We start from the raw sequence: 54,952 nt of genomic DNA, 5'->3' as shown, positions 1-54,952 counted from the left end.
GCCGGTCACCACCGTGGTGATGCCCTGCGACACCTTGGGCAGCATGTCGGGGTGCGCCAGCAGGTAGCCGTCATCGTGGGTGTGGGAATCGATGAAGCCGGGCGCCAGCACCTGGCCCCGGCCATCGATGACCGGCACCCCCGCAGGGTGGGCAAAACTGCCCACGGCCACGATGCGTTTGCCCAGCACGGCCACGTCGCCCTGGCGGGCGGGCGCGCCCGAACCGTCGATAAGCGTGGCGCCGGCCACGATGAAGTCTGCCTGCAAGGTGTGCTGCGTCATGAAGGCTTAGTCCAGTTTCTCGATGCCGGCAGTGTCGATGATCTTCTGCCACTTGGCGGTTTCACGGTCGATCAACTGCTTGAACTCTTCCGGCGAGCCCGTGGCCGGTTCGGCGCCCAGCGTGGCCAGGCCGGTGCGAACGTCGGGTGCGGCCAGGGCTTTCTGGATGGCGGCGTTCAGCTTGGTAACGACGTCGGCCGGCGTACCCTTGGGCGCGACCACGCCGCCCCAGGCCACCGTTTCATAGCCCTTCAGGCCGGATTCGTCCAGCGTGGGCACATCAGGCATCAGCGCCAGGCGCTTCAGGCTGCTGACGCCGATGGCTCGCACCTTGCCGCTCTTGACCAGCGGTGCGGCTTCGGACGTGTTGACGAACAGGTAGTCCAGGCGACCGCCCAGCAAGTCCTGAATGGCGGCGGGGCCGCCGTTGTAGGGGATGAACATGACGTCCAGCTTGGCCATGCTCTTGAACAGTTCGCCGCCCATGTGGCCGGTGGTGCCCACGCCCGACGCGCCATACGACAAGCGGCCCGGTTCCTTGCGGGCGCGGTCGATCAGGTCTTGCACGCTTTTGACGGGCGATTCGGCCGGCACGATCAGCGCGTTGTACAGGTCGAACATATGCGCGACCGGCGTCAGGTCCTGGTCGACGTCGTAGGGCAGGCGCTTGAACAGCGAGCGGTTAACCGCCAGCGTGTTGATGTTGCCGTAGCCCACCGTGTAGCCGTCCGGGGCGGCGCGCTTGACCAGCGCAATGCCGATGTTGCCGGCCGCGCCGGGACGGTTTTCGATCACCATCGTGGCGCCGGTGTCCTTGGCGATCTGGGTGGTGATCAGGCGCGACAGCACATCGGGCGAACCGCCGGCGGCGGACGGCACGACGAATGTGATGGGCTTGTCGGGATAGCCGTTGGCGGCCGATGCGGTGGCCACCAGTGTGGCGCTGACGGCCAGCGCGGACAGGCTGCGGATAAATTGACGATGCATGGTGGTATTCCCCTTGTTTTGTTGTGGTGACGGGCGCAGATTACACCCGCGTTGCGGCGCTGCATCATCGAAAAATGTGGCAATCCTATAATCCGCCGTTATCGATAAGGGGAAGAAAAAATGGATGCGGACGGCTATGCGGACGAGGTCGGACCCAGCGCGGGACGGCCGTTGAACCTGCGTCAGATCGAGGTCTTCCGGGCGATCATGATGGCCGGCTCGATCAGCGGCGCGGGCCGCATGCTGCATGTGTCGCAGCCGGCCGTCAGCCGGGTGCTGGCGCTGACGGAAAGCCGGCTGGGCTATCGCTTGTTTGAACGCGTCAAAAGCCGCCTGTCGCCCACGGCTGAAGCGCGCCGGCTGTATGCGGAAGTAGAGCAGGTGTATGGCGGCATCCAGCGCGTGAACGACCTTGCCGCCAGCCTGGGCCAATCCGGCGCGGGCATGTTGAAGATCGTGGCCAGCGCCAGCTTTGGGCAGCGGCTGATTCCGATGGCGCTGGAGCGCTTTCGCGGCCGGAATGCGGACGCCCGGGTGGACTACCGCAGCGTGACGTTCGACGAACTGGCGGCGTACTTTTTATCGGGCCAGGCGGACATCGGCATTTCCATGCAGCCGCCCGATCATCCCAATTTGACGTCGGTCCGGCTGGCGCGTGTTCCCGTGGTGTGCGTGATGCCCGCTGCGCATCCGCTGGCCAGCCACAAGGTGGTGCATCCCGAGGATTTTTCATCCGCCGCGTGGATCGGCTATCCGCGCGACACGCCGCTGGGCCGAGCGCTGGTCACTTTTTTTGGCGCAGGGCCACGCCATGCCGCCGCCATAGAAGTGCATTCGCCGGTGACGGCGTGTTCGTTCGTACAGCAGGGGTTGGGGCCGGCGCTGGTGGACGCGTGGTGCGTATCGCCGGAGCAGTCCGCGCACATGGTGCTGCGGCCGATCGCACCCGAGGCCAGCGTTGAAATCTGGGCCACGCATTCGAACCTGAGCGCGCCGCCGCTGCTGGCGCGCAGGTTTTTGGCGGCGGTGAAAAAGACGCTGGAGCTGGAAGGCGCCGCCGACACGGCGTGACTGCGTCCGTTGTCGGCGGGTTCAGAGCAAGCGCGGAGTGTTTCCGGCGCGGTGCGGGGCTCGCAGGGCGCGGTACGCAGGACGCCGGACGCAGGACGCAGGACGCAGGACCGCGGACTTGGGATTACGCCAGCCCTTCGGCCTTCAATGCGGCCTGGACGCCCTTGTCGGCTTCCATGCGCTTTTCGAACGCCGCCAGATTGTCCTGGCCGGCCAGGTCGATTTCCTTGGCGCGCGCCCAGCGCAGCACCACGTACAGATAGGCATCGGCGATGGAAGGCGCGTCGCCCGCCAGATACGGCTTGCCGGCCAATTGTGCATCCAGCTGCGCGAACAGCTTGGTCAGCAGCTTGGACGCCGAACCCGCCAGCTCTTTCTGCGCGGCTTCATCGCCCAGGAACCGAGACGCGCCAAAGATCATCGAGAAGGTCTTGTGGATGTCGGAATTGATGAAGCCCAGCCAACGGCGGACATCGGCGCGCGAGCGCGCGCTGCCGTCGCCCAGCAACTTGGCCTGCGGGGCCTGCTCGGCGATGTATTCCAGGATGGCTACGTTCTGCGTAAGGGTCCAGTCACCGTCGCTCAATGCGGGCACGGCGCCCAGCGGATTCACCTTCAGAAAGTCGGGCCCCTTGAGCGCTTCGCGGCTCAATTGATGCGTTTCATAGGGCTTGCCCACCCACTCCAGAACAATATGGGAAGCGAGCGAACACGCGCCGGGCATGTAGTAAAGTTTCATGTGATCGGGTCTCCTGAACGAAAGAACGGGCGGGCCCCCGTCCTTGGGCGCTATGGTACGCCACCCCCGGCGCGCTTGGCGCCAACTTGTCATGCCACCCGCGCCCGCATTCCCACTCGTTGCCGCCGGAGATGTCCATGCAGTCACGCACCGCCGCAAGCTCGCGCGCGATTCCCTATTTTGCTTTCTCCACGTTGATACTGGCCGGCGCCATCTGGGCCGCAACGCCCGCTCGCGCCGCGCAGGAGCCCGCGTCGGTGCCGGCGAACGTGACGGCGGTTGTCGGGGGGCTGGATCATCCTTGGGCATTGGCTTTCCTGCCCGATGGCGGCGGTGTGCTGATCACCGAACGACCCGGCAATCTGCGTCTGTTGCGCACGTCGGGCGGGTTGTCCAAGCCGCTGGCGGGCGTGCCCAACGTGGCGGCGCGCGGGCAGGGTGGTTTGCTGGACGTGGCGCTGTCGCCCGACTTCGCTAAGGATCGCTACGTGTACTTGTCGTATGCCGAGTCCGACGGTGATAAAAGCGGCACCGCCGTCGGCCGTGGCCGGCTATCCGACGATGCGACCGCGCTGGAAGACTTCAAAGTGCTGTTCCGGCAGGCGCCCAAGCTATCCTCGGGTCTGCATTTTGGGTCGCGCCTGGTGTTTGACGGCAAAGGCCACCTGTTCATCTCGCTGGGCGAGAACAACCAGCGCCCCACGGCGCAGGACCTGGACAAGCTGCAAGGCAAGATCGTGCGCCTGAAGCTGGATGGTTCGGTGCCCGACGACAACCCCTTCGTGGGCAAGACCGGTGCGCGGCCGGAAATCTGGTCGTATGGGCATCGCAACCCGCAGGGCATGGCGATAAACCCCTGGACCGGCGAGCTTTGGGAAAACGAACACGGCCCGCGCGGCGGCGATGAAATCAATGTGGTGCAGCCGGGCAAGAACTATGGCTGGCCGCTGGCGACTTACGGCATCAACTATTCGGGCCAGCCCATCCCCGAGGCCAAGGGCGAGACCGCGCCGGGCACCGAGCCGCCGCTGTTCTGGTGGGCCAAGTCACCCGCTATCAGCGGCATGGCGTTCTACAACGCCGACCGCTTTCCGGCCTGGAAGCATTCCGTCTTTATCGGCGCGCTGGGCAATCAGAATTTGATCCGCCTGACGCTGGACGGCAAGCGCGTCGTGGGCCAGGAATGGCTGCTGGTGGATCGCAAGAGCCGCATACGTGACGTGCGGCAAGGGCCGGACGGTTATGTGTATGTGTTGACGGACGCATCGCCGGGGCAACTGCTGCGGGTAGCGCCAGCGCAATCAGGAGGGTAAGCGATGAAGACGTACGAATTGATCGGGTCAGCCGGCTGCGGGTCGGCCATTGTGGAAATGGCGCTGGTGCTGGCCAATGTGCCGCACAGGCTGACGGACGTGCCGTACCTGAAGCCCGGCCCCGAGCGCGACCGCTTGCTTGCCCTGAACCCGCTGGGACAGGTGCCTACGCTGATCACGCCCGAAGGCGAGGTCATGACGGAAAGCGCCGCGATGATCCTGCATCTGCACGATGTGGCGCCGCAAGCGGGCCTGGTGCCGGCCGCCGACAAGCCCGAGCGAGCGCATTTCCTGAATTTGCTGTTGCGGCTGGTCGCGGCGGTATACCCGACGTTCACCTATGGCGACATTCCCGCGCAATGGGCGGGCGAAGGCGCCGGGGCGGATCTGCTGCGGGAACGCATCCATACGCGGCGCGCCGAGTTGTGGAAAGAGCTGGAGCAGCAGGCCGGTGCGCCGCATATGCTGGGGCGGCGCTTCTCGGCGCTGGACCTGTATGTGACGGTCATGACGCACTGGCGGCCGGGGCAGGCATGGTTCCAGGCCGAATGCCCGGCGTTGACGTCCGTGGCGCGACAGGCCGCGCAGGAACCCAATGTGGCGCGGGTGCTGCGGCGGCATTTCCCGGCGCCGACCGAATAGCGCGTCGCACCGCTGGGTTGATGGCCGGGTGGCGGGGCCGCCGAATCTTGAAGAAACGCGCGGCGCCGGGCCTATCAGGCCTTGCCGCGCCGCCGGCCCTTGGCGCGGGCTTCGCGCACGGCGATGTACACGCCGCTGCCGGCGATGATCAGCGCGCCCAGATAAGCGTAGGCGTCGGGGGCTTCGCGCCAGAAGATCCACCCCAGGATCGTGGCCCAGATCAGACCGGTGTAGTCGAACGGCGCAACGACCGATGCCGGCCCGATCCGGAAACCCTGCGTGATCAATGCCAGCCCCAATGTGCTGAAAAGCGCGATGCCGCCGAAGTAGGGCAGGTGTTCGGCGGCCGGCGTCTGCCACACCCACGGCAAGCCCACCGCGCTACAGATCAATTGCCCAAGCACGATATAGAACGTGGTTGTCAACATGCCTTCGGCGCGGCTGATGCCGCGCGCGGTAATCATCATGACGGCGTATAGCAAGGCCGTGGTCAGCGGATAAAGCGTGGCCGCCTGAAAGGCATCCGAGCCCGGGCGAACCACGATCAGCACGCCCACGAAGCCGGCCAGCACCGCCAGCCAGCGCTTGCCGTCGACGCGCTCTTTCAGGATCAGCACGGACAGCGCCGTCACGAACAAGGGTGCGGCAAATGCGATGGCGGTGGCTTCGGCCAGGGGCAGTGCGCGCAAGCCCAGATAGAAGCAACAGGCCGACACGACGTTGATTGCGCCGCGCAGCAGATGCAAGCCGGGATGCGCGGTGCGCATGACGCGGCGCCCACCCAGCCACAAAGCCAGCGCGGTGACGAAGGGCAGCGCGATCAGGGCGCGCAGGAACAGGATCTGAAGCGGGTTGTAGTGGGCGCCCAGCCATTTGGCGTTGGCGTCGCTGAGGGTAAGAAAGAAGATGCCGCCCACCACGCAGGCGATGCCTGCAAAGGCGGAGTGTTCCCGGGCGGCGGGCAATACAGTCGAGGAAGACATCGGAAACCTGCAAAGGCGGCGCTTCCTGCCGCCGTTAGAGAAAAACGGGTAAAAACCGGGGGTAGAAAACCGCGCCGCTTAAAAACGCGATAAACCCGGGCGCGCAGCGAAATGGCTTGGCGTGTTCAGCCCTGGGCGCGATAGGCGGCCAGGGCCACCATGGCCCATGCGGCCAGGAACGCGGTGCCGCCCAGCGGCGTGACGGCCCCCAGCCAATGGATGCCCGTCAGCGACAGCGTGTAGAGGCTGCCCGAAAACAGCACGATGCCCACGAACATCACCAGCCCCGCAGCGGACAGCAGCGGCGACCCAAAGCGTGCGCCCAGCAGCGCGATAACGAACAAGCCCAGCGCATGCACCAGGTGATACAGCACACCGGTCTGCCAGACGGACAGCAGCTCGGGCGTCAGCATCCGCTTCAGACCATGCGCGCCAAACGCGCCCGCGCCCACCGCCACCATGAGATTAAGCGCCGCAAGTATCGTCAGCTGCCGGTCCGTCATTGCCAATCCTTATCGTTGTTCGTGTGTAACGCCGCCTATGATATGCCCAAATACGGTGCATGCCCGGCAGAACAGCGGCGCATTTGGCCCTTGCGACACGAATTCCAAATGAGATATTATAAATTCTGTTTGGAACATCTTTGTTTGAGTTTGAGCGGCGCCCGCTGTCCGCCCAGCCGCCAACCGGAGCGCAATATGACCCTGTCCATTACCGGAAAATCCGCCGAAAAGCGTGACGCCTCGTCGGCCCGGCCGCCGCGCCGCGCCGTGCCGCGCGCCAAGCAGTTGTTCCAGGAATTGGTGGATAGCCCGCTAAGCGATATGGCGCGCGATGTGCGGCGCGGCCTGCCTGCGCAGATGGTGGACGACGCGGCCGATTTCCTTCAGGTGCCCAAGTCCGAAATCATGGCCATTACCGAAGTCAAAGCGGCCTCGCTGTCGCGTTGGACCCGCGAAGGGCAGATGCTGCCGTTGGGGGAATCCGACCGCCTGGCGCGCGTGGCCCGGGTGGCGCGTGTGGCGCGCCAGGTGCTGGGCAGCGATGAAGAAGCGGTGCAATGGCTGAACACGCCGGTGCCCGCGCTGGGCAACGTCAAGCCCTTGTCGCTGCTGACGTCCGACGCCAGCAGCCGGATCGTGGAGGACACCCTGGCCCGGGCAGCGGCGGGCGTGTACGCATGAGCGACTTCATTTCGCTGTGGCGCATTGGCACCACGGCGGGAAAATACCGCGCTGACGACCTGAGCGGCGCGGGGGCGGCAGCGGTGGGCGGGCGCTACAACAGCCCCGGCACGGCGGTGGTGTACACGTCGGCCAGCGTGGCGCTGGCGGTGCTGGAAACCGTGGTGCATTTTGCCGCGCGCGCATCCGAGCAGGCCAATCGTTACCTGATTGAAGTGGCGGTGCCACGCGCCGTGCATGATGCGCGCCAGGTGCTCACGGTGGACCAGTTGCAGCGCAACTATCCGTTCTGGGAAGCGGTGCCGTTTGCCGAGGCCTCGCAGACGGTGGGCGACAACTGGGTCGCGTCCGGCGTGTCCGCAGTGCTGGAGCTGCCCAGCGCGATCGTGCCGTATCGCGGGGTGCCCGACTGCAATCTGCTGATCAACCCGGCGCACCCGGACGCCGAGAACATCGTAGTGGTGCGTCGCGAACGTTTCGTTTATGACCCGCGCTTGAAAGCGGCGTGAACGGTGCCTAGCCGCAAAAAAATGGGAGCCCCGGGGCTCCCTTTTTCATGGCGCGGCCAGCCCGTCAATCGTTGGTCAACACCGCGCGGCCGACCACCTTGCCGGCCCGCAGCGCGGCCAGCACGCTGTCGGCCTCGGCCAAGGCGTGGCGGTGCACCGGCATCGGCGGCACCTTGCCCGCGCGCACCAGTTCCATCAGCTCTTGCAATTCGGCCAGGTTGCCGACGTAGCTGCCGATGATGGACATCGCCTTCATCGGGATCAGCGCGATGGGCCACGACGATGCGCCGCCGAACAGGCCCACGATGATCAGCTTGCCGCCCTTGGTCAGGAAGTCGAACGCCAGCGACGTCGTGGCGGGCGCGCCAACCAAATCGATAGCGGCCTGCACCGGCTTGCCCCCGGCGGCCTTGATGATTTGCAGCGCGGCGTCGGGCGCGGCGCCATCAATGGCGGCCAGCGCGCCGGCGTCCAGGGCTGCCTGGCGCTTGGCCGGGTCGATATCGACCACGATGGCGCCGGCGCCGCCCAGGGCCTTGATCAGTGTCAGGCTCATCAAGCCCAGGCCGCCCGCGCCGAAGATCACCACGGGATGCTCGCGGTATACGTCCGCGCCGATCTTCTTCAGCGCGGAATAAGTGGTCAGGCCCGAGCAGGCATAGGGGGCGATCTGTGCCGGTTCCAGGTCGCCGATGTCGATCAGGTATTTAGGGTGCGGCACCAGGATGTGGTCGGCGTAGCCGCCGGCGCGATGCACGCCCAGGCAGGCCGGCGCGCTGCAATGGTTTTCCATGCCCGCCTGGCACGGTGCGCATTTTCCGCAGCCGATCCACGGGTACACCAGGTAATTCTTGTCGCTGGACAGGCCCTGCGCGTCGGGTCCGGCGGCCGCCACGCTACCCACGGTTTCATGGCCCATGGTCAGCGGCAGCGACACGCCGCGATCTTTCAGCGCCAGGGTGCGCCCCTGGCCCAGGTCGTAGCCGCCTTCCCACAAGTGGATATCGCTGTGGCACACCCCCGCGGCGCGAACCTTCAACAGCACCTGCGTGCCTTGCGGGGTCGGCGTGGGTGCGTCCATTTCCTGCAAGGGTTGGCGAAAGTTCACAACGCAATAGCACTTCATGGAAAGGTCTCCTTCGTGGTTTTTTATAGCCAGCAGACTACACCCGGGCGCGGGGGAACGATATTCACTTTTTTACCAGGGGGCATTCGCTGTCGGCCAGGGATACGAATACCTTGTCGCCCGGCACGGTGGACAGGATGCGGTAGAAGTCGCCGGGGTACTTGGATTCGGCGGGCTTTTTCACTTCGACCAGATACAGGTCCATGATGACGCGCCCGTCTTCGGGGCGGATGCGGGCGTTCTTGATGAGCTTGGTGGTGATGGGCAATTCGCGCATCTTCTTGTTGACCGCGGCGCCTTCAAAGGTGCCCGCCGCCTGGGCGGCCTGCAAATAGTGGGTGGTGGCCACGTAGCTCAGCGCCTGCACGATGGAAGGCGGGCGCGTCACGCCCATCTTTTTCTGCCAGCGCTGCGTCCAGGCGCGGGTGTCGTCGTCGGCGTCCCAATAAAAGCCGGTGGGAAAGGTCAGCCCTTGCGCTACCGGCAAGCCCATGGCTTGCACGTCGTTGATGAAGGTCAGGAACGTCAGCAGGCGCTGCTTGCCGCCTGTGAGCCCAAATTCCTGCGCCTGCTTGATCAGGTTGACCAGGTCGCCGCCCGCGCTGGCCAGCCCCACGACGTCCGCCTTTGATGCCTGCGCCTGCACCAGGAACGATGCAAAATCCATGGCGCCCAGCGGGTGGCGCGTACTGCCGATCACCTTGCCGCCCGCGTCCTGCACGAAGCGGCTGGCGTTGCTTTCCAGGGACTTGCCGAATACGTAGTCAGTGGTGATGAAGTACCAGGACTTGCCTCCGCCCTCGACTACGCTTTTGACCACGGCGTTGGCAAGCGCGTAGGTGTCCGGCGCCCACTGCGTGCTGAGGTTGCTGCATTGCTTGCCGCTGAAGTCTCCGGCAAACCCGCCGCTGATCAACGCCGTGCCGCCTTTTTCGCGAGCCACGCCCTGGGCCGCCAAGCCGGCCGAGCTGGCGCCGCCGTCCACCACGGCAACCAGGCCCTGCGTGTCAAACCATCGCCGCACCAGTGCCGAGGCCACATCGGCCTTGTTCTGATTGTCCGCACCCACGACTTCGACGGTCTTGCCGGCGACCTTGCCGTTGAAATCCTCGACCGCCATTCGCACGGCCATTTCGGAACCCAGCCCGCCCAGGTCCGAGTAAATGCCCGAACGGTCATTGGACACGCCAAGGCGCACGACATCCGACTGGGCGTGGGCCGCGCACGCGGCCATCGTGGCGGCCAGGGCCGCCAACAGGGGTTTGATACGCATCTGTCTGTCTCCCCGACCCTTTGCCGGGCCGTATGGTTTGAATTTTTGGCGTTGACGCGGTACCGCTGACGGGCAGCCGGACCTCTGGCCTGCTGAAAAGGAATTCCTATTGGTGAAAGATAATTCCTGTGCAAGAATTTAGGTTCGCCCATATGAAAAGTCAACATAGTGGAATACCTAGCAGATTTGCACTTTTTGCGACGGTAAATCCGCACAGGGGTTGCCACCATGGAAGTGAAACTTGTAGCCCGCACGCTGGACTTGATCGAGCTTTTTGCGCAGGCGCGCCGGCCCATGCCGCTAACCGAATTGGCACAAGGGCTGGGCGCGCCCATGTCCAGTTGCCTGGCGCTTGTGCGCACGTTGGCGGCGCGCGGCTATCTGTACGAAGTGCGGCGGCGCGGCGGCTATTACCCCACGGCGCGGCTGCAAGCGATGAGCGCGCTGATACAGGTGGGTGACCCCTGGCTGGAACAGGTCCGGCCGCATCTGCTGGCATTGCGCGACGCGGCCAATGAGACGGTCATGCTGGGCAAGATCCAGGATGGCGCCGTGGTGTTCCTGGACGTGGTGGAATCCACGCAACCGGTGCATTACGCCGCGCGCCCCGGCGAGCGCCGGCCGCTGCACACCAGCGCGGTGGCCAAGGCGGTGCTGGCGCGCCTGCCGCCCGCCGAGCGCGACAGCGTCTTGGCCAGCGTCAGCTACGCCACCCACACGGAACGCACCTTGACCACGCGCGACGCCTTGCTGGCAGACATTCTGCAAGTGCAGACGCGCGGTTGGGCGGCCAACGTGGGTGAAAGCGTGGCTGACCTGACGGGCCTTGCCGTGGCGCTGGATCTGGGCGGGGAATGGTACGCGCTGTGCATGGCCGGCCCGACCCCGCGCGTGTGGGAACGGCGGGATCAGAACCTGGCCTATCTGACGGACGCGGCCGACGCCATCAGGCGGGCGCGCGCGGGGTAGGGGGTGTTAGCAGCGGGGGGTGTACATCCGCGCTGTCGGCAGCGGGCGCACCAGCATCGGCGCAGCAGCATCGGGGCAGCAGCAGCGGCGCACCAACAGGGATGCGCCAGGCGGCGGGCCTCAGCTGCCCCGGCGCATCAACGTCGATTTGCCGAACAGGCTTTCGATCAAGTCCACCGCGACTTCGGCCGTCTTGTTGCGCACGTCCAGCGCGGGGTTCAGCTCCACCACGTCCAGCGAGCGCATCAGGCCGGTGTCGGCAATCATTTCCATGCACAGCTGCGCTTCGCGGTAGGTGGGGCCGCCGGGCACCGTTGTGCCCACGCCGGGCGCGATGTCGGGGTCAAGAAAATCGACGTCAAAGCTCACGTGCAGATGGGTGTCGGCATCCAGCCCGGCCAGCGCGGTTTCCATGGTGGCGCGCATGCCCATTTCGTCCAGATAGCGCATGTCGAACACTTCCAGGCCGGCTTCGTGCACCAGGCGCTTCTCGCCCTGGTCTACGCTGCGTATGCCGATCTGGCGGACCCAGCCGGCTTCGATATCAGGGGTCTGACCGGACATGCCCGTGATCTGCGCCGGTCCGTACCCACACAGGCAGGCCACCGGCATGCCGTGGATATTGCCTGTGGGCGTGAGCGCATGTGTGTTGAAATCCGCGTGCGCATCCAGCCATAAAACGCGCAGCTTTTTGCCGGACTCGCGGCAATGGCGCGCCACGGCGCTGATGGACCCGATGCCTAAGCAGTGATCGCCGCCCAGCAGAATCGGCAGGCGGTTCAGCGTCAGTTCGGCATAGACGGCATCGTGTACCACCTGGTTCCAGGCCGCCACTTCCTCCAGATGCCGATAGCCGTTTTCCGGAGGCAGCCACGGGTTGGCCGGGCCGTAAAGGTTGCCGCGATCGATCACTTCAAAACCCTGTGCCTCGATCACGGGGCCCAGGTTGGCAACCCGCAGGGCCTCGGGGCCCATCGACGCGCCGCGTGCGCCCGCGCCGATGTCGGTAGGCGCGCCGATCAGGGTGATTTGGGTGGGCAAGCTGGCGGGGGTGTGCAAGTGGTGGACTCCGGTGGGGTTCATCATGGGCGGATAGTAACGCGCGCCTTGGCCGGCTGCTGCACAATAGCGCCTGCGCCGTCACGTCGATACCGATCACGCCGGCCGATTCTTCATGACTTCTGGATGGCTCTCATGCTTTTGCATTCCTTGCTTTCAACGTTGACGCGCGGCGCTACCGTGGCGGCTTTGTCCGTGGTGCTGTGCGCCACCGCCGCCGCCCAGGAAAAGCCCTTGCGCATTGGCGTCATTCCCAGCGTGGCCAATGAAGCCACCGAAATTGCCATCGCCCAGGCCAAGAAAGAAGGCCTGGATGTGAAGCTGGTGGAATTCAACGACTGGGTGTTGCCCAACATTGCCGTGGCCGACGGCTCGGTGGATGCAAACTTCTTTCAGCACGAGCCATTCCTGCAACTGTTCAACCAGCGCCGGGGCGCCAACCTGACGCCGATTGCCTATGGCTATTCGACCACCATCGGCCTGTTCTCGAAGAAGCTGAAAAAGGGCGACACGGTGCCCGACGGCGCCACCATTGCCGTGCCCAACGACCCCGTCAATACCGGCCGCGCCTTATTGCTGCTGGAGTCGATCGGGCTGATCCAGCTGACCCCGGGCGTGGCGCACCTGGCCACGTTGCAAGACGTGGTGGCCAACCCCAAGCGCTTGAAGTTCGTGCAGATTGAAGGCTCGCAGTCGGCCCGCACCTTTGACGACGTGACGGCCTCGGTGACGTACACCACGTTTGCCAAGCAGGCCGGGCTGAACGAAAAGGACGGGCTGGCGTTCGACAATACGGACCCGGCCAGCATCCGCCGCTACGCGATCCGCTGGGTGACCACGCCCGACAAGGCGCAGGACCCGCGCCTGTTGAAATTCATTTCGATCTACCAGAACTCGCCCGAGGTCAAAACGACCCTGAAGCGTCTTTACGGCGACCTGATCAGCTTCCCCTGGTAGGTGGGCCTGCGCGGCTGCCCGGGGGCCGCTTGTGTGGCTTGTGTGGCTTGTGTGGCTGGTGTGGCTCGTGTGGCTCGTGTGGCCCCTTGGGTCGCAGACCGCGTGGCAGCCCGTATGCCGCCTACGCCGCAGCCTCGCGCCGACCTGCGCGCCGCCCGTTCAGGCGCCAGTGCAAACCGAGCGCTGCCACGCCCACGGCGGCCGCTGCGCACAGGCCCAGTGCTTCAAAGCCCATATGCGTGTACAGCGTGCCGGCCACCGCCGTCCCCACGCTGGCGCCCAGGTAGGTGGTGCAGGTGTTCAAGCCCAGCACGGCGCCGCGCTCGTCCGGCCGGGCGCGAGACAGCAGCAACACCAGCAGGTTCAGGCTGATCTGCGACGCCGCGCCCCACAGCACGGCAAGCGCCAACACCGCCGCCAACGCGTGCGCGGCGGGCAGCAACACCAGATACACCAAGGCAATCGTGGCCAGCGCCAGCGGCAATGCGCGGCGCGGTCCCAACCTTTCGATCAGCGGCGCGCCGGCAAAACCCGCCAGCATGAAGCCCGCGCCATAGGCGAAGGCAATGAAGCCGACCTGACCGGCCGACAGCGCCAGCAAGGCCCGGACGTGGTCGGCCAGAAACGCGTACACGCCATAGAACGCGGACGAGAACGCCAGGCAGGCCAACAACAGCACCGGCACATCGCGATAGGACAGCGGCGCCAGCAGCCGCGACAAGCGTAGCGGCGCGGCGTTCTGCACGCGACGCTCGGGCAGCTTGCGCAGGCCAAGCAGCGCAATCGTGGCGCACAGCGCCAACGTGCCATAGGTGGCACGCCAGCCGACGGCATCCGAGATCAGCGCGGACAAGGGCACGCCCGCCACCAGCGACACCGACCACCCCGCGATCACGCGGCCCAAGGTGCGCGCCTCTTGGCCCGCAGGCGCCACCAGCGACGCCGACCCGTAGGCGGCGGGCAGAATCACCCCGGCGGCGGCGCCGGCCAAGGCTTGCGCGGCGGTCAGCACCAGCCAGTGCGGCGCCGTGGCGGAAAGCAGCAGGGCGGCAATCAGCACCAGCATTGCGCCCAGCAGCGAACGGCGGATGCCGATGCGGTCGATGCGACCCGCCAGGAAGAAGGCGCTGGCGGCGGTGGCTGCGCCGTAGGCCGAAATGGCGGTGCTGATGGTTAACGCCGAAGTCGAAAAGGACTGCGCCACATCGGTCAGTATCGGACTGAGCGCCAGGCCGTTAGACCCGACCACGCTGACGGCGAACATCAGTGCGGGTACGGGCGACGCCTGCTTCGAAGTTTGATTGCCAGGATTTTGCATGCGCCGAATTTTATTGGAATAAAATAAGGGTTTACGCCGATAACTCCTTATTCCATAAAAGTTCGAATGCCGTAAGGCAGAACTTGATTCCGATGCCAGACCTAGACGATCGCGACAGAAAACTATTAACGCTGCTGGCTGGCGACGCTACCCCCAGTTACGCCGAACTGGGCAAGTTATTGAACCTTTCCGCCCCGGCCGTGCATGAACGCGTCAAGCGCTTGAAGCGCGACGGGTTGATCAAAGGCATTGCGGCCCGCCTGGACGGCGCGCGTATTGGCCGACCATTGCTGGCTTTCGTGCATGTGGACACCGCCAACTGGAGCATTACGCAGCAGGTGCTGGGCCTGGCCGAACTGACCGAAGTGGAAGAGATCCACACCATCACCGGCAAGAGCGCCATGCTGTTGAAAGTGCGGGTGCGCGACACGCAGGCGCTGGAATTACTGCTGGCGCGCATCCATCAGATAGACGGCATCACCAACACCACCAGCGATATCGCGCTGACCAGCTATCTGGAACGCGGGCCGCTGCCCGACAACGCGGCGGAAGTGGCGGACTAGGAAGCACCGGGAGAGGGCGGCGTGCAGGGGGGGAGCGCGCGCGCTGGCAGAACGTGAAGGCGGGACGGGACGGCAGAACGGGACGGCGGAACGGGACGGCGGAACGTGACGGCGGAACGGAGCGGCCAAACGTGACGGGCAAACGTGACGGTCAAACGTGACTGCCGAAGCTGACGGCCGAGGCTCACTACGCCGGCCGCGCCACCCGCAGCCGTAGCCGCGTGATTTCGGACGGCGCGCCCAGCCGCTTGGGCGGGCCCCAGTATCCCGTGCCCCGGCTGGTGTACACCCACATCTTGCCCAGGCGATGCAGGCCCGCCGTGTAGGGCTGCTGAAAGCGCACGAAGAAACCCCACGGAAAGAACTGGCCGCCATGAGTGTGCCCCGACAACTGCAAGTGATAGCCCAGCGGTTGCGCGGCGGCGGCGCTGCGCGGTTGATGCGCCAACAGGATGCGGGCGCAGGCATCGGGCGGCGCGCCTGCCAGCGCGGCTTTGGGGTTGCTGCGCTGCTGCGGATCGAACGCACCGGCGCTGTAGTCCGTCACGCCCGCCACCACCACGGGCAGGCCCGAGGGGTGAATAACAGCATGCTCGTTCAACAACACCCGCAGTCCCATGCGCCGGAATTCGGCAATCCAGGCCGTGGCGCCTGAATAGTATTCATGGTTTCCGGTCACCAGGTATACGCCGTAGGGGGCGCGCAAGGTTCCAAGCGGGCTGGCCTGATCGGACAGATGCTCGACGCTGCCGTCCACCACATCGCCGGTGATGGCGACCATGTCCGGCAGCAATTCGTTGACGCCGTCCACGATGGCTTGCACATAGCGTTTCTTGATGGTGGGCCCGACGTGGACATCGCTGATCTGCACGATGGTGAACCCGTCCAGGTCTTGCGGCAGGCCGTCGATGGGGACGTCAACATCAACCACCCGCGCCCGGCTGCGCGCGTTGTAGAAGCCGACGAGCGTGCCCGCCAATGCCAGCCCGGCCACCGCCCACGCACTGTAGCGCCGCACGTCGGCCCAGGGCAGGTCGGTATTAGCCAGCCACGCCACACCCCAGGTCACCAGCAATGCCGCGTCGCGAATGACGGTCAGCACGAACAGGGACGAAAACAGCCCCATCGCCAAGAGGCCGACCCATGCAATGCGGTCGCCCCAGGGCGGGTTGATGCAAGAGCGGGCCAGCATGCCCAACGGAATCAGGATGCACGACAGCAGCAAGCCGATGATGGCGGCGGCGGCGCCGGCGGCGGACAGTTGCGCGTCGGGAATCAGGCGCGCGCCCACATAGACATGGGCCAGGGCGCCCAGGGTCAAAAAGCGCAGGAAGAACGAGGATTGGCGTAGGGACACGGCGGGCGCGGGGCGGGCAAGGGAAACGCCATTCTATGCCGGGCCGTGGGCTTAAGACGCGCCGGCAGCCGTTGCGTCGCGCCACAGCAAGCCCGCGTTCATCTCGTGCACGCTATTGATGCCCAGCATTGCCATGTTGCGGTCCACTTCGGCGCGCAAAAGATTGATGGCGTGGGCGACACCGGCCTGGCCACCCACCGCCGCCGCGTAGTTGAACGGCCTGCCCACGAACACGAACCGCGCGCCCAGCGCCAGGGCCTTGAGCACATCGCCGCCGCGCCGTACGCCGCTGTCCATCATCACGGTCATGTCACCCGCCGCGTCCACCACGCCGGGCAGCGCGCGCAGCGGCGAGATCGCGCCATCCAGTTGGCGTCCGCCATGGTTGGACACGATCACGCCGTCCACGCCATGCTGCCGGGCCAGCGCCGCATCTTGCGGATGCAGGATGCCCTTGATGATCAAGGTGCCCGGCCATTGCCGCCGGATGCGCGCCACGTGCTGCCAGCTGAGGTGATCGCGCGCGGTGAAGTCGCGCAACACCGACGCGGATACGATGGGCGCGCCGCGCGTGGCGAACGAGTTTTCAAAGTGCGGCATGCCGTGCGCCATCAGCGTGCGCAGGAACGTGCCCGCCAGCCAGCGCGGCCGGGTCAGGCCGTCCCACGCCAATCGCAAGCTGGGCTTGAGCGGCGTAGAGAAACCGGTGCGGACATTGTTTTCTCGGTTCGCGGACACCGGAATATCCACAGTCAGCACCAAGGTCTCGTAGCCGGCGCGCCGGGCGCGTTCGACCAGCGCGTCGATCTTGGCCGGATCGCCCGGCAGATAGGCCTGGAACCAGGTGCCCGGCGCTTGCTGGATGACTGCTTCCAAGGGGATCAGCGAGGTGCCGCTGAGAATGGCCGGAATGCCGGCGTCGCGCGCGGCGCGGGCCAGCACCACGTCGCCGCGATAGGCCGACAGCGCGCTGATGCCCATCGGCGCAATGCCGAAAGGCGAGTCGTAGCTGCGTCCGAACAACTCGGTGCGCTGCGTGCGCTTCGACACGTCGACCAACACACGCGGCGCAAAACCGTATTGCGCGAACGCGCGTCGGTTGTCTTGCAGGGATTGATTGTCTTCCGCCGCGCCCGCCACGTAGCCGAAGATGGGGCGGGGCAGGCGTCGGCGCGCAGCGGCTTCAAAATCGTCCAACGACAGCATTCGGGCCAGCGCGCGCGGCAGCGGCTGTGCGGCAGTCGCCGCCGATGGGGCGGGCGGAGCGGCCGAGGTCATGGCTGCGTTGCCCGCCGAGGTGTCGGCAGGAGTCGTAGTCAGCGTGGATGTCGTCATGGCAGTATGGCGTCGGAAGAAAGACTGGACCTGGGAAAGTCCGTAATCTACCGACGCAGCATGACTGCGAAAAGCGAATAAAAGGCGACGAACTTATTCGCTTTTAATGAATGACCCAGCCAGGGTCAGCGCATTCAACGATGCTTGGGCAGGGCCAGCAGTTCGCCCATGCGCACCGGGCCCAGCACCGACGGCGTGTCGGCCCACCGGATCTGGTCCGGGCCGAACAAGACGATGGCGGTGGACCCCAGCTTGAACCGGCCCATTTCCGCGCCTTTTTCCAGATGAATCGGCGCGCGCGCGGCGGCGTCATAGCGCACCGCTTTCACGCGGCGCTTGTAGGGCGTGACCAGGCCGGCCCACACGGTTTCGATCGACGCAACGATCATCGCACCCACCAGCACCAGCGCCATCGGACCATGCTCGGTATCAAAGATGCAGACCACGCGTTCGTTGCGCGCGAACAGGCGCGGCACGTTGCGCGCCGTCAGAGGGTTGACCGAGAACAAGCGGCCCGGCACATGGATCATTTCGCGCAGCGTGCCGGCCACCGGCATGTGCACGCGGTGATAGTCCTTGGGCGACAGGTAGACCGTGGCAAATTCGCCACCTTGAAACGGCGCGGCACGCTCAACGTCGCCGCCCAGCAGGTCAACCAGGCCGTAGCTGTGGCCCTTGGCCTGGAAAATGCGGCCTTGCTCGATGGCGCCCAACTGGCTGATGGCGCCGTCGGCCGGACAGAGCACGGAACCGGGTTCGTCGTCCAGCGGGCGAGCGTCGTCTTTCAGCGCGCGCGTGAAGAAGTCATTGAAGCAGTCGTAGGCCAACGGGTCTTCTTGCAGCGCTTCGCGCATGTCGACGCCATACTTGCGGACAAAGCGCGAAATCATCCAGTTCTTGACCGCGGGTTCCCGGCAGTCTGAGGCGTATCCAAAGAAGCGCGACACCAGGTGATGGGGCGCAAGATACTGGCTGGCGAGAAATAGTTGGTCTTTGATCGTCATCTACGAGCGCTGAAAAAACGCGTCCCGCGGACAGCGGGACGTGGTTGAAGGCCGCCTCGCAAACGACGCATCAAGGACGCGTGCGGGCAATTCGCGGGATTGTATCGCGATCAGGCGGCTTTGGCGGCCAGTTTGGTTTTGTAGAGCCAGTCCTTGTAGTCGTCCAGGTCGCCGTCAAACGGACGCACGGCGCCATCGGCCACGATGATGAACTCGTCGGTGGTGGCGCGCAGCAGGTGGCGGTCGTGGGATACGAGCATCAAGGTGCCTTCGAATTGCGCCAGCGCGGTAGTCAGCGCTTCACGCGTTTCCAGGTCCAGGTGGTTGGTGGGCTCGTCAAGCAGCAAGAGGTTGGGGCGCTGCCAGACGATCAGCGCCAACGCCAGGCGCGCCTTTTCACCGCCGGAGAACGGCGCGATTGAGCTGGTGGCCATGTTGCCGTTGAAGTTGAAGCTGCCCAGGAAGTTGCGCAGTTCCTGTTCGCGCACCGTGGGCGCCAGCTTCGTCATGTGCCACAGCGGCGATTCGTCGTGGCGCAGCATTTCGACCTGGTGCTGGGCAAAGTAGCCGATGGACAGGCCCTTGTTGAATTGCGTGTCGCCGGCCAACGTGGTCAGGTCGCCGGCGATGGTCTTGATGAACGTGGACTTGCCCGCGCCGTTGATGCCCAGCAAGCCGATGCGTTGCCCGGCTTGCAGCGAAAAGTTGATGCCGGACACGATGATCTTGTCGGACACGGCCTGCGTGTCTTCGCATTCCACGCGGTAGCCCGCGCTGACCTTGTCCATGGTCAGCAAGGGGTTGGGCGCGCGCAGCGGCTCGCGGAATTCGAACGAGAATTCGGCGGCGGCACGCAGGGGCGCCATCTCTTCCATGCGGGCCAGCGCCTTGATGCGGCTTTGCGCCTGGCGCGCCTTGCTGGCCTGGGCCTTGAAGCGGTCGATAAAGGATTGCAGGTGCGAGCGTTGGCGCATCTGCTTTTCCATCATGCCTTGCGCCAGTTCCAGTTGCGCGGCGCGCTGGCGTTCAAACGACGAATAGTTGCCCGAGTAGCGGCGCAGTTTGCGTTCGTCGATATGGACGATGACGTTGACCACGCCGTCCAGGAAGTCGCGATCGTGCGAGATGACGATCAGCGTGCCGGCATAGCGCTTGAGCCAGTCTTCCAGCCAGATGATGGCGTCCAGGTCCAAGTGGTTGGTGGGCTCGTCCAGTAGCAGCAGGTCGGACGGGCACATCAGCGCTTGCGCCAGGTTCAGGCGCATGCGCCAGCCGCCGGAAAAACTGGTCAGCGGCAGGTGCATCTGTTCTTGCGTGAAGCCCAGTCCGGTCAGCAGTTGTTCGGCGCGCGAGTGCACGGTGTAGGCATCGGCGTCGGCCAGCGCGGCGTAGATGTCGCCCATGCGCAGGCCGTTTTCGGCGCTTTCCGGTTCGGCTTCCAAGACGGCAAGTTCGGCTTCCAGCTTGCGCAAGGTGACGTCGCCGTCAATCGCGTATTCGATGGCGGGGCGGTCCAGCGCGGGGGTCTCCTGCGCCACGTAGGCCATGCGCCAGCTGGACGGGTAGTCCAGGTCGCCCTGGTCCGCGTGCAGCGTGCCGCGCAACAGGCCGAACAGGCTGGACTTGCCGGCGCCGTTGGCGCCGATCAGGCCGATCTTGTCGCCGGGGTTCAAGAGCAGGTCGACCTTGTCGAGCAAGGGCTTGACGCCGCGCATGAGTGAAACTTGTTGGAAGCGGATCATGAATCTTGGGGCAGGGGGGTGGCGCGGCAAGCGCGCGGCGTGGCTCCCGCCACAAGGGGCGGCGCAAAAAAGGGAACCGGGCGAGTTCGCGCGCAAATGCCTGGGTGGCCGGCGCCGCGGCCAAAGGCAGCGACAAAACATCGGCAAGACAATAACCAAACAGCGGCAGGACAGCGGGCGCGAATAGAAAAAAGACACGCCCCAGGGTAGGGGCGTCGTCCAATCGTGGGCGCTATTGTACCGGGCCGCGCGCCTTGGCGCAGCCGGCGCTGTGCCGTGAGCAGGATTCGAGGGGGATCCTGGCAGGATTCAGACGTGTTTTGCTCTGATTGTTGCGGCAAAACAGCAGCATATTGCCCGCGTGCTGGCTTTGGGTCGCCAGAAGCGGGCTATGCGCCCGCGATGGCGGCAGCCAAAGCCAAAACGCGCTCGGCCTCTTGCGCATGCAGGTTTTCAACCAGCGCCCCGTCCACCACGGCCACGCCCAAGCCTTGGGCCTGGGCGGCGCGCCACGCGTCCAGGCGCTTGCGGGCAAGCGCCACTTCATCGTCGGTCGGTGCAAACGCCGCGTTGGCGGCCGCGATCTGCTTGGGATGAATCAGCGTCTTGCCGTCGAACCCCTGGTCGCGCCCCTGGCGGCAGGTGGCGGCGTAACCGGCGTCGTCGTGTAAGTCCAGATGCACGCCGTCCAGCACCGCCAGGCCGTGGGCCCGCGCGGCCATGACGGCCATCGACCGCGCCAGCAATGTTTCTTCGCGGCCAGGGGTATGGCGCGCGTGCAGGTCCTTGACCAGGTCCGACGTGCCGACCACGATGGCGCGCAACCTGGGGTGGCCGCCCGCAATGGCGTCCAGGCGCAGAAAGCCCAGCGGCGTCTCGGCCATGGCCCACAGGGGCAGATCCGGCGGCGCGCCGGCGGCATCCAGCGCGTCGGCCAGGGCGTGCAGCTGCGCGGAGGATTGCACCTTCGGCAGCAGCACGGCGTCGGCGCCGGCCCGCGCAATGGCTGCTACATCGTCCAGCCCCCAGGGCGTGTCCAGCGCGTTGATGCGTACGATGCACTCGCGCCGGCCATAGCCGCCCGCCGTCAGCGCCGCGGCCACTTGCTCGCGCGCCTGGGCCTTGGCATCGGGCGCGACGGCGTCTTCCAGGTCAAGAATCAGCGCGTCGGCGTCCAGGCTGCGGGCCTTGTCCAGCGCACGCGCGTTGGCGCCGGGCATGTAGAGGACGGAGCGGCGGGGGCGGATGGCAGAAGTCATGAAATCGGGAAGGATCGGCTCAGGGTTTGGAATTGCCCACGACCTGCACGGGCGTGGTGCAGACATAGCCTACGCCGTACACGGTCCGGATGCCCATGTCGCCGCCCGCCAGCGCGCGCAGTTTGCGGCGCAGGCGATGCATGTGGGCGTCCAGCCTGTGGGTGTCGTAGGCGTCGACGCTGGCGCCCAGCGCTTCGACCAGCCGCCCGCGTGATAGCGGCAGCGGCGCGGCCTGGATCAGCGCGCCGATCAAGCGGCATTCGGTGTCGGTGATGTCCACGCAGACGCGCTCGGGCGAAACCAGCGTGCGGCGCGAGGGATCAAAACGCCACGCATCGGATTCGGCATCGTGCATGCCTGTCGCGGGCACCACGCGCAGCCGCCGCGACAACGACACCAGGGTGGCGCCCAGTTCGGCCAGGTTGACGGGCTTGGTCAGGTAATGGTCGGCGCCCAGGCTCAGGCCGGAAACCTTGTCTTCGCTGAGCAGGCGGCCGGTCAGCATGATGATGCCCATCGACGGATAGCAGGTCCGCAGATGCGCAATGCGGGTGAAGGCGTCGCCGTCGGGCAGCATGGCGTCCAGCACGAGGATGCCCGGCGTGACGGTCAGCAGCAGTTGGTCCAGTTCGGCCAGCGATCCCGCGGTCAGGATGGCTTTGTCCAGCCCCAGGTCCTGGATGGTCTCGACGATGGTGTCGCGCCAGTCACCGTGATCGTCGACAACGATGATGGTCACGGCGGGGTACGCGCCGGCGTACGCACGTGACGCGATCCAAGGGCAAGCACGCGGGTGGCTGCTGACATGCTGTGGCTATCTGTTTTGGGAAAAGAGTCCGCTTGCGCGGGCACGTGGCCGGCCAGATACGTTTCGTATCGTGGCGCCTGCGGAGAATATCACCAACGACGTTGCGGCGGCGCGGCAAACGTGGCGGATGCCATCCGGGCGGCGCCAAAACCGTGCCTGATCAAACTTTGCGCAGCCCGTTGCGCATCCCCCAAAAGGCCGCCCACCTTGCATCGGCGGCTGCCTTATCCACAGAAATTGTGGATAAGGCGCGACCGGCTGGCGCCATCCGATTTATGTAGGCAGGTATTCGATCGGCACGCCCGCCGGCACCTTGCGCATGCGGTCGCGCTCGATGCGCGCCGAGGCGAAACGGGTCTTGCGGGCGGCCGCATTTTGCAGCAACACCGACAACACCGATCCCTTGTCCTGGATCCATTGCGTTTTGCCGCGCAGCAATTTCATCGCGCTCTCGGCGCTGCCCAGGCGGTACGACATGGCGTTGATCTGCACCGAGGTCTTGCCGTCGAACGCCGCGGGCTCGTGTTCCGTAATGGCGGCGGCGTCCAGATTGCTGCTTTCGTGATCCACACGGTAGATGAACTTCAAGCCGCTGTGCGGGTCTTGCACCACCAGCAGTTTTTCGGAGCCGGAAATATCGGACAGCATGCCGATGACCGGGGATTCAACCAGCTGGTTGCCGCGCTGTTCTTCGGTGTAGATGAATACGCTGTGGCGCGATACGGAAAGGGCGGCGGGAATAAGGGGAGAGCTGTCCATACCTGACTTGAAAGTGGCGGCCCGGACAACGGCGTCCGGCAATCTGAAGAGGCTGGCGCGTCCGGTCAACGCGGCCATGCCGACGCGCATGATACCAATTGTTTCAGATGTTTGCCGAAGCAGCGGGAATTCGATGAGGGGAGCGACGAGCGCGATTCTACGATGCGCGTCGCTTGCCGAACATGGGGGCGCAAGCGCAGAATTCGGCGCATGAAAACAGACGTTGTGGTTCTGGGCGCTGGCATTGTCGGCGTCAGTACGGCCCTGCATCTTTTGGCGCGCGGCCGTTCGGTGGTGCTGCTGGACCGAAAGGGGCCGGGCGAAGAAACCAGCTATGGCAACGCGGGCCTGATTGAACGGGCCAGCGTGATTCCGTACGCCTTTCCCCGGGATTGGCGCAGCCTGTGGCGCTATGCCCGCAACAACACGCCCGACGTCAGCTACCACGTGCGCTTTCTGCCGCGCATTGCGCCATGGCTGCTGCGTTATTGGTGGCATTCGTCGCCAACGCGGCTGGCGCGTGCGGCCGAGGCGATGCTGCCGCTGATCGAGCGCAGCGTGGCCGAGCACGACGCGCTGAAAGACGACGCGAATCTGGCGCCGCTGTTTCGCCGCAATGGCTGGATTGACGCCGCGCGCACCGAAGCCGGCCTGGCGCAGGCAATCGCCGACGCCGAGGCACTGGCGCCGTATGCGCTGAATTACCGGGTGTTGGACCGGCAGGCCTTGACGGCGCTGGAGCCGTCCCTGTCGGAGCGGGCGGTGGGTGCCGTGCATTGGCTGGACCCCGTCAACGTGTCGGACCCCGGCGCCGTCACGCGCGGCTACGCGGCGCTGTTTCAACAACGGGGCGGGCAACTGGTACGCGGCGACGCCCGCACCCTTCAGGACTCGGGCGCCGGGCGTTGGCAGGTGCAGGCCGACGACGGCCGAATCCAGGCGCGCGATGTAGTGGTGGCGATGGGCCCGTGGTCGCTGGATATTCTGCGGCCGCTGGGCTACCGCATTCCCATGGCGGTCAAGCGCGGCTATCACCAGCACTTTGCGCTGGACGCGGGCGCGACCTTGTCGCATCCGGTGGCGGACATCGACAGCGGTTTTGTGGTGACGCCGATGACGCGGGGCGTGCGACTGACCACGGGGGCCGAGTTTGCGCATCGGGATGCGCCGCCGTCGCCCATCCAGATCCAGCGTACGCGGGCATTGGCGGGGCAATTGCTGCCCCTGGGCGCGGCGGTGGAGCAGGAACCGTGGATGGGTTGCCGGCCTTGCATGCCCGACATGAGGCCGGTGATCGGCCCCGCGCCTGGGCATAAGGGGTTGTGGATGGCCTTCGGCCACGCGCATCATGGCTTCACGTTGGGCCCGGTGACCGGTAAGCTGCTTGCCAGCCTGATCACCGGCCAGACGCCGGACATGGACCCCGCGCCTTACGCATTGCGCCGCTAAGCAAGCGGCGGCGGTGGCGCTGGGGCGGGGCGGGGCCGTCGCGTTGACGGCCGCTTGGGGGGCGCGTGTTTACGCCGTACCGGCCACTTTCAAGCGGCGCTGGCGCACCGCCTGTGCCAGCGTTTCCAGCACCGGTTCGGTCTGGCTCCAGCCCAGGCAGGCGTCGGTGATCGACACACCACGGCGCAGCGGTTGGCCGGGCTTCAGATCCTGGCGGCCTTCTTCCAGATGGCTTTCGATCATGACGCCGGTGATGCGCGCATCGCCTTGCGCCAGCTGCGCGGCGATGTCGTTGGCCACGTCGATCTGGCGCAAGTGCGACTTGTTGGAGTTGGCGTGCGAGCAGTCGATCATGACCTGTTCGCGCTGGCCGGCGGCGCGCAGGGCGGCGCAACAGGCGTCGACGCTGGCCGCGTCATAGTTGGGGCCCTGCTTGCCGCCGCGCAGAATCACATGCGTGTCCTGGTTGCCGCGCGTCTCGAAAATGGCGGCCATGCCCATCTTGGTCATGCCCATGAACGCGTGCTTGGCGCTGGCGGCAACCATGGCGTCGGCCGCGATCTGCACGCCGCCGTCGGTACCATTCTTGAACCCCAGCGGGCAGCTCAGGCCCGAGCTCAGCTGGCGGTGGCTGGGGCTTTCGGTGGTGCGCGCGCCGATGGCGCCCCAGGCGATCAGGTCAGCGATGTACTGCGGGCTGAGCAAGTCCAGGAATTCGGTGGCAATCGGCAAACCCAGGCCGCTGATGTCCAGCAACAGTTCGCGCGCGCGGCGCAGGCCTTCGTTGATGCGGAAGCTGCCATCCAGGCGCGGATCGTTGATGTAACCCTTCCAGCCCACCGTGGTGCGCGGCTTTTCAAAGTACACGCGCATGACGATCAGCAGGTCTTTCTTGTGCTGATCGACGGCGGCGCGCAGCTGGCGCGCGTAGTCCATGGCCTGGCCATGGTCGTGAATGGAGCAGGGGCCCACGACGATCAGCAGGCGGTCGTCGCGGCCGTGCAGCACGTTGGCGATCTGCGCGCGGCTTTCCTCGACCAGCGTCTGGATAGCGGTGGATACGGGCAGTTCGTCCTGCAGGAGCGCGGGCGAAATCAAGGGACGAACGGCGCTGATGCGGGTGTCGTCGGTGCGCGTGTTGTCCTGGGTCGAGTCGGCCGTGCCGACCTCGCGGTCGTGCTGGGGGTCGTCAATGCGGGTCAAGGGAAGCTCCGTGCCGTGGTTGCGCAAGCTGCGCAAGATGCGTAAAGGCGGCCATTATCGCACCCGCGCGCCCACCCCCGGGGCGGCGGGGCGGCGTCCGTCTGGACGAGCCGGTGCGTTGTGCGTGGACAACGGGACGAGGCAATTGCGGCCAGGGTGTTCTTAAACCTACGCCTATCGGCCCGGAAATTGCCTTAGCCCTTTGCCGTCGACGACAGAGCGCAAGTGAATGCCGTAGCATGGGAACCCGAACAGAACCAGCGGCCGCCTGCCAGGGCTCGACCTATAAGCTAGGACGAAAACGAATGCCAAAAACCGACGCCGGAGCCGCTCGACGAATTCTTCTCGTTGAAGATCACCCCGTTGAACGCGCTTATCTGCAGAACATGCTGCTGGCGTTGGGATATCGGCGGGTTGCCGGGTTAGGCAGCAGCACGGAAGCGGTCAGCGCGTTAAGCCGGCAGTACTACGACCTGGTCATCAGCGACATCGTGATGAGCGACGGCGACGGCACCCACATGCCCAACGAATTGCGGCGCCTGGTGGATGTGGGCCGGCTAAAAAGCATGCCTCCCATCATCTGGATCAGCAGCCTGAGCGAAGAGCTGTTGCAGTCACATGTACGGCTGGCGCTGCAAGCCGGCTGTCCGTCGGCGCAGGCGCTGTCCAAGCCGGTATCCCGCACGGCCATGCACCAGGCCATCAAGGCCGGGCTTGCCGCCGAGGACGTGACCACGCCCCAACACCCATCCATCCGCCGCGAAGTGGTCGAGGCCGAACTTGGCCGGGCCTTGATCACGGGCGTGGGCATGAGCGTGGTGTTGCAACCGCAAATGAGCTTGTCCACCGGCAAGGTGCTGGCCGCCGAAGCGCTGTCGCGTTGGGATCATCCCGAGCTGGGCGCCATATCCGCCGTGGATTTTGTGCCGGCCGCGCATCGCCTGGGCATGGATCGCATGCTGTTTCTGCGCGTGACGGATCGCGTGCTGGAGGTGCAGAAAACGCTGCACGCCGAAGGCATCGCCGTGCCCATCGCCATTAACGCATCGGCGTCCACGCTGTGTTCTCGTGATATGCCGGCCGTGCTGGAAAAGCGCGTAGCGCAGGCGGGACTGCCGGCGCGCTTGATCAAGATCGAACTGACCGAGGACGAGCCCGTCAACGATTGGCTGGCGCTGTCTTCCGCGTTGAATCTGCTGCGCGTGCGCGGCTTTGAACTGGCCATGGACGACTTCGGCGCGGGCATCGCCTCGATGAGGCTGTTTTCCGCCATGCCTTTTACAGAACTCAAGATCGACCGGGACTTTATCGTCCACATGCACCGCGAAGCCGCATCGCGCGCGGTGGTGGCCGCGGCCATCGAAATGGGCCGGGTGCTGGGCCGGCGCGTGGTCGCCGAAGGGGTCGAGCAGGAACGCGACCTGCAACTGCTGCGCGAGCTGGGTTGCGACGTGGCCCAGGGCTATGGCCTGTCCATCCCCCTGGAGCCGCAAGCGTTCATCGAATTCTGCCGCCAGCACTGAAGCGGCGGGAGGCAGGCGGGGCAATCAGATGCCGGACACGTCGATGTCGCCGGGATAGTCGATCGAGAACTTCAGAACGGTCTCGCGCGATTTGCCCGGTTCAAGGTCCCATTCCCAGACCAGCTTGCCGTCTTCTTCGCGCTTGATGTCGCGGTCGGCGGGCGAGAGCAGCTTGACGACGATTTTTTCGTTGCGCGAGACCGGCAGGCGGTCCTTGAACGACACCTGTTCCTTGGTGGCCTTGTTGTTCTTGACCGTGATCTTGTATTCGTACGTCACCCGCTTGCCGCTGCCCGAAAAACCCGTGCTTTCGGTGTAGCGGTTGACCAGCTGGCGCTTGATCGAGATGCCGTCGTCGGCGCCCATCGCCAGTTCGACCTTTTCGCCCGGCATCACCGCTTTCATGGCGCTGGACGCGACGAACGCGTCGTCCAGGAAGGTGTTGAGCGGGCCGGCCAGGAACGGAAAATCGGTGTTGTTGCTGGCCTGCGCCGTCAGGAATACCGCTTCGCGCAGCGCGGGCGTGGATTGATATTGCAGGGTGGCCGGCAGCTTGGCGGTTGCGATCGCCACGCGCTGGGTAGAGTTGTCCGAGGGCAGCGTGGCCGGGTTCTGGATCTGGAACGAGGCGCTGGTGGCCTCGTTTTGTACCTGCGCGGTGCGCACGTCGATCGGTTCCGGCATGACGTCGGCCAGTGCGCTTTCGGCATAGGCCTGGCTGGCGCCGCGCGGCGCGCGCTTCATGGCCATTTCGCTGGATACGGCAGGCGCGGGCGCGGCGATGGGGCGCGGCGGCGGAGGCGGTGGGGCGGCCACATCGATGATCCACGGTTGCAAGGTCGGCGCGCCACCGCCCAAGGCGGGCCGGGCAGTGGACAACGTCAACTTGACGTTGTTCCAGTCTTCGCCGGAATTCTGGCGAATGACGCCGAAGTAACCCAGATCCACGCTGCGGTCGGCGGGACGCAGGCGGGCGTCATAGGCAGGCGTCCAGCGCGCGCCGCCGACGGCGTACGACACTGCCAGGTCGACCTTGCCCGCGCGCGCCAGGTTGACCCGTAGCGTAACGGTCTTGGTGCGGCGGCTCATCTGGCCTTGCACCACGTTCAGCTGGTTTTGCAATGCGGCAAGCTCGCGTTCCAGCGCTTCTTTGCGCGTTGCGACCTGACGCAATCCGGCCAGTGCCTTGGCCAGGCTGTCCGCGCTAAGCGTCTGGATGGCCTTGAGTTCTTCCAAGGTCAGCCGGGCGCTGTCCTTGGAGGGTTCGGTAGCGCCGCGCTGCATCATCAAGACCAGCTCGCGCTGGTTGTCCAGCACGGCGGCCTCGTCATCCAGCTCGGCCATCTGACCTTCCAGCTTGCGCACCTGCTCTTGCAAGGCGCGAACGCGTTCGTTGGCCGTGTCGGCGTTGAAGGCGTCGCGCACCTTGACGTCCAGCAACGAGGCCTGGCCGGTGCTTTTGGCCGACACTTGCAGGGAATTCTCCTGCAATGATGCGGGTAGGTTTTCCAGGGTCAGCTCATGCTCGCCCGCCGCCAACTCGCTGGTGGCCGAGCGCGTGACGACCGCACGGTCCTGATAGACCGTCACCGCGCCGATGGCGGAGGTCAGCGCGGCGGCTGCGCCCAAGCCGGGAATCGTTGCAAGGGCCAAGGCCAAGAGAGTACGTCGCACGGGTTCACCTTTGAAAAGGTTGATATCTGAAGCTGCGTCCCGGCTCAGGGACGGATCAGCGGTAGCGCAATTTACTCTGGTGTCCAAGGCGCGGGCTTTACAGAAGATGACAAACGCGACAGGGCACTACGGCGGCTATGCGGTCGGATGCGCGCGTTCGGGATGGGCCAGTTGGCGCAGCAACGACACGGCGTTGCCTGCGGCCATGGACCGGTCATGGCGGCGGTAGGCCATGTCCAGCAAAGCGTGCGGGGCGTCGCCCTTGATGGGGCGATATTCAATGCCCTGCGCGCCCATGTGGCGCATGGCGGCGGGCACGATGGAAATGCCGACGCCGGCTGCCACCAAGCTGACGATGGACGCCATTTGCGGCGCCTCTTGAATGACGCGCGGTGCAAAGCCCGCGCGCTGGCAGGCGGACTGGATGGCGTCGTACAGGCCGGCGCCGATGGGGCGCGGGTACAGCACGAAGTCCTCATCGGCCAGCGCCGCAATCGGTACGCTGCGGCGGCGGCTTAAGGCGTGATCGGGGGGCAGGGCGACCAGCATGGGTTCGTCCAGGACGCGTTCGGATTCAAATTCCGCGTCCAGCAGGTAGGGCGGCCGTACAAAGGCGATGTCTACCTCGCCCACGCGCAGCCCGCGCAGCAGTGAAATGGTGTTGCTTTCCGTCAAGGTGATGCGCACGTCGGGATAGCGGTCGCGATAAGCGCGAATGGCGCGAGGCAGGTACGGGTGGAATACGGCCGATGCCGTAAAGCCCACGGTGATCGCGCCGCGCTCGCCTCGTCCCAGCCGCCGGGCCGTGTCTATCGCGCGGTCGGCGCTGGCAAGAATGGCGCGGGCGTCTTCCAGGAACTGGGCGCCGGCTTCGGTCATCTCGATGCCGCGGGGAAGCCGGAGAAATAGCGGTGTGCCGATTTCGCGTTCCAGCTGCTGAATCTGCTGGCTCAACGGCGGCTGGCCAATTCCCAGGCGCGCCGCTGCCCGCGTGAAATGCAATTCTTCGGCCACCGCCGTGAAATAGCGCAGATGTCGTAATTCCATCGTTTTAAAGTATGGACGGTAGGGGTTTCATATATTGGACATATCAAGGCGAAAAGTCTACTTTTGATCTGCGGGCGCGTCGCCCGCTTGTCTTTCAGAGATTTCCCATGTCTGCCCCTAGCGCCAGTTCTCCCACCCCCACGCCCGCCCCTTATCTGGCGCGCGGCACGCCAGAACTGCATCGCGCGCAATGGGCCTTGTTCGCTGCGGGCTTTTCCACGTTTTCGCTGTTGTATTGCGTGCAGCCACTGATGCCGCTGTTCACTGGCGCCTTTGGCGTGTCGCCCGCGCAAAGCAGCCTGGTCCTGTCCTTGTGCACCGGCTTGCTGGCGATCGCGATCTTCTTTGTCGGCCTGTTCTCCCAAGCATTGCCGCGCAAGCGCGTCATGGCCTGGTCGTTGCTGGCTTCCGCCGCGCTGGGCACCATCGCGGCCGTGGCGCCCGACTGGCACAGCCTGCTGGCGCTGCGCGCGCTGCAAGGCGTGGCGATGGGCGGCGTCCCCGCCGTCGCCATGGCCTACCTGGCCGAGGAAGTCGAACCGGACACGCTGGGCTTCGTGATGGGCCTGTATATCAGCGGAAGCGCGTTTGGCGGGCTGTCCGGCCGCGTCATCACCGGGCTGGTCTCGGATCACTTTGGCTGGCGCGCCGCGATGGGCACGCTGGGGGTCGTGGGCATCGTGGCCGCGGCACTGTTCATGTGGTTGCTGCCCGCCTCGTGCCGCTTCATGCCGCAACGCGGGCGTGGCTGGGCGGGTGTGCTGGGCGATGTGCGGGCCGGTGTCGGCGCGCACCTGAAGAACGGGCCCTTATGCGCGTTGTTCGCCATGGGCGGCCTGCTGATGGGCGCGTTTGTCACGGTCTACAACTACGTGGGCTTCCGCCTGCTGCTGCCGCCGTTTTCGCTAAGCCAGACCTTCATCGGCTTCATCTTCGTCGTGTATCTGGTCGGCATCTTTGCCTCGACGTTTTTCGGCCGCCTTGCCGACCGCCACGGCCGGGGCGCCATGCTGTCCGCCGCCACAGGCCTGGCCCTGGCGGGGTTGCTGCTGACCTTGTCGGACTCCTTGCCCATCCTGATCGCCGGTATCGTGGTGTTTACCTTCGGCTTCTTCGCGGCGCATGCGGTCGCCAGCGGCTGGGTGGGCCAGATGGCCCGAGGCTACAAGGCACTGGCCGCATCGCTGTACCTGCTGGTGTATTACGTGGGGTCCAGCGTGCTGGGCGCCTGGGGCGGCCACTTCTGGGCTGCCCAGCAATGGCCGGGCGTGGCCGCGATGGCCGGCGGTTTGTTGGCATTGGCATTGGCCATCAGCGCCGGCCTGGCCTGGCGCACCAGCGGCGCACGTCGCGGGGACGCAGGTCAACCGGCTTGATTGCGCGGCTGAACCTGCCGCCCCTTGTGGTCGACAAAGATCACACCCTTGTCCATTCCAGCGTAGCGATAGAAGTAGCGGACGCTGGACTTGACGGGGCGCGTGTCGTAGGCGGATAGATCAGCGCCCGGGGTGCATAGGCGTTCGACTTCTTCCGGCCAGCGAAAGGTGCTGGCTTTGTGCTTGATCCAGCGGTCGAGAAGAGGCTTGAGGGTGAAGAGGTTGAAGAGGATGTCGTAGATGTTGAAGATATCGCTCCATCCGCCCGTTCTGGTGACGTTGTTGTCACCGGTGGGTTTACGGACAAGGCCTTGCTCGACAAACTTTGGGTCGGCTTGAATTGCCTTCAGCCCGTGCTCCATATAGCGGCGGATGAACTCCAGCCGGTGAAGGTTCTTGTCGAAGAACGTCTGATCATGCACGTCAAAGTCGCCTCCGACGATAAACGGCCTTTTACTCTTTCTGATGCTCTCGGGATCCTGGGACGGCATTTGCATCGTCTCCAGATAAGGCTGCGGGAAACATAAGCGTAGCGTGTAACCGTGCCCGAATTCGGTGTAGGGCCGCACATCGCGCCATGGCAAGTGCAGCACCGTATCGCCATAAGAGACGTGCACCAATTGCGCTTGCCGATTAAATCGGATGCGCGACATGGCAGAATTGGTTCCTAACCATAAACCCGCCGCCGCCATCAGTAAAAAAGGAATACAGATGAGGGCGCCCTTGTGCTGGTACTCCCCGAACAGGGGGGCCAGAATGAACACGATGGTCACGGACATGGACACGCCAAGCGTCGACAGTTGCAGCAAAAACGTAATCTGCCCTTCCGTACGCGGCTCAATATATTGCTCGTTGAACTGCTCTGGATCAGACACGTCTTCGGTCAGCCATAGCTGCTCGGGATCCATGGCGTAGCGAATGTCGGGCAGGGCGGCGAAATACAAGCTTTCGTCGAGACGTGCGCATTGACGCTTGAATTCGACTGCGGCGTCCGGGATGGTGGCCGGGTCGATGGCGCGAAGCTTTTTCACCATGACGAGCTGGCCTCCATCTCGTAGTCGGCATCCGTGAAACCATTGGGGCGATAGTTCACCGTCGTCGTGCCGAACAGGGCGTTCGTGGCAATTTTGACGACGCCGACACCGTTTATCACGGTCACTCGGTCCGGGTCGTCGTAACGCACCTCGCGGCCTGAGAACTCGCCCAGGCGCGGGGCCTGCTGCTGGCTGATCGAGTACTGGCTGATTTGCGACCGCCATCCTGGCAAGAAGACGGAAACCGAACGGACGTCGTCCGGCACTCCTAATACCGTCGCTAGCCTCGATTTCAGGGAAGGAGCCAAGACCTTCATTACGTCGATGTCGTTTTGCATGCTGGGCGCCTGGAACAAGCGATGGAATTCTTGCAGCTCTTCTTCATCGCTAGCAAAGGGCTCAAGCCCACCTGGCATGCCCCATACGCTACGTCGGATCCATGTCTCGACCCTCGCCTCGTCGACCGTGGTTTGGTGGAGGTGGCGAAGGCCGAGATAAAGCGCTTCGATTCCAAGAAGGATCCACCCGATCGTGCCGGAGTTAAGTCGAGCCACTCCAGTTGTGCCTTTCAACAGTAATGAGCTTGATCTGGCCAATCTATTTACCTCCCAAGGACGTAGTTTTCCCCACAGGTGCAAGAAGCCAATCCCCCCAGCGGCAAATTGCACTGAGCCACTGACGAAGCTGATGGTCGCGACTTGGCCGCGCTCTTGTACGGCGGCCTGCCACCAGTCCTTTGCACCAATCGCGATCGCGGCCACAGCAGCCACCCCAATCGCTCGCAATTCCCATTTCTTGGCCGCCCCATCAAACGCAGCAGCCACCCCCGTCTCCCCCCGCACCTTCGCGAAGTCCCGCTGTTTCTCAAACCAAAACCTCGTCATCGTCGCCCCAGCGGCGCCCACCCCCAAAACCTTGCCAGTCGCATTCAGCGCATTCCCCAAAGTCAATCCATCCTCACGCCCCAGCGCCTTGAATGCTTCGCCCGCGCTGTACACCGTGGCGAACGCCGCGACGCCGCCTAGCGCCAGGCGGGCGTTGTGCCAGAAGCGCAAGCGCCCGGGCAATTTTCGGCATTGCTCCAGCCGCTCCTGCACGTCCTCGGTGTCATACAAGGTGACAAGGGTCTGCACGGCGCGGTCGACGGTCTGTGGACGAAAGCCGTTGACGCCGGTGAGGCCCATGCTGTTTCGCACCCAATTACCCACTTCGGGCAGCGGTACGTCGTGGGCGCGCGCCAGGGTGCCGTCCAGCACTTCCATGATCGGGCGGTACACACTGGTCCAGAATGCGCCGGGCGATTTCAATTGGCCGTGCGCGACCAAGGCGCCCAGCATCACGCTCAGCTGACTGGATGCGCCGTCCGCCGGTAGCGTCTCCAGCACTTTTTGCAGCGCGGCCAAGGACGCATTGACCGCTGCCTGGCGGACGGTGCCGCTGGCCAGCTTGGCGTAGCTGACGACTTCCGGCGCGCCCAGCACGGCTTTTTGCAATAAGCCCACCGGGCCGTCGGGTTCGACTTGCGCCAGCAAGAAGTCCTTGCCGGCTGTGCAGTGGATCAGGGCGGGCAGGGTGTGCCCCGCAAGGCAGCGCAGGTCCAGATAGCCCTGGGTGTCGGGCGCGTGCACGTCGACGATGGCGTCGTAGGCTTTGCGCTGGCTGTTGAACAACGCCCAAAGATCGGCGGCGGCACGAACGACGTCGTCGGCGTGCGCTTGCAGCTGCTTGGGATGGTGTTCGACGAAGTGGGCGCGTGCGGCATTTCGAGCGTGCATAGTGCGCTTGCGGTACGCGGCCAGGCGCGCCTGGTTGGCGCGGTCGCGAGAGGCCAGGACGTCCGGGCCGGTGACACCCGGCCCCATGGCGCTGCCGATAGGGTCATTTCGTAGGGTTTGGTGTCCGGCCTCATCGCCGGCCAGATTGCCCAACTGATCGATCATCTGGGACACCCGCAGCTTGTGAGCCGCGTCGGCGCCGTAGGTCTGCAAATCCGCCAGCCTGCTGCCCACGAACATGTTCAATTCACTTAGCATCCCGGCCAGATCCTGCACGACAACGGCTTGGGGTTGGATGTCCGTGCGGGGCCGCGTCGCGGCCGTCATGGCGTTCTGGGTGGACAGGACGCCGTCGGTGTGTGGCCGGCTTTCACTCCAGGGATACTGGCGCAGCACGGTCTGGGACAGCTCGCGGACTTCTGGCAGCAAGGTAGCGGGAAAGACGTGCGCTTGCTTGCCGCCCGCAATTTTTACGGGGGTGGCCAGCAGGCTGCGCCAACTTTCTTTGTTGTTTTCAATGGCCCATAGCGCGGCGTGGCTCAGTAGCGTGTCGCTGACCATGACATGCACGGTCTCGTCTTGCAGGTCAGGAGGCGCAAGCAGGTAGCGCGCTGCGCCCGTTTCATCCGGTACGGCCGCGCGGCCCGGCACGTCGCCTTTGTAGTCGGCTTCGGTCCACCAGATAGGCGCGAAGCGGATGTTGTCGGTGACCTGATAGTGGATCGTCCACATGCGTCCGCTCTGGCGCACGAACAGGTAGACATAGCTGCGTGGCCGCAGTACCCGCAAGCCGTAGGCTTTGCCCTCGCTCAACGCCGGATAGCCGACGGTACTTAGCGTAGGGAACACCTTGGCATCAAAGGGCTTGTCCGTGATGCCATAGCGCAAGGGATACAAGGGGATGCCACGCTGGCAAGGCGGCGGGGATATCGCCTTGCCCAGTATCTTGGCGCTGGGGTGGGGCGGTTGCAGCGCCTTGGGACATTGCAGATGAATCATGATTGCGTTCCTGATGCCATCGCGGCGGTGATCGTGTTCAAGCGGTGTTCAGCGTGGTTCAGGCGCAACAGCCCGGATTCGTCGCGGCGGGCCAGATTGGCGCGCAATTCGGCATCTTTCTCGAATGGCAATTGGGGAAAGTAGAGGCGCAATTCGATGTAGTGATGAATGTCGCGTTCGAGCCGCAGGTTGATCAGCCCGGCTTCGTCGGTAAACAGCGCGATCTGATGCAGCAGCTTGGCGTGGGCGGCCGGGTGCTTGGTCGCCATATCGGCAGGCACGTGGCGGCGCACGGCTTCGCGCATGAAGCAGGCAAAGCTGGCGCGGTTGACCGCGTCTTCCTCAGCCGCCGACAACGCAAAGCCCCTAGGGTCGGGCGCGGTTTCATTCGGAACAGGAACATCGGCTTGCAGCCATAGCGCGCCCGCGTCGTCGGCGGTGCGCCAGATCAGCCTTTGTATCGGCCCCAGCAATTGCGCCAAGCGATCGGCAGGCAGACCTTCGCAAAGCTCTTCCAACTGGCGCGTGGCCGTCAGGTTGAATCGCATGGGCAAGCCATCGGGCGCCCGCATCAGACGCAGGTGCTTCAAGTGTGCACTTGCCGGCGCGTCATCGCCGGCAAACAACAGCACACCCATTTGCCTGGGGGCCCAATCGTCAATAAAAGCTTGCAGCAGCGGCGCGGTGACGGGCGTCAGCAACGGACCATGGCGATACCCCGGCGGCTGGTATTCCCAATCGGTGCCGCGCCATAACCAGTGACGATCCACGCCGGACTGCAATGACGACACCTCGTGTTCCAGCGTGGCAGACTGTGGGCCATCCAACCAAAGCCAGGCAGAGGCAGAGCCGTAGCCAGGGCAAGAATCCGTATCCGCGCTCGCGCGATCGTCGGCCAGGCTGTCCATGCTGGGCGCTTGCACGACGCGGACGGTTTGACGGGGCCAGCCGGCATGTTCCGGGAAGGACATCGTCAGGCTCCTTGCATGCCGCAAGGGCAGGGCACACGCGGGCAGGTGCCGTCGGCGCGCAATGCGCAGAGCAGGTCCATGGCAAGCCCTGGGGTAGCGGCGCCCGCCATCGACGGGCCGCTGGCTGCGCCGGATTGCTGATTGATGGGCCCTTTGAATACAAGGGCGCCTGCGTCCAGCGTGATGCCCGAATCGTCGATGTTGATGGTGCCGCCCGGCCCCTTGATCACCACGCTTTGCGCGGCCTGCAATTCCAGCGTCACCGTCTTGCCCTCGATCCGCTCGCCCGCATGCACCTGAAAATGCCCCTGGACCTTATGTTCCACATGGCCGCCCGTTTCAATCCAGTGATTGGCCACCGTCTTGTCGCGGCGGTTGTTGCCCACGTCTTCCGTGCGGTCGCGGCCGGTGGCGATGGTGTGGTTGCGGTCGATGGTCAGGAAGTCGTCCTGGCCGATGGTGTGGCGGCGGTCCTGGCCGATGTGGACCTGTTCATCGCTGCCCACCGATTCGCTGCGGTCGTGGCCGATGGTGATGGTTTCGTCGTGCTCGACCTGTTCGCTGCGGTCGTTGCCGACGAAGGTGGTCTCGTTGTGGTTGACGTGGAGGTTCTGGTCTTTTTGCGCGTGAACGTAGATCTCTTCCTGATCCCGTTCGTCTTCAAAGCGCAGCTCGTTATACCCCTCGCCCTTGTGCGTCTGGCTTTTGATCGTCATGCGCGTTTTGTGGCGCGGCAGCTCGTAGGGCGGCGGGTTGATCGACCGGTGCGTTCTGCCCGTGACGATCGGCTGCGAGCTATCGCCATCCAGAAAGCTGACGATGACTTCCTGGCCGATGCGCGGGATGGCCATGTGGCCCCAGCCCGTGCCGGCCCAATTTTGCGACACGCGGATCCAGCACGAACTGTGCTCGTTGTTCTGCCCCAGCCGGTCCCACGGAAACTGCACCTTGATGCGGCCGAATTCGTCGCAATAGATTTCTTCATTGGGCGGGCCGACCACGCTGGCGATCTGCGGGCCGTCCACGCGCGGCTTGCGGCTGGGCGCGGGTTTCCAATCGACCTTGTCGGGCACGATGTCGGCCGTGTAGCCATAGCGCGTGCCTTGCTCGGCGCCCGCGCCGTCTTCTTCCTGGCTGGTGTGCTGGATGCCGTGGTGGCGCATGCGCACCGGGCGCCAGCCGTGGTTCCAGTCATCACGCGGGTGGCCGGTCAGGTCGAACGCCACGCCGGGAATCAGTCGCGCATCGTCGCCGTGCACCTGGGCCATGCGCGCATCGCGGCGCAAGCCCAGCAGCCGGCTTTGCGTGAAGGGTTTGCCGGCCTCGTCGCGCTTGTAGCGGCCGGGGTAGTCGTAGCGCTCGTAGCGGGGGTCTTGGTGTTGCAGGTCGGTGGCGACGTGCGTGTGCTCCTGGTCGTACTGCGGGTGCGTGTAGGTGTAGTCGCGTTGCGTCTGGCGGGCGGTGCGTAGTTGTTCGGTGTAGATGAAGCGATGCAATGCGGGCTGGTGTTGATCGCCGCCTGGCGTGGGGTTGTAGACGACCGGCCCGCCGGCGATCTCGCCATGGATGTAGATGCGGTCGCCGTGGATCAGGCGGTGGGAATTTTCGGTATGGGCGTAGCGGTGGAAGTAGCCCTCTTCGGCGGCCAGGCGCGCCACGAAATCCAGATCGGTTTCGCCGGCCTGCACGCAGTATTCACGCACCAGGTGGTGGTGGGTGGTGACCTGTTCGTAGTCGGTAATGCCATGGCGCTTGAAGACATCGGCCAGGATTTCCGGCACGGACAGTTGCTGGTAGATGCGCCAGTCCGAACACAGCGCCGCGCGCGCCAGCGACGGTTCGACCACGGCGCGGTAACGCGTGCGCCGAAAGCCGGTGTCGCCTTGCTCGAAGGCCGTGACGATGCCATGCACGTGGCGCACGGGCGCATCGCCCCGCCATAGCGTGAACAACGCTGTTTGATCCAGCAGCGCGCCAAAGTCGATGGCGGGGTCGAAGCTGGATAGCTCAAGCTCTAACCGATAGGTCTCGGACAGCGCCTCGTCCAGCGTGAATTCAATAACGTCGAACGCCACGCCACGGGCGGCGGGCACGAGGGTAAAACGCAGGTCGGATGAGTGGGCCATGGCAGGGCTGACGCAACATCCGTGCCAAGCCACGAGCCAACAAAATAAAGCCTTTCAGATCATCGACTTGCGTAAAAATCAGGAGGCCTACGTCAAGCGTGCAGCAGCCGATCGGGCTCGAATTCCCGCGTTTTTCCCATGAATCAGGCCAAATCTGGCCCGATAAAAAATAAGCACTTATGAATCAATGGCTTAGAGTGGGCCAGATTTGGCTCGATCGGGTCAATTCTGGCCCGGCGCCTTCGGCTGGCCGCAAACGGCTCGCGCCAAGCCGTCAAACCTCGGTCTTGAACGCCGCTTGCGGAGGGCTGGCCGCCGCCTCGCCACGGGCGGCCAGCGTCGCGTCCATGCCCCGGCTCAGCGCCGACAGCAGCAGGTGCGGCGCTACATTCAGCTGTGCCAGCAGCACGCTGCTGCGCGCCAGCCGGGTCAGCGCGTGCGGCTCCAGATCGGCCAGCCACTGACAGGCGCGCGGAGACATCTGCATGCCGGCCAGCGTCGTGGCGTCGCAGGTGCGCGCCATGCGTTGCAGCAGCAGCAGGTACATCAGGTTGGTTTCGTGGATATCGCGCAGAAGTTCGGTCGAATTCGGCATCGGGCGCTCATCTCGTAGAGTCCGCTTGCCGGCCGCGACCGGAGCGAAAGGCGCGCGGCGTTCTGACGCGAACGTCTGTTGCAGACCCGGGGCGGGTTGCCGTGCCGATATGGTCAGTCGATCATATTTAAGCCATCGGGACGCGTCAGTAATGGATTTCCCTTGTCGTCGGGAGCCGGCCGACGTGCCGCAAAAAAGAAGGCGTCTCATTGCGCCGGATTGATGAGCGCCTGAGCCGCGCGTATCCTCCACTAGCCAAGCCGCACGCTGGCGCGACGGCGCATACTGGCGGGTGCGGGATCATCACATGCATAACGCGCGCGCAGCGATCAGTGCGCCAGGTGGACAAACCCGAGGCGCCGGACGGGGCAGGATCGGTAGCGTTGCGTTACCTTGGGTTTCGCCATCGCGGCGGGGCCCCGCAATACAGTACTGGCTGGTAAAGGGGCAGAAATGTTGAAGAAGCAGGATCGCGTATCCCTCCCGTGGACCGATACGCTCGCCCGTCTGGAAGATGAACGGATTATGTTGCAGCGCATTGCGGCCGGTATGCCGCTTGCGCACGTGTTGGAGCACGTATTGCACGCCATCGAGGCCCAGTCCAGCGTACAGCTGCGGGCCGCCATTGCGCTGGTGGATGACACCGGAAAATATCTGGTGCACACCGCCGCTCCCAGTTTGCCGCCCGAGTTCAGCGTGGCAGTGCAGCGCACCGCCATTGGCCCGAACATGGCCTCTTGGGGCACCGCGGCGTACACGGGCAACCCCGTGTACGCCGAGGATATTGCGTCGCACCCGGACTGGCAGCCCTGGCGTGAGCTGGCCCTGGCGCACGGCCTGCGCGCCTGCTGGTCCACGCCCATCAAGGCGCCGGACGGGCGCCTGCTGGGTGTGTTTTCGAATTACTACGGGGTGGCGCGCTCGCCGTCCGCCCATGACATCGACGCCATTGCGCTGGTAACGCGCAGCGCCGCGCTGGCCATTGAAAGGCACCTGACCGAAGCCGCCCTGCGCGCCAGCGGCGAGCGCTGGCGCGCCATGTTCGACGGCATGCAAGAGGCCTTCTTTCTTAGCGAGGCGTTGCGTGACGAAAGCGGCCGCATCGTGGACTTCCGCTTTTTAGAGGTCAACCCGGCCTTTGAACGTCAAAGCGGCATGAAAGAGGGCGACACGCTGGGCCATACGCTGCGCGAAATGATCCCCGGCGTGCCGGGCCAGATCATGGACGCCTTCGCCCAGGTCGTGGAAACCGGGCAGCCCACCCAGTTTGAATTTGCCGTGCCCGGGCCCAAAGAGGCGTGGTACGAGGCCCGCGCCCGCAAGGACGGCGATGATTGCATGATGGCGTTGTTCCTGGATGTGACGGCCCGCAAGGCCGCTGAAACCGAACTCTGGGAAGGACAGCATCGCAAGAATTTCCTGTTGTCGCTGGTGGACCGCATGCGCGAATTGCACCATCAGGCAGAGATCGAATATGCGGCTTGCGCGGGGCTGGGCCAGCACCTGGCGCTGGGTTTGGTCGCCGTGGTGGACTGGCCGGGCGACACCGAGCCGGCAACGCTGTCCGCTTGTTGGCGGTCCGAGTCTGACCTGGCAACGCGCGAAGCGCTGTCGCCCGAGCAGCTCGGTGAAGAATTCCAGGCGGCGATGCGCAAGGGGCGCACGGCGCATTTGCAACCCATGGTGGCCGAACAGAATGGTGAAGTCCGGCCGTCCGCCATCGTGGTGCCCATGCGCCGCTGGGGTCGTCAGGACGGGGCACTGTGGGTACGCCCGCAGGCAGGCAGCCGGCTCAAGGCTGGCGACATTGCCTTCATCGAAGAGGTATCCGAACGTTTGTGCGACGCGGTCGAGCGCTCGCAATACGCCCGCACGCTGGAGCAGCGCGTGGAGGACGCCATCGCGGAACGCGACCGGATCTGGCGCTTGTCGCCCGAGTTGCTGGCGGTGGTGGACGGGCAGGATCGTTTCGTCAGCGTCAACCCGGCCGTGCGGCCCATCCTGGGCTGGACGCCGGAACAGTTCCTGTCCATGGGGCTGACCGAATTGATCCACCCGGACGACCAGGCCGCCACGCGCGCGGCGATTGCGCAGGCCGCCCAGGGCAACCCGACGCAGGCCGTGCGCCATATGGAAAACCGCCTGCTGACGCGCGAGGGTACGTATCGGTGGATTACCTGGAGCATGTCCTGGTCGCAAGACAGCCTTTACATGACCGGGCGTGACGACACGGACTTGAAGGTGCAGGCCGAAACGCTGCGCGACACCGAACAGGCGCTGCGGCAGTCGCAAAAAATGGAAGCCGTGGGCCGCTTGACCGGCGGCATCGCCCACGACTTCAACAACATGCTTCAGGGCATCACGGGCGCCTTGTACCTGATCCAGCGCAAGCTCGCCGCCGGCACGCCGGAGCAGGCCCAGCGCTTCATCACCGTGGCGATGGATTCCGCGAATCGGGCCGCGCATCTGACCCAGCGGCTGCTGACATTTTCGCGGCGCCAACCCATCGACCCCAAGCCCTTCAGCGTGGCGCCCACGTTGCAATCGATGGCCGACCTGTTCCATCGCTACACCGGCGAACGGGTGCAGCTGCAATTCAATCTGCAACCCGATCTGTGGACGGTCAGTTGCGATCGGAACCAGTTTGAAAATGCGCTGCTCAACCTGGTCATCAACGCCTGCGACGCCATGCCCAATGGCGGCACGCTGACCGTGGCCGCCAGCAATACGCACCTGGACGAAACCACGCTGCGTCCGTTTCCCGGCATCAGCCCGGGGCAATTCGTGGAAGTGTCGGTCAGCGACGTGGGTTGCGGCATGCCGCCAGACGTGTTGGCCCACGCGTTCGACCCCTTCTTCACCACCAAGCCGCTGGGCGAGGGCACCGGCCTGGGTTTGTCCATGATCTACGGCTTTGCCAAGCAGGCGGGCGGCACGGCCACGCTTGAAAGCAGCGTGGGCCAGGGCACGACCGTCCGGCTGCTGCTGCCCCGCTATGAAGGCGCGCCTGACGCGACGCTGCGCCAAGAACCCGCCGCGCACCGCACCCAGGACGCCGCGAATCCGTCGGTGGTGGTGGTGGTGGAAGACGACGCCAATGTGCGCGAGATGGTGCGCGAATGCCTGGCTGAACTTGGCATGCAGGTGTTGACGGCCGCGGACGGGGAGGCGGGGCTGGAACTGGTCCTGCATACCCACGACATGGACTTGCTGGTCACGGACGTGGGGCTGCCTGCCCTGAATGGCCGCCAACTGGCCGATGCGGCGCGCGCCGCGCACCCCGGGTTGAAAGTCTTGCTGATGACGGGCTACGCCGAAAGCGCGGCGCGGGGCGGGGGCTTTCTGGAGCACGGCATCGAGCTCATCGTGAAACCGTTTTCGCTTGAAGTCCTGGGTGAACGCGTGCAGCGGATGCTTGATGAGTCCCGCGCAGACGCAGAGAACGCTCGGCCGGCGTAGTCACACCGGCCCGGTGGCGTGCGCGGCCTCGCCACCGGGCTGCTGTCCCCCGCTGCTGTCCCCCGCTGCATGCCCCCGCTGCATGCCCCCGCTGCATGCCCCCACTGCAATCGCCGGTAAAAAATACCCGGTCTGGCAACAGACCAGGCGAGTAGCGGTGCCGCAAGGAAAAAGCCCGCTGGGAAAGCGGGGCGGGAACGCAGCTTGCTCATAGGTCTGGGCTTTTCCACAAAGGAGTCTGACTATGAAATCTCGTGCTTTGACTTGCGCTTTCGTATTGGCAGCCGGTTTGACGTCTGCCGGCGCGGTAATGGCCCAATCGGCCAACCCGACCACGCCGTCCTCCACGCCGAATGACGCCACCGCCGCGCAGCCGAACCGCGCACAGCCTCCGGGCCAGATGGCTCCGGCGCCCAACGCGACGCCTTCGACCGGGACCAAGCCGCCCGCCACTCACCAAAGCGGCACCATGTCGTCGGGCAAGAAGCACTCCGACGAAACGCCGAAGCGTCCTCGTGAAGCCAACGACAACGTGCCCCGCACGCCGGGCGCAGGCGCTACGCCGCCTCCGGGCTATCCGAACACTGGCGGCTCGAAGTAACGGCTGACGTTGACGGCGGTCTTGACCACCGCCGTCGCGCCGTTCGAGCAGAAGGCTTCCCACGGGAAGCCTTCTTTTTTATGCGAACCGGCAAACTGAAACACCATTTTTTAGCAAACCGGCCACGGCTTCCAGCAAGCGTGGCCGGTATGTATCGCGTGTTATCGCGTGTTATCGCGTGTCTTCCAGCAGGCGCACGCTGCGGCCTGCACGACCGCTTGCGTGGCGACCGCCTCTTAATGCTGGCGGCGCAATTCCGCCGGCGGCACCCGCAATTGCCCGCGATACTTGGACACCGTGCGCCGTGCCAGCAAGATCCCGCTGGCCGCCAGCTGCTGCGTCAGGGCAACGTCGGACAGCGGCATGGTCGGGTCCTCGGCATCCACCATTTCCTTGATCAGCGCGCGGACCGCCGCGGCCGAGCACGAGCCACCCGATTCCGTGGCCAGCTCGCGCGAAAAGAAGTGGCGAAATTCAAAGACGCCGCGCGGAGTCACCATGTACTTGCCGACCGTGGCGCGTGACACGGTGGATTCGTGCATGTCCAGATCATCCGCCACTTCGCGCAGCATCAGCGGCCGCAACGCCACTTCGCCATATTCAAAGAACGTCTGCTGACGCTTGACGATGGCCTCGGCCACGCGCTGGATGGTCGTGTAGCGCTGTTCCACGTTGCGCACCAGCCAGCGCGCCTCCTGAAGCTCTTGCGCCATCGGACTGCGGTCATCCAGGCGGGCGCGGCGGAACAGGTCGGCGTACGTGCGATGCAGCCGTGCCTGCGGCATGGCGTGGCGGTTGGGCAGCACGCGCCAGCGCGAATGCCATTTGTCCACAAACACGTCGGGCACCACATATACGGGCGCTTCAGCGCTGTAGCGCGACCCCGGCTTGGGATCCAGGCTCCGGATCAGCGCGCACGCTTCGCGCACTTGCTCATCGGTGCAGCCCAGCAAACGGCGCAGCCCGACGCAATCGTTCTTGCCCAAGCGGTCCAGATGCTCGCGCACGATGCGCAAGGCCAGGTCGCGCACGTGGGGTTCGACCGACTGCGCCGCCGCCAATTGCAGCGACAGGCATTCGGTCAGGTCTCGCGCCGCAAGGCCCGGCGCGTCCAGCTGCTGCACCAGGCGCAGGGCGGCCGTCCATTCGCCTTCGTCTGGCGGGGGGCTGAAACCGGCGTGCTCCGGATCGCATAGGCTCATCAGCGGCACGCGCAGGTAGCCGTCGTCGTCCAGCGCGTCGATGATGAATTCGGCCAGCAGGCGGTCGCGCGGTTCCAGGTGATAGTTGCCCAAGTCCGCGGACAGGCGCTCGCGCATCGATACCGATGCGCAGACCCATTGCCCCATGTCCTTGCCGTCGCCACCGCCCGTCAGCTGGGTAGGATAGTCGCCGGAATAGGAAGGGGCGTCAGGCAAAGGCTCATCGGCCTCGGATGGCGAGGGCGGGGCGGCGTCGGCCATGGCCGACGGCTCGTCCCCGTAATTGCCGGGTTTGATGGAATCGCCGTTTGGCAGCGGTTCGGTGTCCTGCTCGTCGCCATCTTCCAGAAAGGGGTTGGTGGCAAGCGCGTGTTCCACCGCGGTCGTGAATTCAAGCGCCGACATCTGCAGCAGCTTGACAGACTGCTGCAAGCGCGGCGCAAGCGTCATTTGTTGGCGCAGGCGCAATTCTTGCGAGGGGTGGCCCAATCGAGTCTCCTGGATGAAAGCCGCCGAAGGGCGGCGCATCCTAGGACACATGCAAGATCCGTGCCAGGTCGATTTTCGGGCGTAGGCGCGAGGCTTGCGGCCCTGTCGCAGCGACCGTATTACAAGGCGACGGTAAGAACTGCTCAGCCTCCCGACAAACCTTCTTTTTCGTAGACGTCCAGACGGTTGTACAGGGTTTTCAAGCTGACGCCCAAGGTGTCGGCCGCCAGGCGCTTGTCACCCCCGTGGTGGGCCAGCGTCGCCAGGATGAAGGCGCGCTGCGCCTGCCCCAAAGGCATGCCCACCGGAAAGTTCATCGCGCCTTCGCGCATCTCGGCGTGCTGGCTGGCGGCAGGGCGGGCCAGCAGGTTGGTGTCCAGCTGCGTGTCCGACAAAATGAAGGCGCGCTGCACAACGTTACGCAGCTCGCGCACATTGCCCGGCCAGTCATGCTGGGCGATGGCGTCCAGCATGCGCTTCGAAAACGTTTTCTGGGTTTGATATTGCGCGTTCAGACCGTCCAGGAAGCGCTGCGCCAGGATCAGCGCGTCGTCGCCGCGTTCGCGCAGCGGCGGTACCCGAAGGGGGATGACCAGCAGGCGATGCAGGAAGTCCTGGCGCAGCCTGCCATCGGCCACCGAGGCCGCGGGGTCGCGGTTGCTGGCGCAGATGATGCGCACGTTTGCGCGCAGCAGGTCGGTGCCGCCCACGCGCTGATACGTTCCCGCTTCCAGCACACGCAAGAAATGCACTTGCATGTCGGGCGGCATCTCGGTGACTTCGTCCAGGAATAAGGTGCCGCCGCTGGCGTACTCAAAATAGCCCGCGTTCTGCGCCACCGCACCGGTAAAACTGCCTTTCTCGTGGCCGAACAATTCGGCATGGGCCAGCGTGCCGCTGATCGCGCCGCAGTTCACGGCGACAAACGGCGCGGCGCGCCGTTCGCTGGCGTCATGGATTGCGCGGGCAATGATTTCTTTGCCCGCGCCGCTTTCTCCCACGATGAATACGCTGGCGTCGGTGGCCGCCGCCAGCTGCAACTGGGTTGCCAATTTCTGCATGACAGCAGACATGCCGGTGACGTCCATGGGGACGACCGAAGACGCGGGCGCAGTGTCGCGCCGCGCGGTGGTGCGATTTGCCATAAAGATACCTCGGGCCGCCGGGGCCTTACGCGACAGCACAATCGTAGTGGTACGTTTGTAGCCCGACTGCGACCAGTTGCAAGTATTCGAAAACTTTAGTGGACAGTATCGATTATTTACGCATTATGGCTCCAGAGTGTCTATCCTCACAGTGATAAACGCGCGCGCTGATTAATGACCGCGCACCGGCAACAGGAGAACTCATGCCTCATCTGCTTGTCGTCGATGACGACGACGCGATACGGGAAACACTGGCCGAAATGGGTCGCGATAGCGGCTTTTCGGTGGCAGTGGCAGGAAGCGTGAAAGATGCGCTGATACAGCTGGAACGGCAAGCGCCGGATCTGGTGTTGACCGATGTCCGCTTGCCTGGTGGCAACGGCATGGACATTTTCAAGAATGCGGCCGTGGCCAGCGCCGAAGTCGTGGTGATGACGGGGCACGGCACGGTGGATTACGCCGTCCAGGCGTTGCGTCTGGGCGCCAGCGATTTTCTCGTCAAGCCGATCTGCATGGAACGGCTGAACGAAATTCTGACGCGAGTGGTTACGAACGCCGGTGGCGAACTGCCCGGCATGCCCTTCGAAGAGCCCGGCCGTTTCGGCAAGCTGTACGGCGAGTCGGAACGCATGGTGCAGCTGTACCACCAGATCGGCCGGGTGGCGCCCACCAATGTGACGACACTGCTGATCGGCGAAAGCGGCACCGGCAAAGAGCTTGCTGCCCACGCCATCCACGAACTCAGCGCGCGTCGCCAGCGCCCGTTCATTGCGGTCAACTGCGGGGCGATTTCGCCCAACCTGATCGAAAGCGAAATGTTTGGCCACGAGCGCGGCAGCTTTACCGGCGCCGACCGCCAGCACAAGGGCTATTTTGAACGCGCCGACGGCGGCACGCTGTTCCTGGACGAAGTCACGGAAATGCCGCTGGACCTACAGGTCAAGCTGCTGCGCGTGCTTGAAACCGGGCAGTTCATGCGCGTGGGCACCAACCGCGAGATCAGCTGCGACATCCGTATCGTTGCGGCCACCAACCGCAATCCCGAACAGGCGGTGCAAGAAGGCAAGCTGCGCGAAGACTTGTACTACCGCCTGAGCGTATTCCCAATTGAACTGCCGCCGCTGCGCGAACGGGGCGACGACATCCTGCTGCTGGCGCGCCGCTTTCTGCAGGCGCAGAACCAGGAGTCGGGCAGGAACAAATACTTCTCGCCCGAGGCGTCCGAAATACTCAAGCAGTATGAATGGCCGGGCAACGTGCGCGAGCTCAAGAACTTTGTGCGCCGCGCCTTCATCATGGCTGATGGGGATGTGCTGGGTGTGGACATGCTGGCCCCGCACGTGTCGCCGGCGGGTGAACCCGTGGGCGGAGAAGTCAGCGTGCCGGTGGGCGAGACGCTGGCCGAGGCGGACCGCCGCCTGATCCTCGCGACGCTTGAACGCTGCAACGGCGTGAAGAAGCAGGCCGCGATGATGTTGGGCATCAGCCCCAAGACGCTTTACAACCGACTTGAAGAATATGCCGCGGCCGGCTTCGCGCTGCCCGGCGAAGACGCCGGCCAGCGCGATTCCAGGGACGCGGCCTGACCGACTAGCGGTTTACTTGTTGTGGCGGGTCTTCAGATCCGCCATGCAAGCGTCCTTGGCGTTGCCGGACATGGCATCGCATTTTTCCTTGCCCACCTTGTAATCGGCGTCGCTCTTGGTCTTGGCCGCGTCATGGTTGGCCTCGGCCTTTTCCTTGCCGGCCTTGGCGTCGGCGCGGGCCTTGTCGCGGTTGGCTTCCGCCTGCTTCTGACACACGTCCTTCTGGTTGCCCTTCATCGCATCGCAAGCCTTTTTGTCCATCTTGTATTGGCTGTCGATTTGATCGTTCGTGCGCAGGGGCGCAGAGCTGCCTTGGGTAGTTTGCGCGGAGGCCTGGAAGGCGACGGCGGACAGGCACAAGGCGATAGCGGGGCAAACGGTTCTGGACAGATTCATGACTGACTCCTTTGGGTAAGGGTCCACACGGGGCGGACCTGCGGACTTCAGAGCAAGTCCCGTTCCCGGCGTGTCAGGCACGGCGCTTGCGCGGGCTGTGGGCGATTTCCAGCGATATCCGCCGACGTCAATCGATGCGCGGCGATATCCATCACGTCAACGCGGAGCTACCCATGACCCACAACGATATGAAGAACGATATGAAGCAGGACAATCAGGCCGCCGGCGCCGAGACCGGAAAATCCCAGGCCAACCAGCCCAAGGACAATACCGAAGCCGCCCACGACAGCGGGCAGTTCGGCGCGGACAAGCCCGGCTTCGGCAAAGAGCGGCAGCCCGCCAAGCGGCCCGCCGACAAGAAACCCAATACCAAGGGCGCTGAATTCGAGGAAGGGGGCCAATACCCGGGCAAGCGTCCGCCGGGCAACTGAAAAGCCGGGCTTAGCCCGGCTCGCCGGGCTCGCCCGCTTCATCTGCCCAGCGGAACAGCATCACCACGCAATGCAGCGCGGCCAGCCCGATGATGCCCTGGATGCCGCGCGTGACGGCGGCGTTGGGAATGACGCGGGCGATCACATCCAGGTTCACGGCAGCGATCAGGCCGCAATTCAAACCGCCGGCCACCACCGCGATCAGCGCTGCCCAATCCAGCCCCGACAAATCGCGTCGGCGGCCGAGCGGGCGCGCGGCAATTTCTTCTTCGCTTGCGGAAATATCTTCACTCTGGCCCGACATGTCCATGGTGCGCGTGCTCCGGTGAGGGGCGGCTGCGGGCAGAGGCCGCCCGCAGCGCGTGGGTACTGCCCAAGGGTCAACCTCCGTTGCGGACCGGGTCAGGCGGCGAGCGCGAAACGCCCGCGTCGTCAGCGTCGGTCACGTGATCGGGCGCGATGTCATCGCCGTCCACATCGTCGTCCAGCAAGTCCGGGTCCACGCTTTCGCGGTTGCCGGTGGATTGCGAGTCGCTATCGGTGTGCGCCAGACCCGGCGGCACATCGCTGGCAGAGTCCGAGGTATCGCTGGGTCCGACATCGGGGCGGCCGCTGTTGTCGGGGTATTGGATGTCAGGGGTAGGGGGCATGACGGTCTCCGGTAAGTCTTGAATAGGCGATGGCGAAGCCGCATGGCAACGCCGCGCTTCGGTCGGCCTCGCAAGTGGCGTGCCGCAGCCCCTCGGGTATGCAAGTTGCTGGACAGCGGGCGTACGCATACGGGAGAACGCTATGTCTTTGATCGTTGCCGCCAGATTCCAGACCTTTGACCAAGCCTCCGTGGCCACGCAAAACCTGTTCAAAGAAGGCTTTACGGAAGACGACGTCCACACGTTCTATATCAATTCCGCAGGCGGCCATTCGCGCTATCCGCTTGGCGGGGATCGGGCGGCCGACCCCGACGCCAAGGGCGGCCACCTGGGCGCGATGGCCGGCGCGTCGGCGTTGGGATTGGTGTTTGCCTTGCTGGGTGGCATGATCGCCGCGCAGATGTCCGCGCCTGTGCTGATCATCATCGCGGCGGCCGGTGTCGGGGCTTATATCGGCGCGCTGGCCGGCGCCATGTGGATCGTGGGCCGAGGCCGGCGCAAGACGCCCAGCACGCCGGTCGTGCAGGAATCCCACCCGGTGGTGCGCATGGCCGGGGTGATGCTGGCGTTGCACGTGACCGCGGAGAAGGAATCGGTGGCGCGTCGGGTGTTGCGCGAGTCTGGTGGACAAGACATTGAACGCGCCCAAGGCCGTTGGCGAGACGGAAAATGGCAGGACTTCGACCCGCTCACGCCGCCGCAAACCGTCGAGGCGCCGTCGCCCACGCCTTGAATGTTCCGTGCCGTATCAAAAAAACAGCAGGCCGCCCGCGGGCGGCCTGCTGCATCTTCCCGCGCGCTGATCAGTCGCCCGCGCTGCCCGTGATGGGCAGCACGATACCGGTGATGTAGCTGGCGCAGACGGGCGAGGCCAGGAACACATAGGCTGGGGCAATTTCCTCGGGCTGGGCCGGGCGGCCAAGGTCCGTCTTTTTGCCGAACTCTTTGATGGCCTCGGGGCTTTGGTCCGCCGGGTTCAGCGGGGTCCACACCGGTCCGGGCGCCACGGCGTTCACACGGATGCCCTGTGATGCCAGGTTGGCGGCCAGCGACCGGGTAAAGGCATGGATGGCGCCTTTGGTCGACGAGTAGTCCAGTAGTTTGGCGCTGCCTTGCAAGCCGGTGACCGACCCGGTGTTGATAATCGACGCACCGGTTTTCAGATGCGGCAGCGCTGCGCGCGCCATGCGGAAGTAGCCGGTGATATTGGTGGTCAGCGTTTTTTCCCATTGCTCGTCGCTGATGTCGGTCAGCGAGGCTATGTGCTGCTGGTACGCCGCGTTGTTGACCAGGACGTCGAGCTTGCCGAATTCCTTCACGGTCTGCTCCACGGCGCTTTTGCAAAAGGCGCCGTCCTTCACGTCGCCCGGGATCAACACGCAGCGCCGGCCTTCGGCCTGGACGACGCGCCGGGTTTCCTCTGCATCCTCATGTTCGTCCAGATACACCACGGCGACGTCCGCGCCTTCGCGCGCAAACAACACGCAGACGGCTCGGCCGATGCCGGAGTCGCCGCCGGTGACAAGGGCGACCATGTCTTTGAGTTTGCCGCTGCCTTCGTAGCCGGGCGCCTGGTATTGGGGCTTGAGCACCATGTCGGCTTCATTGCCGGGTTTTTCCAGATGCTGGCCGGGCATGGGCGGAGTGGGGTGCGGGCGGTCGCCGGTTTGGGGCGGGGTCGAGGGTTTGCTCATGGCTGGGCTCCTGTCATGGTCATGGCGCGAAATTCCACGCCTGGCCCCGCGCAGGAGCAAACCCTGTTCCTGTTGTTGTGCCAAATGGTTTGGGCACGGCGCTTGCGTAGGAACGGTACCGGCGTCAACCGTGGCGCCGGGCACACATCAACATGATGAAAGCGAGAGAGCCATGAACAAGGACCAGGTAAAGGGCAGAGTCGAAGAGGCCGCCGGCAAGGTAAAGGAAGTGGCTGGCAAGGCGACCGGTAGCACGTCTACCGAGCTCAAAGGCACGGCGCAAAAAGTGGCCGGCAAGACGCAGGCCGCTTACGGCGACGCCAAGGACAAGGCCCAAAAGCCGGGCTGATGCCCGGCCTGAGCCCTGTTGGCGCGGCGGTTACTGGCGTCCCACGATGACGCCGAAAAGGAACGCCGCGCCAGCCACCAGCCCGATGGCTTGCCACGGGCGTGCGTGGATGTATTCTTCGGTGCAGTCCAGCGTTTCCCGCATCAAATCCCCCGCATTATCCGAGGCATCGCGCAGGCTGCGCCGCGTGGCGTTCAGCTGATCCGACAGGCGCGCCTTCAACGCGTCCAGATCGCCCGGGTCGGCATCGCGCAAGGTCGCTTCGATTTCGTCGATCCAACTTTCCGGATGGCGCGCGCGTCTGCGCGTTCCACGATCGTCCGGGCCGTTCTCGGGAAAATCGGAAGGCAAAGGGGTATTCGTAGAGGCCATCGAAAAGCTCCTGGCAGTCGGGCGAAAAGGGCGCCGGGTCCGAGGCCTGCCCGTGCGGCCCCGTGGCGTGTCAAAGCCGTCAAGCTTCGAGCATGTCCTGACAAGCCAGCGTGCACGCCAGGCAGGCGCCGGCGCAGATCTGGCAGTGCTCCATGTCTTGGTAAGGCGCGCATGCGCGAGCGCAAGCGTCGCAAACCAAAGCGCACAACGTACAAAGCGCGGTAGAAAATTCGCCGTTGCGCGCCAGCATCGCGGCGCACAAGCGGCACACGCCGGCGCAATCGGTTGCCAAGGCAATGCAGCGCTTCATCTTCGCCGCATTGGTATCCAGGCTGGCCGCGGCGCACTGGTCGCAAGCCACCGCGCATTCGTAGCAGGCTTGCACACATTGCTCGAAGTTTGGGTCTCGCATTGCATCTCCTTGTGAGTGCCCATGGCGGTTGGCAAAGGCGCGGCCGCGCCCGGCCGGGCACATCCGCTTGCAATTTGAAGATACTGTCAGTGCCTCGATGCGGCGCGCGGCCGTAGCATGAAAGTTCGAACCCAGACAGGAGGTAGTCATGAAATCCCGATCCGATTCGAAACCCGAGAACGCAGCGTCCGACACTTCTGCGCCCAAGGCGGACGCCACCCAGGACACCGCAAAGATACTGCCGCCGCGCGGGCCCGTCGATGTGCCGAAACAACCGGTGAAACCAGACGCCTCCACGCCCGACGAGGCCGCTCGCGACAAGCGTGCCGTGGTCGATAACCAGACCGAGTCGAACTGGGCCGATGGTGACGCGCCGCAGCCGCGCGCGAAGAATGCACGTTCACACCTCTTCTGAAGGCATGGGCGGCGCGGGCGCGTCCATGGGCGGCAGCTTGCGCAGGAATTCAAGCAGGCGCCGTTCATCCGCATGCAGCCCGCGCGGGCCATCCGGCGCGCGGGCCTTGGGCGGCAGCCGGCCCTCCAGATAGGCCTCAAGCAACGCCGGGTGCACATAGCAGGCGCGGCATACGGCGGGCGTGTTGGCCAGCCGCTTCGACACCTGCTTGATGACCTCGGCAACCGTCTGACGCGCTTGCGTCGCGGTCTCGAAGGGGTGCGCCTGCAATGCCGCGTAGGCCATCGCGGACCCCGCCCACGTGCGGTAATGCTTGGCCGTGAAGTCGCCTTCACCCGCTTGGCGCAGATACGCGTTCACCGCGCCGGAATCCACGGGGTGCTTGGCGCCGTCTTCATCCAGATACTGGAACAGCTGCTGGCCGGGGATCTCCATGCAGCGCTTGATGATCCGCGCCACGCGGCGGTCGCGTACCGTCACGTCGTGCGGCACGCCGCTTTTACCCACGAAGCGAAAACGAAAGCTGCTGCCGGCCACGGTGGCGTGGCGGCGCGTTAGCGTCGTCAAGCCATAAGACTTGTTTGACCGCGCGTATTCCCGGGCGCCGATGCGTATCAGTGTGGTTTCCAGCAAGCGCACCAGGGTGGCGATGACCTTGTTCTGCGTCAGGCCGCGTTCCTTCATGTCGCGCGCCACGCGCCGCCGGATGCGCGGCAGCGCCTGTCCGAAGGCCAGCAGGTTCTGGTACTTGCCCGCATCGCGCAGTGCCGCCCAGGCGGGGTGATACCGGTATTGTTTACGGCCACGGGCGTCGCGCCCGGTGGCCTGCAAATGCCCGTGGGGCAGGGGGCAGATCCACACATCTTCGTACGCGGGCGGGATCACCAGCTTGTGAATGCGCTTGATCTCGGCCTCGTCCGTGATGCGCTTGCCGTGGGTATCAAGGTAATGAAAGGTGCTGCCGTTGACGCGTACCCGCCGGTAGCCGGGCTGGGTGTCATCCACGTAGACCAAGGGTGGGTCGCCGCCGCCGGGGGCCGGCTCGGCAAGCGGGTTGCTGCGGGTGTCCATGCTGTCTCCGGAACCTTACGGGCGTCCCGAAGCAAGCGCCGTGCCCGTCAATCAATCGGCCATCGGGCAGGCAGTATGCGTTTGGGCACGGCGCTTGCTGAACAGGGGCCAGCGACAACCGTCTGCGAATCGATCGTTGCACAGCGCGCAGCAAAGCGCGTGGCGCAACGGTCCCTACAGGAGAGTGCCATGCAAGCCACACAGCATCTACACGTGCCGCCCAAGCCGGAGCCCATTCCGCCCGGGTCGCCGCCGGGAGACTTGCCGGTGGACCCCGATACTGACCAGCCGGAAGTGGACCTGCCGCCGCTGTCGCCGCCCGTCAAGGAAATCGAGCCGCCCCAGCGCTGATGCGGCGGCCGCGGAACAACGCAAACCACAACAACGCAAATCAATAACGACGAGGAGTCATTATGTCGACCATCCTGCTGATCATTCTGATCCTGCTGCTTATCGGTGCCGTGCCCGCGTGGCCGCACAGCCGAAGCTGGGGCTATTACCCCAGCGGCCTGCTCGGCATTGTCGTGATCGTGCTGATCGTGATGCTGCTGATGGGACGGATATAACGGTCCGGACCTGACGCTACGGGCTTGAAAGGCCCGGGCTTGACGCGGCCGAAGGTAACGCTTCGGACATGACGGTCTTGCAATGTGGCCCGGGGTGGCATCGCCGCCCCGGGCCATTGCGTTTGGGCGTGGCCAAGGGCTGGACGGCGGGTGGCGCGACGGCAACGCCGGGCGTAAGATTTGCCCGCCTCTCTTTGGCCGATTTCTATTTGGCCGATTTCTATTTGGCCCACTTCTCTTTGGCCGACTTTCTTCGCCTGCTTTTTTGCCCGTCCTTCCAAGACCCCGCTACCCGGCAACGCCAACATGACCATCCCCTTGCTGATTTTGATCGACAGCGTGCAGGACTACCTGCCCGAGATCCAGGCGCGCGGCTTCCAGCCCGTCTATGCCCCCACCGCGCAGACGCGCGCTGACGCCATCGCCCAACACGGCCAGGACATCCGCGTCGTTCTGACGCGCGGCGCCACGGGTTTGAAGGCCGACGAAATGGCGGTCATGCCCAAGCTGGAACTCGTCTGTTCGCTGGGCGTCGGTTATGAAAATATCGACCTGGCCGCTGCCCATGCGCGCGGCATCATCGTGACCAACGGCCCTGGCGCCAACGCCGTGTCGGTGGCCGACCATGCCATGGCGCTGCTGCTGGGCGTGGCGCGCCATCTGCCGCAGGCGGACGCCTGGGTGCGGCAAGGCCACTGGAGCGGCTTCATGGGGCCGCAAGTGACGGGCAAGCGCCTGGGCATTCTGGGCTTGGGCACCATCGGCCTGGAAATCGCGCGGCGCGGCGCGAACGGTTTCGGGATGCAGGTCGGCTATTTCAACCGGCGCGCGCGTCCTGAAACGGGCTACACCTATTTCGATAATCCGCGCGACCTTGCGGCGGCGTCCGACTTCCTGGTCATCGCCACGCCCGGCGGCGCGGGCACACGGCACCTGGTGGACGCGCAAGTGCTGCAAGCCCTGGGGCCGAACGGCTACCTGATCAACATCGCGCGGGGCAGCGTCGTGGACACGGACGCGCTGATCTCGGCGCTGTCCGACGGCGGTATCGCGGGCGCGGGGCTGGACGTGGTGGACGGCGAGCCGCAGGTCCCGCAGGCCCT

The 54,952-nt window shown here is 64.9% G+C and carries 54 protein-coding genes (2 of these 54 running past the window's edge); 21 read left to right on the top strand and 33 right to left on the bottom strand.

Annotated features, from left to right (window positions below):
• Window positions 1–282 carry the start of an N-acyl-D-amino-acid deacylase family protein gene (locus AC0Z35_RS08665; protein WP_485131782.1) on the bottom strand. 1,200 nt of this gene lie to the left of the window's left edge, so only the first 282 of its 1,482 coding nucleotides appear in the window; it begins with the start codon at window positions 280–282; the stop codon falls past the left edge of the window.
• Between the two features lie 6 nt (window positions 283–288).
• The gene (locus tag AC0Z35_RS08660) at window positions 289–1,269 is read right to left on the bottom strand and encodes a Bug family tripartite tricarboxylate transporter substrate binding protein (protein WP_046806294.1); all 981 of its coding nucleotides are present in this window, start codon (window positions 1,267–1,269) and stop codon (window positions 289–291) included.
• Between the two features lie 120 nt (window positions 1,270–1,389).
• Here AC0Z35_RS08660 and AC0Z35_RS08655 point away from each other — a divergent pair, with 120 nt between their 5' ends.
• Window positions 1,390–2,340, top strand: coding sequence for a LysR family transcriptional regulator (locus AC0Z35_RS08655; protein WP_485131781.1), 951 nt, complete (start codon window positions 1,390–1,392; stop codon window positions 2,338–2,340).
• A 124-nt stretch (window positions 2,341–2,464) separates the two neighbouring features.
• On the opposite strand, the gene AC0Z35_RS08650 is transcribed toward AC0Z35_RS08655, so the two are convergent.
• The gene (locus AC0Z35_RS08650) at window positions 2,465–3,079 is read right to left on the bottom strand and encodes a glutathione S-transferase family protein (RefSeq protein WP_104143932.1); all 615 of its coding nucleotides are present in this window, start codon (window positions 3,077–3,079) and stop codon (window positions 2,465–2,467) included.
• A 137-nt stretch (window positions 3,080–3,216) separates the two neighbouring features.
• On the opposite strand from AC0Z35_RS08650, the gene AC0Z35_RS08645 reads away from it, so the two are divergent.
• A complete protein-coding gene (locus AC0Z35_RS08645; protein WP_485131780.1) occupies window positions 3,217–4,392 on the top strand; it encodes a PQQ-dependent sugar dehydrogenase in 1,176 nt (391 codons plus the stop codon).
• Window positions 4,393–4,395: 3 nt separating this feature from the next.
• On the top strand, window positions 4,396–5,034 hold the full coding sequence (locus tag AC0Z35_RS08640; RefSeq protein WP_046806290.1) for a glutathione S-transferase family protein: 639 nt from the start codon (window positions 4,396–4,398) through the stop codon (window positions 5,032–5,034).
• 74 nt (window positions 5,035–5,108) lie between these two features.
• Here the strand turns inward: AC0Z35_RS08640 and AC0Z35_RS08635 are convergent, their stop codons facing one another.
• Window positions 5,109–6,017 (bottom strand): DMT family transporter, encoded by a 909-nt coding sequence (locus AC0Z35_RS08635; RefSeq protein WP_046806289.1) that lies wholly within the window; start codon window positions 6,015–6,017, stop codon window positions 5,109–5,111.
• Between the two features lie 125 nt (window positions 6,018–6,142).
• Window positions 6,143–6,520 carry a DUF423 domain-containing protein gene (locus AC0Z35_RS08630; protein WP_104143935.1) on the bottom strand — a complete coding sequence of 126 codons (378 nt, stop codon included), beginning with the start codon at window positions 6,518–6,520 and terminating at the stop codon, window positions 6,143–6,145.
• 195 nt (window positions 6,521–6,715) lie between these two features.
• Here AC0Z35_RS08630 and parS point away from each other — a divergent pair, with 195 nt between their 5' ends.
• A complete protein-coding gene (gene parS, locus AC0Z35_RS08625) occupies window positions 6,716–7,201 on the top strand; it encodes a type II RES/Xre toxin-antitoxin system antitoxin (RefSeq protein ID WP_046806287.1) in 486 nt (161 codons plus the stop codon).
• The gene (locus AC0Z35_RS08620) at window positions 7,198–7,710 is read left to right on the top strand and encodes an RES family NAD+ phosphorylase (protein ID WP_120155471.1); all 513 of its coding nucleotides are present in this window, start codon (window positions 7,198–7,200) and stop codon (window positions 7,708–7,710) included. Before parS ends, AC0Z35_RS08620 begins: the two co-directional genes overlap by 4 nt.
• Window positions 7,711–7,774: 64 nt before the next feature.
• Here AC0Z35_RS08620 and AC0Z35_RS08615 read toward each other — a convergent pair whose 3' ends face one another.
• Both AC0Z35_RS08615 and AC0Z35_RS08610 read right to left on the bottom strand, forming a co-directional pair.
• Window positions 7,775–8,836, bottom strand: coding sequence for an alcohol dehydrogenase (locus AC0Z35_RS08615; protein WP_485131779.1), 1,062 nt, complete (start codon window positions 8,834–8,836; stop codon window positions 7,775–7,777).
• Window positions 8,837–8,900: 64 nt separating this feature from the next.
• Complete coding sequence (locus tag AC0Z35_RS08610; RefSeq protein ID WP_046806284.1) at window positions 8,901–10,109, bottom strand: ABC transporter substrate-binding protein; 1,209 nt, start codon at window positions 10,107–10,109, stop codon at window positions 8,901–8,903.
• A 228-nt stretch (window positions 10,110–10,337) separates the two neighbouring features.
• On the opposite strand from AC0Z35_RS08610, the gene AC0Z35_RS08605 reads away from it, so the two are divergent.
• Window positions 10,338–11,078: an IclR family transcriptional regulator gene (locus AC0Z35_RS08605; protein WP_485131778.1), complete on the top strand. Its 741-nt coding sequence runs from the start codon at window positions 10,338–10,340 to the stop codon at window positions 11,076–11,078.
• Between the two features lie 120 nt (window positions 11,079–11,198).
• Here AC0Z35_RS08605 and rocF read toward each other — a convergent pair whose 3' ends face one another.
• Entirely contained in the window at window positions 11,199–12,164 is a 966-nt protein-coding gene (gene rocF, locus AC0Z35_RS08600; RefSeq protein WP_185975346.1) for an arginase, read from the bottom strand.
• A gap of 108 nt (window positions 12,165–12,272) precedes the next feature.
• Here rocF and AC0Z35_RS08595 point away from each other — a divergent pair, with 108 nt between their 5' ends.
• Window positions 12,273–13,094: a MetQ/NlpA family ABC transporter substrate-binding protein gene (locus tag AC0Z35_RS08595; RefSeq protein WP_485131777.1), complete on the top strand. Its 822-nt coding sequence runs from the start codon at window positions 12,273–12,275 to the stop codon at window positions 13,092–13,094.
• A 121-nt stretch (window positions 13,095–13,215) separates the two neighbouring features.
• Here the strand turns inward: AC0Z35_RS08595 and AC0Z35_RS08590 are convergent, their stop codons facing one another.
• A complete protein-coding gene (locus tag AC0Z35_RS08590) occupies window positions 13,216–14,412 on the bottom strand; it encodes an MFS transporter (RefSeq protein WP_120155479.1) in 1,197 nt (398 codons plus the stop codon).
• A gap of 92 nt (window positions 14,413–14,504) precedes the next feature.
• Between AC0Z35_RS08590 and AC0Z35_RS08585 the strand changes: the two genes are divergently transcribed.
• Complete coding sequence (locus tag AC0Z35_RS08585) at window positions 14,505–14,975, top strand: Lrp/AsnC family transcriptional regulator (protein WP_046806281.1); 471 nt, start codon at window positions 14,505–14,507, stop codon at window positions 14,973–14,975.
• Window positions 14,976–15,162: 187 nt separating this feature from the next.
• Here the strand turns inward: AC0Z35_RS08585 and AC0Z35_RS08580 are convergent, their stop codons facing one another.
• The 7 genes from AC0Z35_RS08580 to AC0Z35_RS08550 all read right to left on the bottom strand — a co-directional run bounded on the left by AC0Z35_RS08580 (window position 15,163) and on the right by AC0Z35_RS08550 (window position 23,239).
• Window positions 15,163–16,332, bottom strand: coding sequence for a metallophosphoesterase (locus AC0Z35_RS08580; RefSeq protein WP_485131776.1), 1,170 nt, complete (start codon window positions 16,330–16,332; stop codon window positions 15,163–15,165).
• Window positions 16,333–16,383: 51 nt separating this feature from the next.
• Entirely contained in the window at window positions 16,384–17,610 is a 1,227-nt protein-coding gene (locus AC0Z35_RS08575) for an alpha-hydroxy acid oxidase (RefSeq protein WP_104143943.1), read from the bottom strand.
• A gap of 191 nt (window positions 17,611–17,801) precedes the next feature.
• Window positions 17,802–18,671, bottom strand: a complete 870-nt coding sequence (gene asd, locus AC0Z35_RS08570; protein WP_046806279.1) for an archaetidylserine decarboxylase — start codon at window positions 18,669–18,671, stop codon at window positions 17,802–17,804.
• 110 nt (window positions 18,672–18,781) lie between these two features.
• Window positions 18,782–20,413 (bottom strand): ATP-binding cassette domain-containing protein, encoded by a 1,632-nt coding sequence (locus AC0Z35_RS08565; RefSeq protein WP_082134573.1) that lies wholly within the window; start codon window positions 20,411–20,413, stop codon window positions 18,782–18,784.
• Between the two features lie 389 nt (window positions 20,414–20,802).
• Complete coding sequence (locus tag AC0Z35_RS08560) at window positions 20,803–21,672, bottom strand: HpcH/HpaI aldolase/citrate lyase family protein (RefSeq protein ID WP_485131775.1); 870 nt, start codon at window positions 21,670–21,672, stop codon at window positions 20,803–20,805.
• 19 nt (window positions 21,673–21,691) lie between these two features.
• Window positions 21,692–22,411, bottom strand: coding sequence for a response regulator transcription factor (locus AC0Z35_RS08555; RefSeq protein WP_046806276.1), 720 nt, complete (start codon window positions 22,409–22,411; stop codon window positions 21,692–21,694).
• Window positions 22,412–22,753: 342 nt separating this feature from the next.
• The gene (locus AC0Z35_RS08550; protein ID WP_046806321.1) at window positions 22,754–23,239 is read right to left on the bottom strand and encodes a hypothetical protein; all 486 of its coding nucleotides are present in this window, start codon (window positions 23,237–23,239) and stop codon (window positions 22,754–22,756) included.
• A 210-nt stretch (window positions 23,240–23,449) separates the two neighbouring features.
• Between AC0Z35_RS08550 and AC0Z35_RS08545 the strand changes: the two genes are divergently transcribed.
• On the top strand, window positions 23,450–24,688 hold the full coding sequence (locus AC0Z35_RS08545) for an NAD(P)/FAD-dependent oxidoreductase (RefSeq protein WP_485131774.1): 1,239 nt from the start codon (window positions 23,450–23,452) through the stop codon (window positions 24,686–24,688).
• A gap of 69 nt (window positions 24,689–24,757) precedes the next feature.
• Here AC0Z35_RS08545 and AC0Z35_RS08540 read toward each other — a convergent pair whose 3' ends face one another.
• Complete coding sequence (locus tag AC0Z35_RS08540) at window positions 24,758–25,891, bottom strand: 3-deoxy-7-phosphoheptulonate synthase (protein ID WP_120155501.1); 1,134 nt, start codon at window positions 25,889–25,891, stop codon at window positions 24,758–24,760.
• Window positions 25,892–26,196: 305 nt separating this feature from the next.
• Here AC0Z35_RS08540 and AC0Z35_RS08535 point away from each other — a divergent pair, with 305 nt between their 5' ends.
• Complete coding sequence (locus AC0Z35_RS08535; RefSeq protein WP_104143949.1) at window positions 26,197–27,414, top strand: EAL domain-containing response regulator; 1,218 nt, start codon at window positions 26,197–26,199, stop codon at window positions 27,412–27,414.
• Window positions 27,415–27,438: 24 nt separating this feature from the next.
• Here the strand turns inward: AC0Z35_RS08535 and AC0Z35_RS08530 are convergent, their stop codons facing one another.
• Window positions 27,439–29,088, bottom strand: a complete 1,650-nt coding sequence (locus AC0Z35_RS08530; protein ID WP_485131773.1) for a mucoidy inhibitor MuiA family protein — start codon at window positions 29,086–29,088, stop codon at window positions 27,439–27,441.
• Window positions 29,089–29,223: 135 nt separating this feature from the next.
• Window positions 29,224–30,135 carry a LysR family transcriptional regulator gene (locus tag AC0Z35_RS08525; protein WP_485131772.1) on the bottom strand — a complete coding sequence of 304 codons (912 nt, stop codon included), beginning with the start codon at window positions 30,133–30,135 and terminating at the stop codon, window positions 29,224–29,226.
• Between the two features lie 107 nt (window positions 30,136–30,242).
• Between AC0Z35_RS08525 and AC0Z35_RS08520 the strand changes: the two genes are divergently transcribed.
• The gene (locus tag AC0Z35_RS08520) at window positions 30,243–31,511 is read left to right on the top strand and encodes an MFS transporter (RefSeq protein ID WP_485131771.1); all 1,269 of its coding nucleotides are present in this window, start codon (window positions 30,243–30,245) and stop codon (window positions 31,509–31,511) included.
• On the opposite strand, the gene AC0Z35_RS08515 is transcribed toward AC0Z35_RS08520, so the two are convergent.
• The 5 genes from AC0Z35_RS08515 to AC0Z35_RS08495 form a co-directional block, all read right to left on the bottom strand.
• Window positions 31,499–32,545: a hypothetical protein gene (locus AC0Z35_RS08515; protein WP_485131770.1), complete on the bottom strand. Its 1,047-nt coding sequence runs from the start codon at window positions 32,543–32,545 to the stop codon at window positions 31,499–31,501. The two genes, AC0Z35_RS08520 and AC0Z35_RS08515, sit on opposite strands and share 13 nt — an antisense overlap.
• Window positions 32,539–35,319: a toxin VasX gene (locus AC0Z35_RS08510; protein WP_485131769.1), complete on the bottom strand. Its 2,781-nt coding sequence runs from the start codon at window positions 35,317–35,319 to the stop codon at window positions 32,539–32,541. The genes AC0Z35_RS08515 and AC0Z35_RS08510 overlap by 7 nt, the downstream gene beginning before the upstream one ends.
• Window positions 35,316–36,290 (bottom strand): hypothetical protein, encoded by a 975-nt coding sequence (locus AC0Z35_RS08505; protein ID WP_485131768.1) that lies wholly within the window; start codon window positions 36,288–36,290, stop codon window positions 35,316–35,318. The genes AC0Z35_RS08510 and AC0Z35_RS08505 overlap by 4 nt, the downstream gene beginning before the upstream one ends.
• A gap of 2 nt (window positions 36,291–36,292) precedes the next feature.
• Window positions 36,293–38,416: a type VI secretion system Vgr family protein gene (locus tag AC0Z35_RS08500; protein WP_485131767.1), complete on the bottom strand. Its 2,124-nt coding sequence runs from the start codon at window positions 38,414–38,416 to the stop codon at window positions 36,293–36,295.
• Between the two features lie 274 nt (window positions 38,417–38,690).
• Window positions 38,691–39,011, bottom strand: a complete 321-nt coding sequence (locus AC0Z35_RS08495; RefSeq protein WP_219992492.1) for a flagellar transcriptional regulator FlhD — start codon at window positions 39,009–39,011, stop codon at window positions 38,691–38,693.
• Between the two features lie 453 nt (window positions 39,012–39,464).
• On the opposite strand from AC0Z35_RS08495, the gene AC0Z35_RS08490 reads away from it, so the two are divergent.
• Complete coding sequence (locus AC0Z35_RS08490; RefSeq protein ID WP_485131766.1) at window positions 39,465–42,470, top strand: ATP-binding protein; 3,006 nt, start codon at window positions 39,465–39,467, stop codon at window positions 42,468–42,470.
• A gap of 244 nt (window positions 42,471–42,714) precedes the next feature.
• Window positions 42,715–43,071 carry a superantigen-like protein SSL4 gene (locus AC0Z35_RS08485; RefSeq protein ID WP_046807588.1) on the top strand — a complete coding sequence of 119 codons (357 nt, stop codon included), beginning with the start codon at window positions 42,715–42,717 and terminating at the stop codon, window positions 43,069–43,071.
• A gap of 236 nt (window positions 43,072–43,307) precedes the next feature.
• On the opposite strand, the gene AC0Z35_RS08480 is transcribed toward AC0Z35_RS08485, so the two are convergent.
• Together AC0Z35_RS08480 and AC0Z35_RS08475 are read right to left on the bottom strand one after the other, a co-directional pair.
• Window positions 43,308–44,762, bottom strand: a complete 1,455-nt coding sequence (locus tag AC0Z35_RS08480; RefSeq protein WP_485131765.1) for an RNA polymerase factor sigma-54 — start codon at window positions 44,760–44,762, stop codon at window positions 43,308–43,310.
• A 143-nt stretch (window positions 44,763–44,905) separates the two neighbouring features.
• Window positions 44,906–45,850: a sigma-54 interaction domain-containing protein gene (locus tag AC0Z35_RS08475; RefSeq protein WP_082134678.1), complete on the bottom strand. Its 945-nt coding sequence runs from the start codon at window positions 45,848–45,850 to the stop codon at window positions 44,906–44,908.
• Between the two features lie 260 nt (window positions 45,851–46,110).
• Between AC0Z35_RS08475 and AC0Z35_RS08470 the strand changes: the two genes are divergently transcribed.
• Window positions 46,111–47,493, top strand: a complete 1,383-nt coding sequence (locus tag AC0Z35_RS08470) for a sigma-54-dependent transcriptional regulator (protein ID WP_046807590.1) — start codon at window positions 46,111–46,113, stop codon at window positions 47,491–47,493.
• Window positions 47,494–47,505: 12 nt separating this feature from the next.
• Here AC0Z35_RS08470 and AC0Z35_RS08465 read toward each other — a convergent pair whose 3' ends face one another.
• Window positions 47,506–47,889: a hypothetical protein gene (locus tag AC0Z35_RS08465; protein WP_052946137.1), complete on the bottom strand. Its 384-nt coding sequence runs from the start codon at window positions 47,887–47,889 to the stop codon at window positions 47,506–47,508.
• 173 nt (window positions 47,890–48,062) lie between these two features.
• Between AC0Z35_RS08465 and AC0Z35_RS08460 the strand changes: the two genes are divergently transcribed.
• The gene (locus AC0Z35_RS08460) at window positions 48,063–48,320 is read left to right on the top strand and encodes a hypothetical protein (protein ID WP_223265008.1); all 258 of its coding nucleotides are present in this window, start codon (window positions 48,063–48,065) and stop codon (window positions 48,318–48,320) included.
• A gap of 10 nt (window positions 48,321–48,330) precedes the next feature.
• Here AC0Z35_RS08460 and AC0Z35_RS08455 read toward each other — a convergent pair whose 3' ends face one another.
• Window positions 48,331–48,630 (bottom strand): DUF378 domain-containing protein, encoded by a 300-nt coding sequence (locus AC0Z35_RS08455; protein ID WP_046807591.1) that lies wholly within the window; start codon window positions 48,628–48,630, stop codon window positions 48,331–48,333.
• 70 nt (window positions 48,631–48,700) lie between these two features.
• Window positions 48,701–48,970, bottom strand: coding sequence for a hypothetical protein (locus AC0Z35_RS08450; RefSeq protein ID WP_485131764.1), 270 nt, complete (start codon window positions 48,968–48,970; stop codon window positions 48,701–48,703).
• Window positions 48,971–49,112: 142 nt separating this feature from the next.
• On the opposite strand from AC0Z35_RS08450, the gene AC0Z35_RS08445 reads away from it, so the two are divergent.
• The gene (locus AC0Z35_RS08445) at window positions 49,113–49,703 is read left to right on the top strand and encodes a hypothetical protein (RefSeq protein ID WP_104145534.1); all 591 of its coding nucleotides are present in this window, start codon (window positions 49,113–49,115) and stop codon (window positions 49,701–49,703) included.
• Window positions 49,704–49,773: 70 nt separating this feature from the next.
• On the opposite strand, the gene AC0Z35_RS08440 is transcribed toward AC0Z35_RS08445, so the two are convergent.
• Entirely contained in the window at window positions 49,774–50,664 is an 891-nt protein-coding gene (locus AC0Z35_RS08440; protein ID WP_485131763.1) for an SDR family oxidoreductase, read from the bottom strand.
• Between the two features lie 172 nt (window positions 50,665–50,836).
• Here AC0Z35_RS08440 and AC0Z35_RS08435 point away from each other — a divergent pair, with 172 nt between their 5' ends.
• A complete protein-coding gene (locus AC0Z35_RS08435) occupies window positions 50,837–51,013 on the top strand; it encodes a CsbD family protein (protein ID WP_046807595.1) in 177 nt (58 codons plus the stop codon).
• Between the two features lie 30 nt (window positions 51,014–51,043).
• Here the strand turns inward: AC0Z35_RS08435 and AC0Z35_RS08430 are convergent, their stop codons facing one another.
• Both AC0Z35_RS08430 and AC0Z35_RS08425 read right to left on the bottom strand, forming a co-directional pair.
• Window positions 51,044–51,385 (bottom strand): ElaB/YgaM/YqjD family protein, encoded by a 342-nt coding sequence (locus tag AC0Z35_RS08430; protein ID WP_046807596.1) that lies wholly within the window; start codon window positions 51,383–51,385, stop codon window positions 51,044–51,046.
• Between the two features lie 79 nt (window positions 51,386–51,464).
• Window positions 51,465–51,797 (bottom strand): four-helix bundle copper-binding protein, encoded by a 333-nt coding sequence (locus tag AC0Z35_RS08425; RefSeq protein WP_082134677.1) that lies wholly within the window; start codon window positions 51,795–51,797, stop codon window positions 51,465–51,467.
• Between the two features lie 148 nt (window positions 51,798–51,945).
• On the opposite strand from AC0Z35_RS08425, the gene AC0Z35_RS08420 reads away from it, so the two are divergent.
• A complete protein-coding gene (locus tag AC0Z35_RS08420) occupies window positions 51,946–52,212 on the top strand; it encodes a hypothetical protein (RefSeq protein ID WP_046807597.1) in 267 nt (88 codons plus the stop codon).
• Here the strand turns inward: AC0Z35_RS08420 and AC0Z35_RS08415 are convergent.
• Complete coding sequence (locus tag AC0Z35_RS08415; RefSeq protein WP_485131762.1) at window positions 52,198–53,283, bottom strand: DNA topoisomerase IB; 1,086 nt, start codon at window positions 53,281–53,283, stop codon at window positions 52,198–52,200. The genes AC0Z35_RS08420 and AC0Z35_RS08415 overlap by 15 nt on opposite strands.
• A gap of 189 nt (window positions 53,284–53,472) precedes the next feature.
• Here AC0Z35_RS08415 and AC0Z35_RS08410 point away from each other — a divergent pair, with 189 nt between their 5' ends.
• The 3 genes from AC0Z35_RS08410 to AC0Z35_RS08400 form a co-directional block, all read left to right on the top strand.
• Window positions 53,473–53,634, top strand: a complete 162-nt coding sequence (locus AC0Z35_RS08410; protein ID WP_162941210.1) for a hypothetical protein — start codon at window positions 53,473–53,475, stop codon at window positions 53,632–53,634.
• Between the two features lie 62 nt (window positions 53,635–53,696).
• Window positions 53,697–53,849 carry a DUF3309 domain-containing protein gene (locus tag AC0Z35_RS08405; protein WP_006219570.1) on the top strand — a complete coding sequence of 51 codons (153 nt, stop codon included), beginning with the start codon at window positions 53,697–53,699 and terminating at the stop codon, window positions 53,847–53,849.
• Between the two features lie 306 nt (window positions 53,850–54,155).
• A protein-coding gene (locus tag AC0Z35_RS08400) for a 2-hydroxyacid dehydrogenase (protein ID WP_120155538.1) crosses the window boundary here: on the top strand, window positions 54,156–54,952 show its 5' portion. The gene runs 160 nt beyond the window's last position; the window shows 797 of its 957 coding nt (coding positions 1–797); the start codon lies at window positions 54,156–54,158; its stop codon lies beyond the right edge, outside the window.

Source organism: Achromobacter sp. 1L-A-4-B-C2, from assembly GCF_057291955.1.
The sequence above is the reverse complement of the archived record's forward strand: the minus strand, read 5'-3'. Positions and strand labels throughout refer to the sequence as shown.

Excerpts from the sequence above, each read along its gene's own strand:
- AC0Z35_RS08410 (WP_162941210.1), top strand. The coding sequence starts at position 53,473 with ATGCAAGCCACACAGCATCTACACGTGCCGCCCAAGCCGGAGCCCATT.
- AC0Z35_RS08490 (WP_485131766.1), top strand. The coding sequence starts at position 39,465 with ATGTTGAAGAAGCAGGATCGCGTATCCCTCCCGTGGACCGATACGCTC.
- AC0Z35_RS08650 (WP_104143932.1), bottom strand. The coding sequence starts at position 3,079 with ATGAAACTTTACTACATGCCCGGCGCGTGTTCGCTCGCTTCCCATATT.
- AC0Z35_RS08615 (WP_485131779.1), bottom strand. The coding sequence starts at position 8,836 with ATGAAGTGCTATTGCGTTGTGAACTTTCGCCAACCCTTGCAGGAAATG.
- asd (WP_046806279.1), bottom strand. The coding sequence starts at position 18,671 with ATGACGATCAAAGACCAACTATTTCTCGCCAGCCAGTATCTTGCGCCC.
- AC0Z35_RS08475 (WP_082134678.1), bottom strand. The coding sequence starts at position 45,850 with ATGGACGTCACCGGCATGTCTGCTGTCATGCAGAAATTGGCAACCCAG.
- AC0Z35_RS08655 (WP_485131781.1), top strand. The coding sequence starts at position 1,390 with ATGGATGCGGACGGCTATGCGGACGAGGTCGGACCCAGCGCGGGACGG.
- AC0Z35_RS08640 (WP_046806290.1), top strand. The coding sequence starts at position 4,396 with ATGAAGACGTACGAATTGATCGGGTCAGCCGGCTGCGGGTCGGCCATT.
- AC0Z35_RS08525 (WP_485131772.1), bottom strand. The coding sequence starts at position 30,135 with ATGGAATTACGACATCTGCGCTATTTCACGGCGGTGGCCGAAGAATTG.
- AC0Z35_RS08445 (WP_104145534.1), top strand. The coding sequence starts at position 49,113 with ATGTCTTTGATCGTTGCCGCCAGATTCCAGACCTTTGACCAAGCCTCC.
- rocF (WP_185975346.1), bottom strand. The coding sequence starts at position 12,164 with ATGATGAACCCCACCGGAGTCCACCACTTGCACACCCCCGCCAGCTTG.
- AC0Z35_RS08450 (WP_485131764.1), bottom strand. The coding sequence starts at position 48,970 with ATGCCCCCTACCCCTGACATCCAATACCCCGACAACAGCGGCCGCCCC.
- AC0Z35_RS08560 (WP_485131775.1), bottom strand. The coding sequence starts at position 21,672 with ATGACTTCTGCCATCCGCCCCCGCCGCTCCGTCCTCTACATGCCCGGC.
- AC0Z35_RS08610 (WP_046806284.1), bottom strand. The coding sequence starts at position 10,109 with ATGCGTATCAAACCCCTGTTGGCGGCCCTGGCCGCCACGATGGCCGCG.
- AC0Z35_RS08585 (WP_046806281.1), top strand. The coding sequence starts at position 14,505 with ATGCCAGACCTAGACGATCGCGACAGAAAACTATTAACGCTGCTGGCT.
- AC0Z35_RS08590 (WP_120155479.1), bottom strand. The coding sequence starts at position 14,412 with ATGCAAAATCCTGGCAATCAAACTTCGAAGCAGGCGTCGCCCGTACCC.
- AC0Z35_RS08635 (WP_046806289.1), bottom strand. The coding sequence starts at position 6,017 with ATGTCTTCCTCGACTGTATTGCCCGCCGCCCGGGAACACTCCGCCTTT.
- AC0Z35_RS08425 (WP_082134677.1), bottom strand. The coding sequence starts at position 51,797 with ATGCGAGACCCAAACTTCGAGCAATGTGTGCAAGCCTGCTACGAATGC.
- parS (WP_046806287.1), top strand. The coding sequence starts at position 6,716 with ATGACCCTGTCCATTACCGGAAAATCCGCCGAAAAGCGTGACGCCTCG.
- AC0Z35_RS08515 (WP_485131770.1), bottom strand. The coding sequence starts at position 32,545 with ATGGTGAAAAAGCTTCGCGCCATCGACCCGGCCACCATCCCGGACGCC.
- AC0Z35_RS08440 (WP_485131763.1), bottom strand. The coding sequence starts at position 50,664 with ATGAGCAAACCCTCGACCCCGCCCCAAACCGGCGACCGCCCGCACCCC.
- AC0Z35_RS08620 (WP_120155471.1), top strand. The coding sequence starts at position 7,198 with ATGAGCGACTTCATTTCGCTGTGGCGCATTGGCACCACGGCGGGAAAA.
- AC0Z35_RS08455 (WP_046807591.1), bottom strand. The coding sequence starts at position 48,630 with ATGGACATGTCGGGCCAGAGTGAAGATATTTCCGCAAGCGAAGAAGAA.
- AC0Z35_RS08470 (WP_046807590.1), top strand. The coding sequence starts at position 46,111 with ATGCCTCATCTGCTTGTCGTCGATGACGACGACGCGATACGGGAAACA.
- AC0Z35_RS08550 (WP_046806321.1), bottom strand. The coding sequence starts at position 23,239 with ATGGACAGCTCTCCCCTTATTCCCGCCGCCCTTTCCGTATCGCGCCAC.
- AC0Z35_RS08505 (WP_485131768.1), bottom strand. The coding sequence starts at position 36,290 with ATGTCCTTCCCGGAACATGCCGGCTGGCCCCGTCAAACCGTCCGCGTC.
- AC0Z35_RS08660 (WP_046806294.1), bottom strand. The coding sequence starts at position 1,269 with ATGCATCGTCAATTTATCCGCAGCCTGTCCGCGCTGGCCGTCAGCGCC.
- AC0Z35_RS08420 (WP_046807597.1), top strand. The coding sequence starts at position 51,946 with ATGAAATCCCGATCCGATTCGAAACCCGAGAACGCAGCGTCCGACACT.
- AC0Z35_RS08430 (WP_046807596.1), bottom strand. The coding sequence starts at position 51,385 with ATGGCCTCTACGAATACCCCTTTGCCTTCCGATTTTCCCGAGAACGGC.
- AC0Z35_RS08500 (WP_485131767.1), bottom strand. The coding sequence starts at position 38,416 with ATGGCCCACTCATCCGACCTGCGTTTTACCCTCGTGCCCGCCGCCCGT.
- AC0Z35_RS08435 (WP_046807595.1), top strand. The coding sequence starts at position 50,837 with ATGAACAAGGACCAGGTAAAGGGCAGAGTCGAAGAGGCCGCCGGCAAG.
- AC0Z35_RS08460 (WP_223265008.1), top strand. The coding sequence starts at position 48,063 with ATGACCCACAACGATATGAAGAACGATATGAAGCAGGACAATCAGGCC.
- AC0Z35_RS08415 (WP_485131762.1), bottom strand. The coding sequence starts at position 53,283 with ATGGACACCCGCAGCAACCCGCTTGCCGAGCCGGCCCCCGGCGGCGGC.
- AC0Z35_RS08575 (WP_104143943.1), bottom strand. The coding sequence starts at position 17,610 with ATGACCTCGGCCGCTCCGCCCGCCCCATCGGCGGCGACTGCCGCACAG.
- AC0Z35_RS08510 (WP_485131769.1), bottom strand. The coding sequence starts at position 35,319 with ATGATTCATCTGCAATGTCCCAAGGCGCTGCAACCGCCCCACCCCAGC.
- AC0Z35_RS08495 (WP_219992492.1), bottom strand. The coding sequence starts at position 39,011 with ATGCCGAATTCGACCGAACTTCTGCGCGATATCCACGAAACCAACCTG.
- AC0Z35_RS08520 (WP_485131771.1), top strand. The coding sequence starts at position 30,243 with ATGTCTGCCCCTAGCGCCAGTTCTCCCACCCCCACGCCCGCCCCTTAT.
- AC0Z35_RS08485 (WP_046807588.1), top strand. The coding sequence starts at position 42,715 with ATGAAATCTCGTGCTTTGACTTGCGCTTTCGTATTGGCAGCCGGTTTG.
- AC0Z35_RS08405 (WP_006219570.1), top strand. The coding sequence starts at position 53,697 with ATGTCGACCATCCTGCTGATCATTCTGATCCTGCTGCTTATCGGTGCC.
- AC0Z35_RS08605 (WP_485131778.1), top strand. The coding sequence starts at position 10,338 with ATGGAAGTGAAACTTGTAGCCCGCACGCTGGACTTGATCGAGCTTTTT.
- AC0Z35_RS08465 (WP_052946137.1), bottom strand. The coding sequence starts at position 47,889 with ATGAATCTGTCCAGAACCGTTTGCCCCGCTATCGCCTTGTGCCTGTCC.
- AC0Z35_RS08545 (WP_485131774.1), top strand. The coding sequence starts at position 23,450 with ATGAAAACAGACGTTGTGGTTCTGGGCGCTGGCATTGTCGGCGTCAGT.
- AC0Z35_RS08645 (WP_485131780.1), top strand. The coding sequence starts at position 3,217 with ATGCAGTCACGCACCGCCGCAAGCTCGCGCGCGATTCCCTATTTTGCT.
- AC0Z35_RS08630 (WP_104143935.1), bottom strand. The coding sequence starts at position 6,520 with ATGACGGACCGGCAGCTGACGATACTTGCGGCGCTTAATCTCATGGTG.
- AC0Z35_RS08565 (WP_082134573.1), bottom strand. The coding sequence starts at position 20,413 with ATGATCCGCTTCCAACAAGTTTCACTCATGCGCGGCGTCAAGCCCTTG.
- AC0Z35_RS08535 (WP_104143949.1), top strand. The coding sequence starts at position 26,197 with ATGCCAAAAACCGACGCCGGAGCCGCTCGACGAATTCTTCTCGTTGAA.
- AC0Z35_RS08595 (WP_485131777.1), top strand. The coding sequence starts at position 12,273 with ATGCTTTTGCATTCCTTGCTTTCAACGTTGACGCGCGGCGCTACCGTG.